At 42.7% G+C, this 57,671-nt stretch carries 51 protein-coding genes, 3 tRNA genes and 1 pseudogene; 38 read left to right on the top strand and 17 right to left on the bottom strand.

Features of this window, described 5'->3' with window-relative positions; all coding sequences use genetic code 11:
• Nucleotides 1-104: 104 nt before the first annotated feature.
• Nucleotides 105-1,619, top strand: coding sequence for an ATP-dependent helicase (locus ACLD6A_RS03815; protein ID WP_410313646.1), 1,515 nt, complete (start codon nt 105-107; stop codon nt 1,617-1,619).
• Nucleotides 1,620-1,647: 28 nt separating this feature from the next.
• Here ACLD6A_RS03815 and ACLD6A_RS03810 read toward each other — a convergent pair whose 3' ends face one another.
• Nucleotides 1,648-3,156 (bottom strand): zinc-dependent metalloprotease, encoded by a 1,509-nt coding sequence (locus tag ACLD6A_RS03810; RefSeq protein ID WP_410313645.1) that lies wholly within the window; start codon nt 3,154-3,156, stop codon nt 1,648-1,650.
• Between the two features lie 136 nt (nt 3,157-3,292).
• On the opposite strand from ACLD6A_RS03810, the gene ACLD6A_RS03805 reads away from it, so the two are divergent.
• On the top strand, nt 3,293-4,213 hold the full coding sequence (locus tag ACLD6A_RS03805; protein ID WP_410313644.1) for a PDZ domain-containing protein: 921 nt from the start codon (nt 3,293-3,295) through the stop codon (nt 4,211-4,213).
• A 64-nt stretch (nt 4,214-4,277) separates the two neighbouring features.
• On the opposite strand, the gene ACLD6A_RS03800 is transcribed toward ACLD6A_RS03805, so the two are convergent.
• Nucleotides 4,278-4,351 (bottom strand) — tRNA-Val (locus tag ACLD6A_RS03800).
• Between the two features lie 118 nt (nt 4,352-4,469).
• On the opposite strand from ACLD6A_RS03800, the gene ACLD6A_RS03795 reads away from it, so the two are divergent.
• The 4 genes from ACLD6A_RS03795 to ACLD6A_RS03780 all read left to right on the top strand — a co-directional run bounded on the left by ACLD6A_RS03795 (nt 4,470) and on the right by ACLD6A_RS03780 (nt 8,995).
• The gene (locus tag ACLD6A_RS03795) at nt 4,470-5,951 is read left to right on the top strand and encodes a DivIVA domain-containing protein (protein ID WP_410313643.1); all 1,482 of its coding nucleotides are present in this window, start codon (nt 4,470-4,472) and stop codon (nt 5,949-5,951) included.
• Between the two features lie 51 nt (nt 5,952-6,002).
• On the top strand, nt 6,003-6,749 hold the full coding sequence (gene recO / locus ACLD6A_RS03790; RefSeq protein ID WP_410313642.1) for a DNA repair protein RecO: 747 nt from the start codon (nt 6,003-6,005) through the stop codon (nt 6,747-6,749).
• 151 nt (nt 6,750-6,900) lie between these two features.
• Nucleotides 6,901-8,124, top strand: a complete 1,224-nt coding sequence (locus tag ACLD6A_RS03785) for a proline-rich domain-containing protein (RefSeq protein WP_410313641.1) — start codon at nt 6,901-6,903, stop codon at nt 8,122-8,124.
• Nucleotides 8,125-8,200: 76 nt separating this feature from the next.
• A complete protein-coding gene (locus ACLD6A_RS03780; RefSeq protein WP_019260826.1) occupies nt 8,201-8,995 on the top strand; it encodes an isoprenyl transferase in 795 nt (264 codons plus the stop codon).
• Nucleotides 8,996-9,012: 17 nt separating this feature from the next.
• On the opposite strand, the gene ACLD6A_RS03775 is transcribed toward ACLD6A_RS03780, so the two are convergent.
• Together ACLD6A_RS03775 and ACLD6A_RS03770 are read right to left on the bottom strand one after the other, a co-directional pair.
• Nucleotides 9,013-10,245: a M20 family metallopeptidase gene (locus ACLD6A_RS03775; protein WP_410313640.1), complete on the bottom strand. Its 1,233-nt coding sequence runs from the start codon at nt 10,243-10,245 to the stop codon at nt 9,013-9,015.
• 74 nt (nt 10,246-10,319) lie between these two features.
• Entirely contained in the window at nt 10,320-10,688 is a 369-nt protein-coding gene (locus tag ACLD6A_RS03770) for an MTH1187 family thiamine-binding protein (protein ID WP_410313639.1), read from the bottom strand.
• Nucleotides 10,689-10,826: 138 nt separating this feature from the next.
• Here ACLD6A_RS03770 and ACLD6A_RS03765 point away from each other — a divergent pair, with 138 nt between their 5' ends.
• From ACLD6A_RS03765 to ACLD6A_RS03730, 8 genes are all read left to right on the top strand, one after another.
• Nucleotides 10,827-12,347, top strand: a complete 1,521-nt coding sequence (locus ACLD6A_RS03765) for a glycine--tRNA ligase (RefSeq protein WP_004136274.1) — start codon at nt 10,827-10,829, stop codon at nt 12,345-12,347.
• 77 nt (nt 12,348-12,424) lie between these two features.
• The gene (gene dusB, locus ACLD6A_RS03760) at nt 12,425-13,579 is read left to right on the top strand and encodes a tRNA dihydrouridine synthase DusB (protein WP_375169008.1); all 1,155 of its coding nucleotides are present in this window, start codon (nt 12,425-12,427) and stop codon (nt 13,577-13,579) included.
• A gap of 213 nt (nt 13,580-13,792) precedes the next feature.
• Nucleotides 13,793-15,004 carry a cell division protein FtsZ gene (gene ftsZ / locus ACLD6A_RS03755; RefSeq protein ID WP_019260830.1) on the top strand — a complete coding sequence of 404 codons (1,212 nt, stop codon included), beginning with the start codon at nt 13,793-13,795 and terminating at the stop codon, nt 15,002-15,004.
• Between the two features lie 24 nt (nt 15,005-15,028).
• Nucleotides 15,029-15,493 carry a cell division protein SepF gene (locus ACLD6A_RS03750; protein ID WP_004134563.1) on the top strand — a complete coding sequence of 155 codons (465 nt, stop codon included), beginning with the start codon at nt 15,029-15,031 and terminating at the stop codon, nt 15,491-15,493.
• A 156-nt stretch (nt 15,494-15,649) separates the two neighbouring features.
• Nucleotides 15,650-16,489 carry a tRNA (guanosine(46)-N7)-methyltransferase TrmB gene (trmB, locus tag ACLD6A_RS03745; RefSeq protein ID WP_410313638.1) on the top strand — a complete coding sequence of 280 codons (840 nt, stop codon included), beginning with the start codon at nt 15,650-15,652 and terminating at the stop codon, nt 16,487-16,489.
• Between the two features lie 600 nt (nt 16,490-17,089).
• A tRNA-Glu gene (locus ACLD6A_RS03740) sits at nt 17,090-17,161 on the top strand.
• Nucleotides 17,162-17,423: 262 nt separating this feature from the next.
• Nucleotides 17,424-18,149 carry an ECF transporter S component gene (locus ACLD6A_RS03735; protein ID WP_410313637.1) on the top strand — a complete coding sequence of 242 codons (726 nt, stop codon included), beginning with the start codon at nt 17,424-17,426 and terminating at the stop codon, nt 18,147-18,149.
• Between the two features lie 93 nt (nt 18,150-18,242).
• Nucleotides 18,243-18,316 (top strand) — tRNA-Ile (locus ACLD6A_RS03730).
• Nucleotides 18,317-18,443: 127 nt separating this feature from the next.
• Here the strand turns inward: ACLD6A_RS03730 and ACLD6A_RS03725 are convergent.
• Entirely contained in the window at nt 18,444-19,340 is an 897-nt protein-coding gene (locus ACLD6A_RS03725) for a carbohydrate kinase family protein (RefSeq protein ID WP_410313636.1), read from the bottom strand.
• Between the two features lie 285 nt (nt 19,341-19,625).
• The gene (locus ACLD6A_RS03720) at nt 19,626-21,221 is read right to left on the bottom strand and encodes an aminopeptidase P family protein (RefSeq protein ID WP_410313635.1); all 1,596 of its coding nucleotides are present in this window, start codon (nt 21,219-21,221) and stop codon (nt 19,626-19,628) included.
• A gap of 270 nt (nt 21,222-21,491) precedes the next feature.
• Between ACLD6A_RS03720 and ACLD6A_RS03715 the strand changes: the two genes are divergently transcribed.
• Complete coding sequence (locus ACLD6A_RS03715; RefSeq protein WP_410313634.1) at nt 21,492-22,949, top strand: bifunctional folylpolyglutamate synthase/dihydrofolate synthase; 1,458 nt, start codon at nt 21,492-21,494, stop codon at nt 22,947-22,949.
• A gap of 31 nt (nt 22,950-22,980) precedes the next feature.
• Here the strand turns inward: ACLD6A_RS03715 and ACLD6A_RS03710 are convergent, their stop codons facing one another.
• The 4 genes from ACLD6A_RS03710 to ACLD6A_RS03695 form a co-directional block, all read right to left on the bottom strand.
• Nucleotides 22,981-23,706 carry an aspartate/glutamate racemase family protein gene (locus ACLD6A_RS03710; protein WP_410313633.1) on the bottom strand — a complete coding sequence of 242 codons (726 nt, stop codon included), beginning with the start codon at nt 23,704-23,706 and terminating at the stop codon, nt 22,981-22,983.
• A gap of 42 nt (nt 23,707-23,748) precedes the next feature.
• Nucleotides 23,749-24,990 carry a carboxylate--amine ligase gene (locus ACLD6A_RS03705; RefSeq protein ID WP_410313632.1) on the bottom strand — a complete coding sequence of 414 codons (1,242 nt, stop codon included), beginning with the start codon at nt 24,988-24,990 and terminating at the stop codon, nt 23,749-23,751.
• A 98-nt stretch (nt 24,991-25,088) separates the two neighbouring features.
• Nucleotides 25,089-26,861: a UDP-N-acetylmuramoyl-L-alanyl-D-glutamate--2,6-diaminopimelate ligase gene (locus ACLD6A_RS03700; RefSeq protein WP_410313790.1), complete on the bottom strand. Its 1,773-nt coding sequence runs from the start codon at nt 26,859-26,861 to the stop codon at nt 25,089-25,091.
• Between the two features lie 82 nt (nt 26,862-26,943).
• Complete coding sequence (locus ACLD6A_RS03695; RefSeq protein ID WP_410313631.1) at nt 26,944-27,723, bottom strand: exonuclease domain-containing protein; 780 nt, start codon at nt 27,721-27,723, stop codon at nt 26,944-26,946.
• 131 nt (nt 27,724-27,854) lie between these two features.
• On the opposite strand from ACLD6A_RS03695, the gene ACLD6A_RS03690 reads away from it, so the two are divergent.
• Nucleotides 27,855-28,427, top strand: a complete 573-nt coding sequence (locus tag ACLD6A_RS03690) for a sigma-70 family RNA polymerase sigma factor (RefSeq protein WP_004136293.1) — start codon at nt 27,855-27,857, stop codon at nt 28,425-28,427.
• A 60-nt stretch (nt 28,428-28,487) separates the two neighbouring features.
• On the opposite strand, the gene ACLD6A_RS03685 is transcribed toward ACLD6A_RS03690, so the two are convergent.
• From ACLD6A_RS03685 to ACLD6A_RS03670, 4 genes are all read right to left on the bottom strand, one after another.
• Nucleotides 28,488-28,562, bottom strand: a complete 75-nt coding sequence (locus tag ACLD6A_RS03685; RefSeq protein WP_369803150.1) for a 50S ribosomal protein bL37 — start codon at nt 28,560-28,562, stop codon at nt 28,488-28,490.
• Nucleotides 28,563-28,668: 106 nt separating this feature from the next.
• Nucleotides 28,669-29,169: a Cys-tRNA(Pro) deacylase gene (gene ybaK, locus ACLD6A_RS03680; RefSeq protein WP_004134580.1), complete on the bottom strand. Its 501-nt coding sequence runs from the start codon at nt 29,167-29,169 to the stop codon at nt 28,669-28,671.
• A gap of 177 nt (nt 29,170-29,346) precedes the next feature.
• Nucleotides 29,347-30,402, bottom strand: coding sequence for a type I glyceraldehyde-3-phosphate dehydrogenase (gene gap / locus ACLD6A_RS03675; protein WP_004134581.1), 1,056 nt, complete (start codon nt 30,400-30,402; stop codon nt 29,347-29,349).
• A gap of 171 nt (nt 30,403-30,573) precedes the next feature.
• Entirely contained in the window at nt 30,574-31,371 is a 798-nt protein-coding gene (locus ACLD6A_RS03670; RefSeq protein ID WP_004134582.1) for a thiamine diphosphokinase, read from the bottom strand.
• Nucleotides 31,372-31,616: 245 nt separating this feature from the next.
• On the opposite strand from ACLD6A_RS03670, the gene asnB reads away from it, so the two are divergent.
• From asnB to ACLD6A_RS03620, 10 genes are all read left to right on the top strand, one after another.
• Nucleotides 31,617-33,503, top strand: a complete 1,887-nt coding sequence (gene asnB / locus ACLD6A_RS03665) for an asparagine synthase (glutamine-hydrolyzing) (RefSeq protein ID WP_004134583.1) — start codon at nt 31,617-31,619, stop codon at nt 33,501-33,503.
• A 226-nt stretch (nt 33,504-33,729) separates the two neighbouring features.
• Complete coding sequence (gene infC, locus ACLD6A_RS03660) at nt 33,730-34,467, top strand: translation initiation factor IF-3 (protein ID WP_019260841.1); 738 nt, start codon at nt 33,730-33,732, stop codon at nt 34,465-34,467.
• Nucleotides 34,448-34,642, top strand: a complete 195-nt coding sequence (rpmI, locus tag ACLD6A_RS03655; RefSeq protein ID WP_004128670.1) for a 50S ribosomal protein L35 — start codon at nt 34,448-34,450, stop codon at nt 34,640-34,642. Before infC ends, rpmI begins: the two co-directional genes overlap by 20 nt.
• 68 nt (nt 34,643-34,710) lie before the next feature.
• Entirely contained in the window at nt 34,711-35,094 is a 384-nt protein-coding gene (rplT, locus tag ACLD6A_RS03650; RefSeq protein WP_004105106.1) for a 50S ribosomal protein L20, read from the top strand.
• A gap of 99 nt (nt 35,095-35,193) precedes the next feature.
• Entirely contained in the window at nt 35,194-36,189 is a 996-nt protein-coding gene (locus tag ACLD6A_RS03645) for a site-specific tyrosine recombinase (protein WP_019260842.1), read from the top strand.
• A 48-nt stretch (nt 36,190-36,237) separates the two neighbouring features.
• Complete coding sequence (locus tag ACLD6A_RS03640) at nt 36,238-37,077, top strand: ParA family protein (protein ID WP_004134586.1); 840 nt, start codon at nt 36,238-36,240, stop codon at nt 37,075-37,077.
• Nucleotides 37,078-37,285: 208 nt separating this feature from the next.
• Nucleotides 37,286-39,211, top strand: coding sequence for a translational GTPase TypA (typA, locus tag ACLD6A_RS03635; protein ID WP_119520488.1), 1,926 nt, complete (start codon nt 37,286-37,288; stop codon nt 39,209-39,211).
• Nucleotides 39,212-39,256: 45 nt separating this feature from the next.
• On the top strand, nt 39,257-39,664 hold the full coding sequence (locus tag ACLD6A_RS03630; protein ID WP_410313630.1) for an alcohol dehydrogenase: 408 nt from the start codon (nt 39,257-39,259) through the stop codon (nt 39,662-39,664).
• An 85-nt stretch (nt 39,665-39,749) separates the two neighbouring features.
• Nucleotides 39,750-40,748 carry a prephenate dehydratase domain-containing protein gene (locus ACLD6A_RS03625; RefSeq protein WP_410313629.1) on the top strand — a complete coding sequence of 333 codons (999 nt, stop codon included), beginning with the start codon at nt 39,750-39,752 and terminating at the stop codon, nt 40,746-40,748.
• Nucleotides 40,742-41,827, top strand: a complete 1,086-nt coding sequence (locus ACLD6A_RS03620) for a prephenate dehydrogenase (RefSeq protein ID WP_410313628.1) — start codon at nt 40,742-40,744, stop codon at nt 41,825-41,827. Before ACLD6A_RS03625 ends, ACLD6A_RS03620 begins: the two co-directional genes overlap by 7 nt.
• 37 nt (nt 41,828-41,864) lie before the next feature.
• On the opposite strand, the gene ACLD6A_RS03615 is transcribed toward ACLD6A_RS03620, so the two are convergent.
• On the bottom strand, nt 41,865-42,158 hold the full coding sequence (locus tag ACLD6A_RS03615; protein ID WP_410313627.1) for a DUF6725 family protein: 294 nt from the start codon (nt 42,156-42,158) through the stop codon (nt 41,865-41,867).
• A gap of 78 nt (nt 42,159-42,236) precedes the next feature.
• Between ACLD6A_RS03615 and ACLD6A_RS03610 the strand changes: the two genes are divergently transcribed.
• The 9 genes from ACLD6A_RS03610 (at nt 42,237) to ACLD6A_RS03570 (ending at nt 53,589) form a co-directional block, all read left to right on the top strand.
• Nucleotides 42,237-43,205 (top strand): tyrosine recombinase XerC, encoded by a 969-nt coding sequence (locus tag ACLD6A_RS03610; protein WP_410313626.1) that lies wholly within the window; start codon nt 42,237-42,239, stop codon nt 43,203-43,205.
• A gap of 384 nt (nt 43,206-43,589) precedes the next feature.
• Nucleotides 43,590-45,227: an ABC transporter substrate-binding protein gene (locus tag ACLD6A_RS03605; RefSeq protein WP_119520480.1), complete on the top strand. Its 1,638-nt coding sequence runs from the start codon at nt 43,590-43,592 to the stop codon at nt 45,225-45,227.
• A 213-nt stretch (nt 45,228-45,440) separates the two neighbouring features.
• Nucleotides 45,441-46,367 carry an ABC transporter permease gene (locus ACLD6A_RS03600; RefSeq protein ID WP_019260849.1) on the top strand — a complete coding sequence of 309 codons (927 nt, stop codon included), beginning with the start codon at nt 45,441-45,443 and terminating at the stop codon, nt 46,365-46,367.
• 14 nt (nt 46,368-46,381) lie between these two features.
• The gene (locus ACLD6A_RS03595; RefSeq protein ID WP_116712362.1) at nt 46,382-47,359 is read left to right on the top strand and encodes an ABC transporter permease; all 978 of its coding nucleotides are present in this window, start codon (nt 46,382-46,384) and stop codon (nt 47,357-47,359) included.
• A 24-nt stretch (nt 47,360-47,383) separates the two neighbouring features.
• Nucleotides 47,384-49,399: a dipeptide ABC transporter ATP-binding protein gene (locus tag ACLD6A_RS03590; protein WP_410313625.1), complete on the top strand. Its 2,016-nt coding sequence runs from the start codon at nt 47,384-47,386 to the stop codon at nt 49,397-49,399.
• 137 nt (nt 49,400-49,536) lie between these two features.
• Nucleotides 49,537-50,403 (top strand): exodeoxyribonuclease III, encoded by an 867-nt coding sequence (locus ACLD6A_RS03585; RefSeq protein ID WP_116793889.1) that lies wholly within the window; start codon nt 49,537-49,539, stop codon nt 50,401-50,403.
• A gap of 156 nt (nt 50,404-50,559) precedes the next feature.
• Nucleotides 50,560-51,321, top strand: coding sequence for a DUF3710 domain-containing protein (locus tag ACLD6A_RS03580; protein WP_119520474.1), 762 nt, complete (start codon nt 50,560-50,562; stop codon nt 51,319-51,321).
• 30 nt (nt 51,322-51,351) lie between these two features.
• Nucleotides 51,352-52,125, top strand: a complete 774-nt coding sequence (locus tag ACLD6A_RS03575; RefSeq protein WP_410313624.1) for a DUF3159 domain-containing protein — start codon at nt 51,352-51,354, stop codon at nt 52,123-52,125.
• A 54-nt stretch (nt 52,126-52,179) separates the two neighbouring features.
• Nucleotides 52,180-53,589: a class I SAM-dependent RNA methyltransferase gene (locus tag ACLD6A_RS03570; protein ID WP_410313623.1), complete on the top strand. Its 1,410-nt coding sequence runs from the start codon at nt 52,180-52,182 to the stop codon at nt 53,587-53,589.
• A gap of 400 nt (nt 53,590-53,989) precedes the next feature.
• Here ACLD6A_RS03570 and ACLD6A_RS03565 read toward each other — a convergent pair whose 3' ends face one another.
• Nucleotides 53,990-55,339 (bottom strand): hypothetical protein, encoded by a 1,350-nt coding sequence (locus ACLD6A_RS03565; RefSeq protein WP_410313622.1) that lies wholly within the window; start codon nt 55,337-55,339, stop codon nt 53,990-53,992.
• Complete coding sequence (locus ACLD6A_RS03560; RefSeq protein WP_410313621.1) at nt 55,266-55,973, bottom strand: cell wall hydrolase; 708 nt, start codon at nt 55,971-55,973, stop codon at nt 55,266-55,268. Before ACLD6A_RS03560 ends, ACLD6A_RS03565 begins: the two co-directional genes overlap by 74 nt.
• A 397-nt stretch (nt 55,974-56,370) precedes the next feature.
• Between ACLD6A_RS03560 and ACLD6A_RS03555 the strand changes: the two are divergent.
• The 3 genes and pseudogenes from ACLD6A_RS03555 to ACLD6A_RS03545 form a co-directional block, all read left to right on the top strand.
• A pseudogene (locus ACLD6A_RS03555) lies at nt 56,371-56,598 on the top strand (hypothetical protein); the annotation flags it as partial.
• A gap of 281 nt (nt 56,599-56,879) precedes the next feature.
• Nucleotides 56,880-57,086, top strand: coding sequence for a hypothetical protein (locus ACLD6A_RS03550; protein WP_410313802.1), 207 nt, complete (start codon nt 56,880-56,882; stop codon nt 57,084-57,086).
• A gap of 26 nt (nt 57,087-57,112) precedes the next feature.
• A partial coding sequence (locus ACLD6A_RS03545; RefSeq protein ID WP_410313620.1) for an ABC transporter ATP-binding protein occupies nt 57,113-57,671 on the top strand: 559 nt, incomplete at its 3' end.

The raw sequence follows: 57,671 nt of genomic DNA, 5'->3' as shown, positions 1-57,671 counted from the left end.
CCACAGTAATACAAAGCACCGAGATTTTACCAATTTTTCGTAAGTTATACACATGTTTTTATTCAGCTTGCACAAGCGTCGTTATTGCTGCCACAATAGTAGGTATGAATTCTTCGCAAGTAACTTCTCCAGAAGCGCTTTTAGATGGTTTGGATGATTCGCAACGTGCAGCTGCCACAGCAGTAGAAGGCCCGGTGCGCATTATTGCTTGCGCTGGAGCAGGTAAGACGCGCACTATTACGCGTCGAATTGCGTATGCTTGCGCTAGTGGTAAGTGGGATCCTGAGCGTGTGCTTGCGGTTACATTTTCGGTAAAAGCTGCTGCGGAAATGCGTTCTAGAATTGAGGCTCTTGGCGTTAAAAATATTGGCTGTGTTGCAACTTTTCACTCGGCCGCATTGCAGCAGATTCGTAGCGTGTGGAGCGAAGTTTGTTCAGCGCCTTTTCCGTCTATTATGGAAGATCCTAAGCAAATAATATCTGCAGCTCTTAAGCGTTATCCGGATTTTGATGGCTTAACTTTGCTGCAAGCTCGAGATATTTTGGCGGAAATCAATTGGTCTAAAGTTTCGCTTATTGCGCCGGATGATTATATTCGCGCTTGTGCTGCAACTCATCGTCTGCCTCCTGCAGGATTAGAGCCGCAGCAATTCGTTGACGTTTACGAAGCTTACGAAACCGAAAAAAATTCGCATAATTGTATTGATTTTAACGATATTCTTTTGCTTGCATGTCATATTTTGAGAAATTTTCCGGAAGCTGCAAACCGTATTAGGCAATCAATCGGATGGATTACAGTTGACGAATATCAGGATGTGTCTCCTTTGCAGCACGAATTGTTGCGATTGTGGATGGGGCAGAATCGCGATATTTGCGTAGTGGGCGACCCTGCACAAACTATCTACTCGTTTGCTGGCGCAAGTAGCTACGATTTGTTAGCTTTTCCGCAAGAATTTGCCCCAATAAGCGCCGATATTAGTTTGAATACGGATTACCGTTCCACAGAGCGCATAGTTGGTATTGCTAATCGCGTGCTTGCTTCTTCGCCGTATAAGCGTGACTACGTAAAAGTTAAGTCTCTTACTAAAGGCGGTACTCGCGTTTCTCAGCAGGTTTTTGCTACTGATGTTGATGAAGCTTTGGGCGTGGTCAATCAAATTGCAAAGCTTGTAAAAAGCGGCGTTGCTAATCCGGGAGATTGCGCAATACTAACGCGTACTAACGCTCAGCAGCAGGTTATTTGCAAAGCTTTAAAATTTGCCAAAATGCCGTATCGCGTAAGAAAAGACGTTGGCTGGCAGCGAAATGTTCTGGAAGATGCGCAAAACTCAGCTTCTTTAGTTGCTAGTGATGCTTCTAAAACGCTTGATATTTCAACCGTTACAGTTTCTACTATTCACGCAGTCAAGGGTTTGGAGTTTACGCACGTTTATGTGATTGGTTGCTCGGAAGGCTTAATACCATTCGGTTCTGCTTCTACGGATGAAGATATAGAAGAGGAGCGCAGGCTTATGTATGTTGCTGTGACTCGTGCCGAAAAAACGCTTCACCTGTCTTACGCTTGCCGAAAAGAGGGAAGTGCGGGGATGAATCGCGCGCCTAGCCGATTCTTGGCTTAATTTCGCGACCTAAACTACTCGCGCCTGATTAGTTTTCGTCGTCTTTCTTCTTTTTGCGCTCTTCTTCCTCAAGTAGTTTGCTAAAGTCAGCATCCCAATTTTCGCTACTGTTAGTGCCCAAGCTAGTACCCAAGCTAGTATCTAAGGTTTCGCTATTATTTGCGCTCGCACTTTCGCTACTATTTTCACGATTAGATTCGCTACCATCTTCTTTCGCGTTTTCGTTAGCTTCCGGCAAAGTTGGCAGCAAATCCGGGTGACTCCACAAACTATCTCGCTTATCAATTCCGCATTCTCGCGTAATCTTTTCCCACAATTTAGTGGCTTCTCTCATGCGGCGAGGTCTAAGTTTCAATCCCAAAAGCGATTCAAAAGTAACTTCTGCCGGACCTCCTGCAGCGCGCTCGCGACGCATCATTTCGCGCAACTGTTCAATATGCACAATATGAGCCATTCCAGCCTGCCAAGTAACGCAATCAACCCATCCTTCAACAAGCGCAAGCAGGGTTTCCAAACTGTGCAATGCTTGACGCTGCTCATCGGAATCGTTGCTACCAATATTCTGCAAATTTACAGCGCCCGAAATTGCTTCCGGATTCATTGTTTCCACATCTCGAAGCTGTTCTTCCATCGCCTCTAAATCAATGCTTATTCCGTTTGCATACTTAATAATAAGCGCTTCAAATCGCGGCATAAGCCATGGCACGGCTGCGAATAATCTTGCGTGAGCTGCTTCTCGTAAAGCCAAATAATTCATGACTTCTGTAATATCTAACTCCCACACTTTCGCATATTCAATGCAGTTGTATGGAATTAAGCCGCCAGCAGGATTTTGCAATAACGCAAGTCCTTGATCAAAACTTCCGTGTACTTCGTGCGAAAGTGCGCCTGCAGCTTGCCCTAATTGCATAGCAAAGGAAGTATTTCCGAGTAGTTTCATTAGTTGCGAAGGATTATTCATTCCTTCCGGAAGTGGGATTGGCACAACGCCAGCAAAAAGTCCTTTTACTTCGGCATCGTCCACATCGCGGAATCGCTCCTCAATAACAGAAGTAAGCGCTTCGTTCACGGATTTTGCTACAGGATTTGCGAATTTTACCCACGCTCCGAGCGTTCCTTCAACCCAATCTGCTCTTGAAAGTACTGCTGGTGTTCCTGGAGCAGGATTGAAATTGCACGTAATGTCAAGCCACAAATTTGCTTGACTTAGCGCACGCCTAGCCGAGTCAGCAACTTCCGCATTTACATTGCCTTGATCTCCGGTTGCACGTTGTAATGCAATTGATTGCGCAAGTTTTTGGTTAATTGGCCCTTCTTCAAGCGTTGCTTCCATTTCATTAGGATTATTTAGTCCTCCTGCGCTGAAAGCTTGCATCATGCTGCGAACTTCGTCCGGTTTAGGAAGCTTAGATGGGTTCTGATTTAAGAGTTGTTCGCGCAGCTCAAAAGGAAGTTGTTCAAGTTGTTTCCATGCTTCTTCGCCTTGTATTGGCCCAAAGCATTCAATAAGCCACTGGTGAATTGCATCATCGTTCATGAGTTCATCCTTTTACTGCGGTTTAAAGCAAACATGTTTTATACATTATATTTTGCATTATATTTTGCTTTATTTGCATTATAAGTCAAATCTAAAATTAAATTAATCTATATAGGGCTTGTGTAATGATACAAACATGCTTGGCTTTTCTAAACGTTTGCGCATATTTAGCACATTATCAGGTAGATTGCTAACATTTGCGAAGCAGTTGATTTCGTATATTGATTCACATTCTTTGCGCTATTTTGCGGGATTTTTCGCAGTAGTAGTTGCGTTAATTGCTCTGATGTTACCAAGTGCGTATGTTGTAGAAGAGCCGGGGCCTACTCAGGATGTTCTTGGTGTTTCTGGAGATTCAAAGCTTCCTGTAATTCAAATACTTTCAAAGCATGCAAAGCATAAGGATAGCGGAAAATTATTAATGCTCACTGTTAATACTTCTGGAGTTCCAGGGTATGAAGTTTCAACATTTTACGCGCTTATTTCGTGGCTGGATCCTCAAAAAGAGATAATTCCTCGCGAAGCAATTGTTCCTGTTGGTCAGAATGCAGATGATTACGATAAAGAATCCGAACACGAAATGGACAATTCGCAGGATGTTGCGCAAAACGTTGCTTTACAATACGCTTCTAAGCATCTTGGAATTAATACTAAAGGCGTGAAGTTGCGTTTGCATATTGAAGACGTTGGTGGTCCTTCTGCAGGAATGATGTATACGCTTGGAATTTTAGATAAGCTTACGCCCGAAAGTGAAACTGGCGGTAAAACTATAGCCGGCACTGGAACTATTGAAAAATCGAAGAAAATTGGCGCTATTGGTGGTATTCGTCTAAAAATGATTGCAGCTAAACGAGATGGCGCTACCTGGTTTTTAGCTCCTAAAGATAATTGCGACGAAGTAGTTGGTCATGTTCCACAAGGTTTGCGAGTTGTTCGAGTTAGTACGATTGATGAAGCTTATAAAGCGTTGAAATCTATAGGTTCTGGCAGTGGTGCAGATAAATTGACAAGCTGTAGTGCAAAAGATGCAAATGCAAAAGCTGTAAGTGCAAAATAAGCGAACCCAAATAAGCGAATCTAAATAAGAAAATCTAAATAAACGAATCAAATCGAATAGAAAGTGGGCGATGAGGGACTCGAACCCCCGACATCCACCGTGTAAAGGTGGCGCTCTAGCCAGCTGAGCTAATCGCCCGTTTGCAACAAAGTAAAAACATACATGAAGGTATGTACGAATGCAACGTGTGGCGCGCGTCTCAACAATCGCGTAGAGTATACTCAATGGAAACATGTGCTCAGGAGGTCGATAGTAGATGACTCATAAACCTGATACCGCTCGTAATGCTTCAGGAATGGAGCGTGTGGGTAAGCGTAAGTTAGGATATAACGTCGCACAGGTAGATGCTTTTCTGGAGCGTGCGCACACTTTGTATGAAAGCGATGAGGCTCGACTTACTCAGCAAGACATTCAAGAAGTTTCTTTTGATTTAGAGCGCAATGGTTATGTTATTGGGCAGGTTGATGCTGCACTGTCTCGCTTAGAGCGCGCAGTTGTTGACAAATGCACCGAGCAGGAGATTTCCGAGTGCGGTAGGGTAGCTTGGAAAGCTCGTGCCGAAGAGTTGTATCGTAAGCTTTTGAAGCATGCTCAGCGTGATTATCGTGAACGTTTTGATAACGGCGCTTCTCGTAGGCCATCTTATGCTCGTAAGCAAGTAGATATTATGGTTGATCAAGCCTTAGATAAGATTGCGCTTATGCTTGGTCATGAGCTTGAGTGGGAAACCGACGAAAATACTTTGAATGACATCAACTCCACATATGTTTCTAATGTTATTTTCACTCAAAAAACTGGCAAACATGGCTATGATGAGCGTCAGGTTGATTACTACTTGAATGCTTGCGTGCGTTTGTTAAGTAGTTTGGAATCTCTTAAGCGTTTAGACAAGTACGTTGATTCTGATTATTCAGGACATAGTCTTGTTGAGGCTATTGCTGCTGCGTCTGCTGCTGAAGATAAGCGCGCGTCCGCTGCGGCTGCTTCTGCCGCTTCTGCTGCTTCTGCAGCTCCATCTTTTGCTCCTGCAGCAAAAGTGTCTAGCGCAGCTTCTGTAGCTGCTTCTGCGGCTTCTTCTGTAGCATCTTCTGCAGAAAAGGGCGAAGATTCAAACGTTTTGCCAAAGATTACTCGCTCTCAATTGGTTCCTAATGTTCCTGATCACGAAAAGCAAAGCATTTTTGCTCCGGTTGATTACAATAATCAATCTTCTAGTGATTCGTTTGAAGCGTTACATCAGTCTGAGCGCGCAATATTTACGGCTCATGCTGCAGAAAGCAAGTCTGCAAATCTTGAAGATGAAGATAGTAACGATGAGCTTTTGCAAAGTGCCACAGTAATGCACAATTCTTCTTCTAATACTGTGCCGCCGACTTTGCCTCCAACTGTGAAGCCAGTTGCAAAGCCTTCTGCGAATACTTCTGTGCCTCCGAGCGTGCCTCCTGCTTTCCCTCCGGTTTCGCATCGTACGCACGAAGCTGCTGAGTATGCATCTGCACCTGCCGCACCTGCTGCACCTGCATCTTCTATACCATCTTTCCCGCCTGCAGCTCCTGCAAAGCGTGAATCTGATTCTATGCAAATCCCAGTTACGCATTTAGAGCCTAGCAAGCCATTGAGTTTGGATATTCCGGATCTTTCATTCCCAATAATCGGTCATATTGATGAATCAACTTCTTTTAATAATGATTCAGATAATGACGATACTAATGACGATACTAGCGACGGATTAGCGTAACCGCTTTTATTTGCTAAGATTTGCAATAATTTTAGACTGGCAGTTTGATTTATGCCGTTGTATCGCGATGAAGCCGTTGTGCTTCGTGCTTTTCCTTTGGGTGAAGCAGATAGGATTGTAGTTTTGCTCACAAAGCAGCATGGAAAAGTTCGTGCTGTTGCAAAAGGAGTTCGTCGTCTTAAGTCGCGCTTTGGTGGCCGACTTGAGCCTCTTATGCGCGTTGACGTGCTTTTGGCTCAAGGAAAGTCTTTGGATGTTGTATCTCAGGCTGTTTCTATATCTGCCTATGCTGGCTCGATTTGTGCCGATTATACTTCCTATGAGTATGCAAGCGTTATGTTGGAAGTTGCAGATGCGCTAGTTTCCAACGAATATACAGATGAGTATATGCGTGAATATCAAGATACTTCCGGGCAGTATCGTCTGCTTACTGCTGCTTTATCATCGCTATCTAACAGAAAGCATGCGCCGAATGCTATTGGAATTTCATACCTTTTGCGCGCAATGTCTTTGGCTGGTTGGTCGCCGCGTTTAAAAACTTGCGTTGTTTGCGGAAAAGAAGAAAATTTGTGCTACTTTTCTCCATCTGTTGGTGGCGTTATGTGTGCTGGTGATCATACTCCCGAATCTATTATTTGTTCCGACGAAACGCGTCTTCAACTATTCGCACTTTTACAAGGCGATTGGTCTTCTATTGACGGCGTTCCAATCGATTCTTCTACTCTTTCTTGCGCAAAACTTTGGGCGGAGTATTATCTTGAGCGCCCAATTCGTTCAATGGGGTTGATTTCTGATTAGTTTGCTCGTAATTTTCGTTAGATTTTAGTATTTTCAATATTTTTTGCGCTTTTTGCTTTTGACGATTTGTTGATTTAAGTCTTTTAATACTTTTTATTCGTGTAGTAGAATAAGCGCTAAGTGTTTGTTTTACGAGAGCTAGAGAGTCAAAATGGACGTTAATAACAATTCTGACGCTGTGAATAATCAGAATAATAGCGAGAATAGTAATTCTTATAATGCTGAAAATTCTTCTCAAAGCGCGCAATCTTATGTAAATCAGCAATCTGATGTGTACAATCAGCCGCAATATGATCAAGCTCAGTATCAGCAGGATCAATACCAGCAGGATCAATATCAACAATCTCAGTATCAGCAGGATCAGTACCAGAAGAATCAGTACCAGCCTACGCAGCCGCAGTATGCTCAGTCTCAGCAAACCTACGCTCAGCAGCCTCAGTATTCTCAAGCTCAATACGGCCAGCCGCAGTATGGCCAGCAGCAGTACGCTCAGCCACAGTACGCTCAGCCACAGCCGCAGTATGGTTCACAATATGGTTCTCCGCAGTATGGCAGCCCACAAGGCTACGCACAGATGCAAAATGGAAATCCACAATGCTACGCACAGTCTCAGTATGGTGGAAATCATTACGGTGGAAACCAGTACGGTGGAAACCAGTATGGTGGTCCGCAGTATGGTATGCCTGGTATGCCGCAATACGGTGCGCCTAGAGGTTACGCTCAATCTAGCTTATATAATCGTTTTAATGAGCACGAAAAGCTTGTTAATACTTTTTGCTCACAATGGAACGAAAAAGAAATAGGTTTAGTAATTATTTTATCTATTGCTGTTGCAATTGGTGCATATCTTATTCTTGATCATCCAATTCAAACTTTTGGTTATGGTTATTCCTTGAGCACTGCATGGCTTTATTTTGCATATAATTTAATTCCATTTTCGGTAGTATTGGGTTTTGCGCAAGTTGCTCGTAAAAATAATTTTGTTATTATACCTTCTATTGTTTGGTTTATTGTTCAAACTATTTACTACATTTGGAATCATAATTATTTCGATATAATGCATTTTATTCTTTACCTGATTGCAACATTGGTTTTTATTATTCTTTTAGAGGTTTTCCAAAGACAGTTTGTTGTTCGCAAACGTTCTAATATAGGCGGGTCTATTCTTGGCGTATTAATTTCTACTTTTGCTTATGTAATAATTATGCTTATTTTTGATATTATTAGTGGTTCAAGCATCTCTTACTTCTATCTTGAACACTTTGCGTATACATTTATAACTCTTTCAATTTTGCCAATTATTTTAGCTGCAATTTTAAGAGCATTTGGTTTGGCAAAGTTCCTTAACCCTAAGCGAGAAGAAATGAATATGTAGATGATTGCGTATTTTATAAATACGCTGTTTTAGATGTGTGTCTTATTCGTTCAATGGGGTTGTTACATTCGTAAGTATGGCTTTTGAAAACGTGGATTATACGTCGCTTAATATTCCGGCGGCTCCTTTTAGTGACCCTTCTCGCATACCAGATTTTCCTAAGGGCAAGGTTCCTCGCCATGTTGGCGTGATTATGGACGGCAATGGTCGTTGGGCTAAAGAGCGCGGAATGATTCGCACAGAAGGCCACAAAGCTGCAGAGCCTGTTGTTTTTGACACTATTGCCGGAGCTATAGAAGCGGGAGTGCGCTATTTAAGTTTGTACACTTTTTCCACGGAAAATTGGAAGCGCTCGCCGCAAGAAGTGCGCTTTCTAATGGGATTTTCTAGGGATATTATTCACCGCAGAGTTGCGCAAATGAACGAGTGGGGAGTGCGCGTTCGTTGGGCAGGAAGGCGCCCTAGATTGTGGAAGTCTGTTATTGACGAGTTGGAAAAAGCGCAGGAAATTACCAAAAATAACAAAACTATTGACGTTGTTTTTTGCCTAAACTACGGTGGTCGCGCGGAAATTGCTGATGCTTGTGCGCAAATTGCTAAAGAAATTCAAAATGGCAAAATTAAGGGCGATCGTGTCACTGAAAAAATGATTGCTGAGCACTTGTATAATCCGGATATTCCAGATTGCGATTTGGTTATTCGCACTTCTGGCGAGCAGCGCACTAGCAACTTTTTGCCTTGGCAAGCATCCTATGCGGAGCTTGATTTTGTGCCAGAGCTCTTCCCGGATTACGGCCGCGAAGCGCTGTGGAGGTCAATTGACCGTTATGCGCATCGCGACCGACGTTTTGGCGGCGTAAAAAACGCCTAGTATCTCACTAAGATTTGTTACTTTTCGCTAGTGAGCCAAGCGCAAGCTGCCACAACTGCAGCTTCTAATCCGCGATTAAGAGTGGGCTGCAAATCTGGGGCGAATGCCGGATTGTGATTTCCAGGAGCATTCTGCATATCAGCAAAACCACCTAAGCCCCAGTAAGCGTAAGGAGTTTTAAAAGCGTTCGCAACTATAGAAAAATCTTCCGAAGCAGAAGCGCGCGAAATATCTACAGAATCTTCTCCAAAGTATTCATCAAAAGCTTTACGCACGCGCAAAGATGCATTCTGATCATTATTTGTAAGCGGATAGCAATCATAATACGTAAACTCTGGTTCTTTAGGACATCTTGCAAGCTCGCACTCTCCACGCACAATTCGTTCAATAGCATTGTGCACAAATTTTTGAGTATCTTCGCTATAAGTTCTTGTGTTAATTAAAAGCTCGGCATCATCAGGAATAATATTCGACTTACTTCCTGCATTAAGCGCGCCAACTGTAACAATTGCGTAATCTTTAGCTGCAAGTTCGCGAGAAACAATCGTCTGCAATTTAAGCACAATTGACGAAGCAACAACCACCGGGTCAACGCTCAACTCAGGCATAGAACCATGCGAACCTTTACCAAAAATGTGCACGCGAATCGAAGCTGCAGTAGTTAAGAACGCGCCCGAACGAATACCTACTGTTCCTGCAGGAATAGCGCCCAATACATGCTGACCAAGGTAAACGTCAGGCTTTGCAATCATGCTCGTAATGCCATTTTCCACCAAGTCTTTTGCGCCTTGAGCTGTTTCTTCTCCAGGCTGAAAAACGCCAATGTAGGTTCCGTGCCATGCTTCTTTATGATTGTTAAAAGCTTGTAAAGCTCCAAGTAAACTTGCAATATGAAAATCGTGACCGCACACGTGTGAAACTCCAACCATTTTACCATTTTCGTCTTGCGTGCTAACTGTTGAAGTGTAATCTTTTCCTGAATTTTCTTTAATTGGAAGCGCATCGATATCCGCTCTCATAACAACAACAGGACTTTCGCCGTTTTTAATCTCTGCCACAACGCCTGTTTTTCCAACTCGCTTTGTTTCAATCCCAGCTTTAGTAAGAATATCAATAATTGTTTGAGCTGTATGATCTTCTTTCATTGACAGTTCAGGATGTTGATGAAAGTATTTGTATTGTTTTTCTCGTTCTCCTTGGGTTTCATTTAAATCGGATAATATTTTCTGAACTGCAGTAAGTTGCAGCATAAATTCCTGCTTTCCTTTGTTTTATTATAACTTTTTTGAGTTTTGAGATTATTTGAGATTATTTGATTTCAGTTTTATTCTTCTTTGTTTTTGCGTTCGTCGAGAATTTTGTCTACAAGAGCAGCTTTTGCGTCTATTTGGTCGCTAAAGCCAGGGCGAATATCCAACTTTAAGATTACCCCAGTGCGGTATCCTTTGCTAACCAGTGCCATCGTAGCGTCTTTTACAACGCGCATAACGTCGTCAAATTCGCCCTCAATGTTTGTGAACATTGCGTTAGTTTCGTTCTTTAATCCAGAATCGCGAATAACTTTCACAGCATCAGCCACATACTCGCTTAACTCATCACCAACTCCGCTTGGAGCAATGCACAACGCTGCAACCGTGTTAGTTTTGTGCTCGCTCGCATTGTCTTTTGTATTCTCGCTATTATTTTCGCTCATAGTAATTCCTTTAAACTCGCGCCACATTAAACAAATTGTAATATTTATGTTATTTTGATAATTCTACAAGCGTCACAGGGTTTTTCTATAATGGCAACGTTTTCACCCGAATTTTCTAGTTTTACGAAAAGGTGTATTGTGGCTGTTTCAAAGCTTGATGAAGTCGTGTCCTTGGCTAAGCGTCGAGGTTTTGTGTTCCCAGCTGGCGAAATTTACGGTGGCACGCGCTCCGCGTGGGATTATGGTCCGTTGGGCGTTGCGTTAAAGGATAATATCAAGCGCGAATGGTGGCGCTACATGGTAACCACGCGCGGCGATGTTGTTGGCGTGGATACTTCCGTTATTTTGCCTTCTCAAGTGTGGGTTGCTTCCGGTCACGTTTCCGTGTTTAACGATCCTTTAATTGAGTGCTTGAACTGCCATAAGCGCCATCGTGCAGATAAGTTGGAAGAGTCTTATGCCGAAAAGCATGGCGATAAAATGCCAGAAAATGGCTTAAAAGACATTGCTTGCCCAGATTGCGGCACTCGCGGAAACTGGACTGAGCCACGCGACTTCAACATGATGCTTCGCACTCATTTAGGACCTGTTGAAGACGAAAACAGCTTGCATTATTTGCGTCCGGAAACAGCTCAGGGTATTTTCGTTGATTTTAAGAACGTTATGACTTCTACTCGTCAAAAGCCTCCTTTTGGCATTGCGAATATTGGTAAGTCTTTCCGTAATGAAATTACGCCTGGAAACTTTATTTTCCGCACTCGCGAGTTCGAGCAGATGGAAATGGAGTTCTTCGTTGAGCCTGGAACCGACGAAGCCTGGCATCAGTATTGGATTGATACTCGCGTTCGCTGGTATGTGGATTTGGGTGTGAAGCCAGAAAACTTGCGCATGTACGAGCATCCTAAGGAGAAGCTCAGCCACTATTCCAAGCGCACTGTCGATATTGAGTACAAATTCGGCTTCCAAGGTTCTGACTGGGGAGAGCTTGAGGGTATTGCAAACCGTACTGACTACGATTTGTCTGCTCATGCTAAGCATTCCGGCGAGGATTTGAGCTACTTTAACCAGGCTACTGGCGAAAAGTATGTGCCTTACGTTATTGAGCCTGCGGCTGGTCTTACGCGCTCGCTTATGGCATTCTTGGTTGATGCTTACGACGTTGATGAAGCTCCAAACACTAAGGGCGGCGTTGACAAGCGTACCGTTCTTAGACTTGACCCTCGTTTGGCTCCTGTTAAGGCTGCAGTTTTGCCTTTGAGCAAGAAGCCAGAATTGCAGTCTGTTGCTCAAGATTTGGCTGCGGATCTTCGTCAGCACGATTGGGTTATTGATTATGACGAAGCAGGCGCTATTGGCCGCCGCTATCGTCGTGAGGACGAAATCGGTACTCCTTTGTGCGTAACAGTTGACTTCGATACTTTGGAAGATCATGCTGTTACTATCCGCGAGCGCGACACTATGCAGCAAGAGCGCGTTTCTTTGGACAAGGTTGCAGATTACGTTGCTAGCCGCATTAACGAGAAGCGCGTTAAGTATCCGCAAGGACCTGTTGAAATCGTTGGCACTCGTTCGGCTGACGGCGCTACGGATGTTGCTAAAGAAGCAGGCGAGGACGAATCTAAGCCTGTTAAAATCGCAACTGCTGGCGGCTTGTACTAAATCGCGCTTAAGTATCGTTTAAGTGTAGCTTAAGCATTAAAGCAAAATATTATTAAAGTGAATGGAGTTAAAGCAATATGAATTTTTCTATAAAACCAGTGGATTTAGGGAAAGTTCATATTGCTACTCCTGTTGTTTTGTCTCCAATGGCTGGAATTACCAACTGGCCATTTCGCGTAATCTGCCGTGAATTTGGTCCGGACGGGCTTTACGTGGCAGAAATGATTACGGCTAGAGCATTAGTTGCACGAAATCCAAAAGCTCTTAGACTTTGCCGTTTTGCGCCTAGCGAAAAAGTGCGCTCGCTGCAACTTTATGGTGTTAATCCTTCTATTGTAGAGCAGGCTGCTCGAATTGTTGTTGACGAAAACATGGCTGACCATGTTGACTTAAACTTCGGCTGCCCAGTTCCTAAAGTTACAAGACGCGGCGGCGGTTCTGCTCTTCCTTGGAAAACTGATTTGTTGCAAGAAATTTTGCACCGCGTTGTTTCTGTTTGCGAACCTGCAGGAATACCTGTTACGGCAAAATTCCGTGTTGGTATTGACGAGAGTCATGAAACTTTTATGCAAGCTGGACATATTGCGCAAGAAGAAGGATGCGCTGCTGTAACTTTGCATGCTCGCACAACTTCAGAATATTATGGCGGTCATTCAGACTGGCAGCGTATTGGGGAGCTTGTTGAGGCGCTTGATATTCCCGTTTTTGGCAATGGCGATATTTGGGGTGCGCAAGATGCGCTCGCAATGTTTAAAGAAACTGGTTGTGCTGGCGTTGCTATCGGTCGCGGATGCCAGGGTAGGCCTTGGATTTTTGCAGATATTCGTAACGCTTGTGCGGGCAGTAGTGAACGCGTTAATCCAACTTTGGCGGAAGTTGGCTCAGTTATTTTGCGCCACTTAAATCTTTTGGTTGAGTTTTATGATGGCGACGAGCGTATGGCTGTTCACGACTTGCGTAAGCATATCGCTTGGTATTTAAAGGGTTTTCCGGTTGGGGGAGGAACTCGCAAAAACTTTATGGAATGCGAGTCTATTGAGGATGTTAAGCGCAATCTCAACATGCTCGATGGCTCTCTTCGTCTGCCGGAACAAGTGTTAGACACGCCGCGTGGGCGTGTGCGTTTTGCTAAAAAAGTTCATTTGCCATACGGCTGGTTGGATTCTCGTACTACAAGTCACGAGGAACGCGAAGCCTTGTTTGGCGACGACCCAATGGATGCTAGTTACTAGAGTTTTCTAGGCTTTTGGCCATTTTTATATGCTGATTATTTTGCGATTATCTTGTGATTATTCAAAGAAAATTACCGGCTATGTATATTTGCATATAGCCCGGTGTATTATCAAATCAGTGACATTTTTTCAGTTTATTGTTAAAACGTCGTCAGTATCGAGCGTTTTGCGCTAAAATATTGTGTAAACGTGCGTGAGTGACAGGAGAAAACGGTGAGCGAGATTGCCCAGACTGACAATTTCAACGACAAAACCATCATCAAGGTAGTCGGCGTCGGTGGTGCCGGCGGTAACGCCGTCAATCGGATGATCAGCGAGGGTCTACAGAATGTAGAATTTGTAGCCATTAATACTGACGCTAAAGATTTACTGCGTTCTGATGCTGATGTAAAGATTTCATTATCGGACGCTTCAAGCCGAGGTCTTGGTGCTGGTGCTGATCCTGAGAAGGGTGCAAAAGCTGCACAGGATCATCAATCAGATATTGAAGAAGCACTTAAGGGCGCTGATATGGTGTTCGTTACCTGCGGCGAAGGCGGCGGTACAGGCACTGGTGCTAGCCCAATAGTTGCTCGTGCTGCGCATCAGCAGGGTGCTTTGACTATTGCAGTTGTTACGCGTCCATTCGGTTTTGAAGGCCCTCAGCGTGCTGCATCTGCAAAACTTGGTATCGAAAATCTTCGCAAAGAAGTTGATGCGTTAATCGTAATTCCAAACGATCGTCTTTTGGAAATTTCGGATCGCACAATCGGTATTATTGAAGCATTTAAGACGGCAGATACCGCATTGCTTGCTGGCGTTCAGGGTATTACGGATTTGATTACCACAAATTCGTACATTCATGTGGACTTTTCCGATGTTACCGCTATTTTGCGCGGCGCAGGTACAGCACTCTTTGGCATCGGTTCTGCAAAGGGCGAAGATCGTGCAACTCAGGCTGCCGAAATCGCTATCAGCTCGCCTCTTCTTGAGGAAAGCATTGAAGGTGCTCACGGTGCTTTGATTAACATCGCAGGTCCAAGCGATTTGAAGCTTCAAGAAGCGTCTGCTGCAACTGAGCTTGTTCGTAAGGCTATTCATCCAGAAGCACAAATTATTTGGGGTCTTTCCTTGGATGACTCCTACGGTGACGAAGTGCGTGTGACTGTTATTGCTGCAGGTTTCGACGCTCACTCTAAGTCGGAAGAATCTTCAGCAACAGCCGGCCAGTTTGTTGATATGCAGGCAGATGTAAAGTCTGTTGCTCCAGCAAAGTCTACTTCTGCTATGAGGGAAGAATCTGCTGCTACACAAGCAGAGCAGCCTGCTTCTGTGCCTTCTATGTTTGATACTGCAGCAAATCAGCAGTATGTATCTAATCCAGAACCTGCTCAGCCGCAGTCTTCTGAACCGGATGAACTAGATATTCCTGATTTTTTGCGTTAGGTGTAACGAGAGGAGGGTGGCTTCATGGCTAGCTTTATGAAGAACGTAATGTCGTACGTTGGTATGGCAGATGTTCAAGAAGATGATGATTATGTTGAAGCTGATGTTCCAGAAACTTCCTTTGACAACGATCGATCGGTAACACCTGTTGCATCGCAGCACGGAGACGATTCTCGCTCTAGTGGCACTTCTGCTCGCGCAAGTCTTAATCGCATGAGCCGTATTACTACCATTCATCCAAAGTCTTATGACGATGCGCAAATGGTTGGTCGCGCTTTAAGAGATGGCGTTCCAGTAGTGCTTAATTTAACTGGCGTAACTGAGTCTGTGGCGTATCGCATTGTTGATTTCTCTGCTGGCGTAGTATTCGGCGTGCGTGGTTCTATTGAGCGTGTAACTCCTCGCGTGTTCTTGCTCAGTCCTGCACAAGTGAATATTAAAGTAGAGGATGCTCCAAACGGAAATACTGCTCGAGACTTGTTCTCTTAAAGCGTATTACGAAATAAAAATCTTAATTAAGCAGCGTTTGTTTAACACTTTCGCTGCTTTTTTATACTTTTTGGTAGCATAAAACAAGAGTTAGAGCATGACTAAAGTCATGTGAATTTAACTAAAAGCGTATAGCCGAATAACGAAAGTAATCTAATGAGCAGTGAAAATGAAAACGAAAACACTATGCAAGCCAAGCAACGCACTGTATTGTCGTTTGTGCGTCGTTCTGGACGCTTAGATGCGCGTTTACAGCACGCTCAGGAGCGTTATGCAAGTCAGTACTTATTAGATGTTACTGAAGCTCCTGGCTCTTTTAGATTGCGCGAAAATTTGCACATTACGCATGATTGGATTAAAGATAAGTGGGGCAATAATAATCCGCTTATTGTTGAAATCGGTTCCGGTCAGGGCGAAAACGTTGTTGCTGCAGCAGAACGTTTGCCGGAAACTAACTTTTTGGCGCTTGAAGTTTATGATCCAGGCGTTGCTCACACAATGCTTTTAGCTGGAAAACAAGGTTTAACTAATCTTCGTATTGCGCAAATTAACGCTCCTGATTTCTTCGCAGCTTGTGACCGCGGAGTTTTAGAAGAAGTTTGGACTTTCTTCCCGGATCCATGGCCTAAGATGCGTCACCATAAGCGTCGTATTGTGCAACCAGAGCTTGCCTCTACAATCCACCAGGCGTTGCGTAAAGAGGGCGTTTGGCGCATTGCTACAGATATTGAGGACTATGCTTTGCACGTGCATGAGGTTATGGATTCTCGCGAAGATTTCGCGAACATTGGCGAATTAAGCGTAAGCCTTCCAATTGAGCATGTTGGAAAAGGTACTGCCGATACTGCAGCAGCTCTTCCACACGCAGATTTTAACGAATCTGAGCGCTTTGCTGGTCGAGTTCTTACTAATTTTGAGCGTAAAGGTTTGGATGCTGGTCGCACGATTCATGACTTCACCTACCGCGCATTAGTGCTTTGTGAACGATGCTTGTGAGGCTTTGCACCAGTGCTCTGCTGACGCTGATCTCTGTTGATTAGCGAACACTAGTATTATCGCTGCTGCACACGCCACACCAAGCACTCCTATCTACGCACCCACCCGCAGCTTAATTGCGTTACTTTAGTTGCAGGAATATTCGTGTGGTGAGATTTGAGATTTTTCGCACTGAACGAGGCGAACGTCAGAGCCGAAGGCTGCTGATTCGTCGAGCGAAGAAGAAAAATCGAAAAATCTCTGCGATGAGCACGGTTATTAACGAATTAGCATGCAGAGTTTGGGGGATTTCTTTACGAGCACTAAAAGAGGACTGAGAAGCTACATTCTTTAAAGATAGGCGAACACACTAAGCGCCTTTAACAGCCAGAGCGCCCGAAGGACGGGACGTGCGAGGAGAGAAATCCCCACAAACTCGCGCAACAGCAAACACGAGCGTAGCGCTGCGAGACAAGCAACACCCACCACTCACACCCACCACTCACAGCCACATCTCATAACCACCGTAAACACACACGCAATTAAGCCGTACTTAATCTCAACACGCCGTAAGTTGCGCGACTCTTTTCTGAGTGTTAGTATCATATGGTTTGGTTCGAAGCCCCCTTCGTCTAACGGTTAGGACACCAGACTTTCAATCTGACAACAAGAGTTCGACTCTCTTAGGGGGTACAAATTATGGCACCGCTGAAATCTCAGCGGTGTTTTTTGTTTTTGATTGCATCTTGCTAAAGTTTTGGCTTATAATCCTAGATTTCTGCGGTTTTATATTGCGTTATAACTTACTTTGATAACGCAAATTTGTTATAGCATGTGTTTCTTTTGTTTAAGGTGATAGACTTACTCGTTGGTGCTTCTGCCCGGGTTGCGTAGGTCAGGAAGTGCTCAGTTAAGTATTTACAATGCGCAGCATTTTTAAGATAAAGGATTTCTTATGAGCAATATTTTTAACACGAATGTTGATAATAGTATTGATAGTGATGAAGCGAAATCATCTACTTCTGTAGATTCTGCAACTTCTGCAACTCCTGTAACGGATAGTGCGAATGCTAAAGCTAATCCGGAGCCTTCAATTGTTGCTAATTTGCGTTGGCGTGTGGCAGATATTGCTTTGGGAGCTGCTTTATCTGCTGTTTTTGGCGTTATTTTGTGCGGATACGGCTTGGTGTTTATTCCAATAATTCGTACTCTTAATGCAGCGGTTCTTCCTGGTTTCGCAAGTATTACGCACGGCGTGTGGTATTTGTCTGGCACTCTTGCGCTTCTTTTAATTCGTAAGCCTGGTTCTGCAGTGTATGTGAATGTTGTTGCAGCTTTTGTGCAGGTTTTGCTTGGTTCTCCTTTTAATATTAGGGATACTGTTATTTCTGCTTTGCTGCAGGGTGTTTTTGCGGAAATTCCATTCTTGATTGCTAAGTATCGAAAGTTTAATTTGACTTTGAGTGCTCTTTCTGGTTTGCTTGTGGCTTTTGAGTATGGTGTGTTCTTAAGCTTTACTAAGTATCAGGCTAAATCTCCTACTTATATTACGATTCATATGATTACAGAGCTTATAAGCGGATTGCTGCTTTCCGGCGTGCTTGTGTGGTTTGTTTACTTGGCTTTGCGCGCAACCGGTGCTCTTGATAATTTTGCTTCCGGACGAACTGAGCGCGTGTGAGCGTAATAGAGTCTGTTAGTCTAGTTCGACTCACTTAAGTTGGCGACGTTTATGGGTATGTGCTAATCTAGTCGTTGCTAACTTTGTTAGCGTGGGGCTTTAGCTCAGTCGGTTAGAGCAACGGACTCATAATCCGTCGGTCCAGGGTTCAAGCCCCTGAGGCCCCACGAACTAAATAACGCCACTTCATTAAGTTTATGAAGTGGCGTTATTGATTTTATGAGTTAAATTTTATTTTTTATTTTATTTTTTATTTTATTTTTATTTTATTTTTATTTTATTTTTATTTTATTTTTATTTTCCGACTTGTGCCAAATAATCCGGTATTTGCTTAGGATACTTTGGCCACGCGCCTTCCTGAGTGCATACGAATGCAGCGGTATTAACGGCTGCTCGATGCGCTTCTTCAAGACTTTCGCCTTTAAGAATATGTGCTGCGAATGTTCCTGAGAACGAGTCTCCAGCACCAACTGTGTCAAGAACATCAACGTGTGGCGTTGGAATAGTAGAGCTTTCTCCGGTGTTAGTAGTAATCGTACTAAAAGTAGAGCCGCCTGTAAGAATCACATAATCTAGTGCGTAACGAGCTTGGAACCACTTGCAAGCTTCCTCGTCTGAAGTGTCGCGAATATTGAACATGTCTCTAAGTAGGAACAGTTCAGAATCGTTAAGCTTAAAAACGGTGGCTTGCTGAAGAAGCGTATCAATAAGATCCTTAGAATAGTGGTCGCTTCGAATGTTTATGTCGAAGAACTTCATTGCTCCAGGCTTAGTATGCTTTAACAATTGTAAAATTGTGTCGTGAGTTTCTTGAGAACGTAAGCTTAGAGTACCAAAGCATACCGCATCTGCTCGTTCTACTAAATCAATGAGTTCTCTAGTGTAAAGAATATGATCCCATGCTATATTTCGCAGAATAGTGTACTCTGGTATTCCCTTTTTTAGCGTTACTTCCACAGTGCTTGTTGGCCACGCGTTGCGTTGAATAATTGAAGTGATTCCAGCTTTGTTCACTTTGTCAATCAGCTCGTCGCCGAGTTGGTCTTGACCAACAGCACTAATCATGCAACTTTGCGCTCCGTGGCACTGTGCATGATATGCAAAATTTGCTGGCGCTCCGCCAACACGTTTTCCGTGTGGAAGTAAATCCCATAAAAGTTCGCCGAGTGAAAGAACAATTGGCTTAGTCATAATATTCCTTTCGCGCGCGTCAGTGCAGCAAGTTTGTAGAGCTATACTTTTACTAAATATCTTCTCGCTTCTTCAAAAGCATTTTGATGCAAATTTTGCTTGTAAAAATGCTACATAAACAATTATGGTGTGCCCTTGCGATAAGTAACATGCGCAATGCATGTTACGTTTCTATAGAGCGCACCATAAGTGCTATATTGCGTACGTTTAACTTAACTTATGCTGGCGTACTATATTTATTATTATTTCGTTTTATTATATTTTTCTATTATTTTAATTTATTGATTAATGCTGAAAAATATCACTTTTGCGAGCTTGCTCAGCCATCCAGGCTTCTACATCGTCAATCTGCTTTGGAATGTCAATAGAAAGCCATTCTGGACCGTTTTCTGTCATTAACACATCGTCTTCAATGCGAATGCCAATACCGCGCATTTCTTCCGGTAGCATTAAATCGTTAGCTGCAAAATACAATCCTGGTTCAATCGTAAAAATCATTCCTGGAGTAATTTTTGCGCCTTGATAAGACTCGTAGCGTGCTTGAGCGCAGTCGTGTACGTCTAAGCCAAGATGGTGAGCAACTCCGCACGCATGCCAGCGTCGATGCTGCTGTCCTTCTGGAGATAGTGACTCTTCAACGCTTACCTTCAAAATTCCCCATTCGTGCAAGTGCTCTGCTAATACTCGCATGCAAGCGTGGTGAATGTCAGAGTAGGTTGCGCCCGGCTTTGCTGCTTCAAAACCGGCTTGCTGAGCGTCAAGAACGCACTGGTAAAGCTTCTTTTGCAAGTCAGTAAATTTGCCGTTTGTTGGGAAAGTGCGCGTAATGTCAGCGGTGTAGAGGCTGTTTACTTCAACACCTGCATCAATAAGAAGCAGTTCTCCGTTAGAAACTACGCCTGTGTTTCGCATCCAGTGCAAAATTGGCGCGTGCTTTCCGGAAGCAACAATCGTGTCGTATCCAACTTCGTTGCCCTCTTCGCGAGCCACAGAGTTAAAAGCGCCTTCAACCATGCGTTCGGAATGTTCTTTTCCAAGCGCTTGAGGCAATCTAGTAAGCATGCGGTCAAAACCGAGCTTTGTTGCGGCAACAGCTTTGCGCATTTCTCGAATTTCGTAATCGTCTTTAAGCATTCGTGCTTCTGCAGCAAATTCGTGCAGCTTGTCGTCGGCGGAACTATTAGCGTCTTCGTCCGTAAATCCGCTTGCTTCGCGCATTGTTTCAACTTTTGCGGTAAGCTCCGGGTCGGTTTCTCGAATGATTCGAACGCGAACGCCTTCACCATTTGCATCGTCGCTTACATTCTTGGAAATAGCATCGTCGAGTTCAGCAATATCGCGCGTTTTAATACCGGTCATGGCTTTAAGTTCCTTCAAGCCTGCGCGTGGACCAACCCAGTATTCTCCGTAGTGTGGATCTTTATAGAATGCTGAGGTGCTGTTATCTGCGCGTGGAGCCACAAAAAGCTCTGGAATATGATTTTTACCAGCTTTTGCTTCTTCGCTGTCTTTTTCAACCGGTTCCATAACAAGCACAGCTCCGGCTTCGTAATCTTGGCCCAAGCCAGTGTAGTAGGCAAAAGTCGTGTCTGGGCGGAAAGCGTAATCGCAATCGTTATTGCGCACTTTTGGCTGTCCTGCAGGAATAACTAAGCGTTCTCCTGGGAAGCGCTTAGAAAGTGCTTCTAAACGTGCTGGAATGTACTTGCTGGATTCAAGAGGCTTAACTTCTGGCTCCTGATTATCCCAGCTGCTTGTCATAAAATCTTTAAAAGAATCGCTATTTGGTCGAAGAGAACGATTGTTAACGCGGTCTTCCGCCTTTTGCGTGCCGTCAGATTTTAATTCTTCACCGTGCTCTGTTGGCGTATTTTCTGCCATTATGCGACTCCTTAACACTTCTTTTTGTGTGTAAATAAAAATAAACTAGGAATTAAACTAGACAATAACTAACATAGTCTTATTTACTGTTTTATGCGAGTTTTTTGTCTTAAAAAGCTCAGATTTTATATGTAATTTACAAAGTGTGTTAATGAAAGTTTTGTTATGTGAATATTGTCACAATATTTTATTGGGTTTCTGTTGTTGGCATAAACTAATCTATATATTTGGAAAATGAGTAAGTGAGCACAAAATTAGGGGAGTGCAGTTATGTCTATGGAACATCCAAATCGCAATAATGAGCGAATTGTTGATATTGAGCGTAATATTATGAGCCGCGCTCCTGAGCATAATAAAACTAATCTTGATTTAGACAGAATGCGCTTAATTCTCGATATTCTTGGGCATCCAGAAAAGTCTATGCACGTTATTCATATTACTGGCACGAATGGCAAGGGCTCTACTGCTCGCATGGCTGAGTCGTTGTGCCGAGCATACGGTTTGCGCACTGGTCTTTACACTTCTCCACATTTAGAGCGCATAAACGAGCGCATTATGATTGATGGTCAAGAAATCAGTGACGACGATTTTATTGATGTTTGGGATCAAATGAAAGATATTATCGACATGGTTGATGCTCGCATGGAGGCTGACGGTAAGCCAAAAATGAGCTTTTTTGAAGTGCTTACAGCCATGGCGATTTGGGCTTTTGCGGATGCTCCTGTTGACGTTGCTGTGATGGAAGTTGGCATGGGTGGCGAATGGGATGCTACGAATGTTATGAATGCGGATGCTGCAATTATTGGTCCTGTGGATATGGATCACATGCAGTGGCTTGGAAACACTGTTGAGGAGATTGCGCGCACAAAAGCTGGCATTATTAAGCCAAATTGCACTGTAATTTTAGGCCCTCAGCCGCATGAAGATAAGGTTTTGCCAATTATTAAGGAAGTTGCTGAGCGTAATAATGCTAAATTATTGCGCGATTCTTCCTATGGTGACGGCGAGCTTGAAGTTGTGTCTCGCACTCCTGCAGTTGGCGGCCAGCTTGTTACTTTGCGCACGCCTCTTGGTACTTATGAGGATGTTCCAATCGATAAGTTTGGTAAGCATCAAGCGCATAATGCTTTGGCGGCTCTTGCTGCTGCTGAAGTTGTGCTACCGGTAAATGGAGCTTTAGATGGCGATTTGGTTGCTGAGGCTTTAAGTCAGGTTAAGGTTCCGGGTCGTATTGAGCAGGTTCGCACTTCTCCTACGATTATTATTGACGGCGGTCATAATGTGAATGCTGCTGAGTCTCTTCGTGAAACTATTGAAGAAAACTATCATTTTGAGCAGCTTATTGGTGTTGTTGCAATGATGGCAGATAAACAGGTTGAAGAATACTTGGGTGTGCTTGAGCCTATTTTGACGAAGATTATTGTGACTCGCAATTCTTGGCGGGACCGTGTAATGGATCCGGAAGATCTTGAAAAGGTTGCTGTAGGCGTGTTTGGCAGGGATCGCGTGATTCGCGTTGACGAGCTTCCCGATGCTATTCAAACGGCTGTGAATCTTGTTGATGAAGACGATGAGCTTGGCGTGGGCTACGGTCACGGCGTGCTTATTTGCGGCAGCTTTGTTACGGCAGGAGATGCTCGCACAATGCTTGTTGAGCGTGTGAATCCGGATTTAAAAAAGCCTAAAGATCAGCGCGTTGCAATTCACCCGAATATTGACGAGTCCTGAAAATTAAGCTTTTATTTAACTGCTTAATTTACTAATTTCGCAAAGCTTTAGCTTTTTGCACAGTGTCTTTTACAAGCACTGCTTGAGCGTCAACCAATGGTATTTGAGGCAGTGGGAAAGCTTCATTTAGCACGCTAAGCTCTGTGCATCCTAAAATAAGCGCATCGCAACGGCATACTCCTGCAGGGTCTAGCATGTCGCTTAAAACAGATTCGTAACGGTGAAAATCAAGGTCTCCTGTACCTTTTACGTCATCGTAAATAAGCGAAGTAATACGTTTCTGCAAGTCGTCGTCTGGAGCTACAAACGTGTATCCCGCTTCTTCAATAGCGCGCTGATACACTCCCGCTTTACGCGATCCTTCAGTGCCTAAAAATCCAATGCGCTTGCAACGAGCAGTAGGGTAGCGTCGAGCAACTTCAGCCACAGCGCCTCGAGGCATATGCATAATAGGAACGTTGGTAAGCGCTTGGAACTTATCGTAAAAATAATGCGCCGTATTGCATGTTAATACAATAAAAGAAGCTCCCATTTGCGTTGCTTTTTGAATATCGTCCGCAAGAACAGGGAATGGATTTTCGTCGGAATTACCAACAATATAAGCCGTTCTATCTGGCACAGAAGCGTCGTTAAACACCACATAATCCAAAAACTCTTGATCATTATGCGCATGTGTTTCTTTATTCAGTAAACGAATATAGCTTTCTGTTGCAAGAGTACCCATTCCGCCAAGTACAGCAAAAAACGGCCGTTTCATCGTGTAATTTTCCTTTCGGAACCCATATTGTGCCGGAGTATTTCACGCCTTATTGCGGAAAAATTCAGCATAGCGTTTCTTGTAAATTGAAAACATATGACGAATCATAAGCCAGCGTAGTGGGTTCATATCCTTCTTATATTCTAGCGTAGTGCCCCAATCGCCGCGACGAATCATACTAGTACCACGCTTCTTTTCTTCGCCTTCTGCTACGTAATTTAAGAAAATAGAGCGTGGAATTTCCATCCACAATTTTTCTCCACGACCAAACACAGTATTTCCGTCAAAAGGCTCATGGAAAATCAAATCTTGCGCAAAATATTTCGCAATATTAAAGCCGTTTAAAGTCACAAAGTAGCTTGAGCGGCCTTGACGCAAGTTTATTTCAAAAAGTTTATACTCTCCGTCGCGCTCATCGTATTTCATATCAAAATTAGCTACGCCAACGTAATGAATATCTTCCAAGAACGCTTTAATATTGCGGAAAACTTCCATATTGTAGTCAGGAATAATAGCAGCATAGTTTCCCACAGCTTCCGGCGTTGGGTCTTCTAGCAAAGGATGGCCTAAGAACATCATTCTAACGTGGTGTTCGCTGTCTACGTATGCGTTTAGAACGCGCATACGGCTATCGTCTCCTGGAATAAAGTCTTGCAAAATCATTTCGCCATCGTAACCGGCTTTATAGGAGCGTTGAATAAGAGTATCAAGCTCCTTAGGTGTGTCGATAATAAAGGCCTTCTTACGCCCCTCAAAATCAACTTTAAGCCATTTGGCGCTATCTGCAGGCTTCATTGCAATAGGGAAGTTGAATGGAAGATCTTCATAAGCGTGCGCTGCTACTTCTTGAGCGTTTACAACTTTAGTTTTTGGATGAGGAAGATTGTATTTTTCGCAAGTTTTATAGAACGAGCTTTTAAGGCTTAGCTGTCGGTTTAATTCGTTTGGCAAAGTGTGGAAAGCAAAATAGTCGCGCAATTTTTCTCCGCACTGGCTTAACAAATTTGCGTAAACATCTCCGCAAGGAATAAGTAGAAGCTTAGTATTTGGGTTCTCTTCCTTCCACGACTTTCCAAACGAAAGCATTGTGTTTAGAAATGTTGTAAGCTCGCCAAAATTTGGGACGATTCTCACATCAATAATCTTGCTAAATTTTGTAGGAGAAAGTTGGAAATATGCAAAAGCTATAGAAGTAATACCGTATGCTTCGTGGAATGCTCTAGCCATTCCGTAAGCGTTAATATCGCTGCCGAGCAGCACTGGTTGGAATTTTTGATTATTCATTACTATCTTCTTTATGGTTAATTTGTACGTTTATTTGTAGCATGTATTTTTAACGTGTATTCGTAGCGTTTACTTTTACGTTTTTGCAATACTTAATGTTAAAGCGTAAAAAGACGTTTTATGATTTCTGAATCACCCTCGTAAGGCACATGCTTGTTTTCGTGCTTAATCCAACGCTCATCGCCTTTGCCAATCAAAAGAATAACGTTGAATTTTTCTTCGCGATTAAAGCTTTTGCGAGCGTCGTCAACACTGTACTCAACTGCATCTGGACGGTCTATAATAATATGCGACTTAACGTTTTCGTTAGTTATGTAGCCTCGCATATCTTTGCAAATATCCATTTCGTCTTCTGTATTTGTGTCTTCAGTTGTAAAAATAAACTGGTAAATACGATTTTGAGCAGCTTGGACGATTTCCTTACGGCGATCGTAAGCTTTATTTCCTGCAGATCCTGTTACTAGCGTAATTCTAGGATTTTCTTTACCGAAACGTTCATCAACAAAATCAAGAAGTGCTTTAGTGGAAATATAATTATGCGCGTAATCAACAACCGCAATTGTGCTAGACTGTGAGTCTTTGAATACTTCCATGCGTCCAGGAATCTTAATATTTTCAATAGATTTCAGTGCTGCTAAATCAGTTTCCTGGTTAATTTCCAATTCGCCTGCAATTGCGATTGCAGCTAAAGCGTTTTCGTAATTAAAATCTCCCGCAATTGCGAGCGAAAAGTCGTCAACGGTAGAGTAATGTACGTCTTCATCATTGCTATTTTCGTCCGTATCTCTAATAGAAATGCAATGTGACTCACTGTTTTCTGCAGGAATTGCAATGTAGTCAGGCGTAAGTAGCTCTGAATAATCGTCGTCATTAACAGATGCGCAATAATCTGTGTGATTATCTTCTAAATCGTCACTATTTATAACTTCGCAAGTGCTGTTTTCTATTTCATCTTTTTGGATTCTTGCAAAAGTTGTTACAGGCACATTGTTACGTTCGGCGTCTTGCAACAAAAGATCTGCGTGATCAGCATCCGCATTTAATACCAATCGTTTAGTATTTGCAATAATTTGACGCTTGCAATACAAGTAATCTTCAAAAGTTGGGTGCTCAATAGGACTAATATGATCCGGACTAATATTTAAGAAAGCTGCAACGTCAAACTTAAGTCCGTACACGCGATTTACCTTATAAGCTTGTGAAGAAACTTCCATAACAAGGTATTTCATGCCGTTATCTACAGCTTCGCGCATCATTTTAAAAGCATCGAAACTTTCAGGAGTTGTTAAATCTGATTCAACGTAATTTACTCCGTCTAAGCAGTTATCTACGGATGAGAATAATGCTGCTTTTGAGCCAGAATGCGCGTTTAGAATAGCGTGAGTAAAGTATGCGGTAGTTGTTTTACCTTTAGTTCCAGTAATTCCAACAACTGTGAGTTTTTCTTGAGGATTTCCAAAGAATGCTGCAGAAAGTATGCTCATTGCTTTGCGCACGTCTGTAACAATTAAGCCAACAGCATTTGTGTACTCAGCGTAACTTTGCTCAGCAACGTATGCGCTAAGACCTTTGCTGTCTGCGTCTAAAAGATATTCAGGCTTAAAATTGCCCTTAATAAAAAGCAAAGTTCCAGGCTTAATATCGCGAGTATCGTAAGTTGCATGAGCAAAACACTCGTCTGCATCAACATTGGCAAAATAATACGGATTTAAAGACCATATTTCATTACGGGAATGAGTAGAGTCTGTAGATTGTTCGCTATTGGAAGCCAAATCTTGTGACTCGTGATGCTGAATCATTTCGCGCAACAAGCCATATTGTTGCAAAAGCTTACTTGCGCTTGTTAGTGACAACGTGTTGTGCATAGTCATATTTTTCTTTTCGCTAAACATAAGTAAATATTTTTAAGCAATAATTCAATTTGGTTTATAAATTGTTTATTATAAACAAGTTTTAAAGCCAAGTTCCACGAATTGGCTCGCGGCCATGAGATTCAAGCCACTTGTTAAAACTGTCTCTCCAACGAATATAAGCTTCTCTCTGCCAACTCATTAGGTTACTTAATGTCATGTTTGCAACTTGCTCATACGCATTGCAAATAGGTGCAACTAAATCAAGAGCCGCAACAGTATCTGCGGTTGCATCGTGGAAGTCGCCAATTGGTTCAACGCCATAGAATTGGGAAGTAAGAGTTAAGGTGCGCTTTCCAGGTCTTATAGAAACAGCGCGATCAATAACCAGCGGATCTACCGTAAGAACATCGTTTGCTGTAAGAGTGCTTATGCTGCAAGTTGGTCGCTGATTTAAAGATTTTAGTTGCCAACGATTCAAATCATGACGAAGCATAGCAACATCGAACGGCGCGTTATAAGCCAACAGTGGAATATTTTTCTCTTGAGCCAAGCTTACTGCTTGTGCCAGTGCTTCAAGCTCTTCTACAGGCTCTCCGCCGTATTCCTGAAGGTATTCATCTGTGAAACCGTTTACTTCGCTTGCTTTAGGATTCATAGGCTGATGAGGGTTAATTAGCCATGTAGAAACAGCGTCGCCATCGTGCCCCAAAGAAGGATTTCTTAAAACCAAGGTTGCGGAAGCTATTGCGTCTTTACCAATATTTGCTCCGGTTGTTTCAGTATCGAAACCAAGCAGCCACGATTTTGAAAGTGGAGTGTTTTCCTCTTGGAATGGCGCTGCATTTAAAGCATCTAACAATTCTTTAATATTTGTTGGCATAGTCACAATATTACCGCAATGGCGGGTTTTGGCGCGCGGGCAATCTACAAAGCGATTCGTCAAGCGATTCATAAAGCAATTCGTCAAGATATTTGCAAATCTATGTGCAAAGTAAAAAGTATTATTAAGTTATGAGTAAGTCTAATAAGTGCGCGCTTGTTAAGCGTAAATATGAGCAATTTGAGCAGCTTATTACTCCTTGTGTTGATTCTTTATACACTCAAGCTATGCGATTAACTAATAATGCGCAGGATGCTCAAGATTTAGTACAAGATACTTTTGAGCGTGCGCTAAAATCTTTCTCAACTTTTCATCCTGGCACGAATTTTTCAGCTTGGATTAACAGGATTGAGCGAAATCTTTATTTTAATCAATACGCAAAAGAAAAGCGTGCGCCTAAGCGAGCGAACGATAAAACTGGCGATTATAACGATTGGGATATTTACGAAGCTTCTAATCATGCTCCAAGTGGACTTGTTTCTGCGGAACAAGAGTATTTTGAAGGATTCGCTCCTAAGGAGATTATTGCAGCTTTAGGAACTCTTCCTCCTGATCGCAGAAAAGTTTTTGTTGAGGCTGCTATTAATGGAAAATCTTATAAGCAGATTGCCAAAGAAGAAGGCATAAAAATTGGTACTGTTATGAGCAGGCTTAATCGTGCTAGAACTCAGTTAAAGCACGAACTTGCAGATTTATGCAGATAATCAAAACAAAAAGCCCGCGTAGAAGCGGGCTTTATAGTATTTATAAGCAAAAATTACAGCTTAAGCATTTGGCCTTTTGCCGTGATTTGCTGCTTTTTTACGACGCGCCTTGCGCTTGCGGCCACGCATACCCATAATGGTACTCCTTAACGATTAATTAACAACCTTAGGGATTATCGCACGTTGCCAAGACGTTATACTAGCTCACGCCTAGCTTATGCTAAATCCAGTTGCAGCAAACTTATGCTGCAATATCTGCAACGGTTGCATTTAACAATGTTACGATGTCTTGAGGATTAAGCACCACATCCAATCCGCGCTTTCCTCCAGAAACAAGAATCTCATCAAATTGCATTACGCTAGTGTCAAGAACTGTTTCATGATGTGTTTTCTGACCAAACGGCGAAATTCCGCCAACCACGTATCCGCTTTCACGTTGCGCAACTTCTGGGCTTGTCATACTAGCTTTCTTTGCATGAACAGCTGCAGCAATTGCTTTCATATTAAGTCTTCCATTTACTGGAACAATACCAACTACTCGCTTTTCGCCAGTATCGACCATAAGTGTTTTGCACACTTGAGCGGCGCTTACTCCAAGTTTTTCAGCGGCTTCAACCCCATAGCCGTCATCCATATGATCTGCATCATGCTCATATTGAGCAATTCTAAAATTGATTCCGGCTTCTTCTAATTGAGCAATAGCAGGAGTTGCTTTGCCGGTTTCTGCATGTTTTTTACTCATTGCGTTTCCCCTTATGTTGCGTGACTTAGTAGCAATTTTGTGTTACATGATATGCTATACCAACTATTGACTTAATGTAAATTTAAACAATAAACCCCTTGTGAGCTTAGAAAGCAGCACAAGGGGTTTAATAAACCTTACAAAATCAGATTATTTCTGATTTTTACTTGGATAAAATCACTCGGAGATTTCAGCGAAGTAAAGAAGGGTGCGAATCATGTTAGCGGTGAATCCGCACTCGTTATCGTAGAAGGTAACGGTACGAGCCAAAGTTACGCCGTCAACAGTGTTAACATCGGTCTGAGTTGGATCAAAAACGCCACCGTGGGTGTCGCCGATGATGTCGGAAGACACGATGCTGTCGGCATTGTAGCCGAAGTACTCGCAGTTCTCAAAAGCCTTCTTGAAGGCTTCGTTGATTTCTTCAGTAGTAGCTGGCTTCTCAAGAACAGTGGTCAACTCGGTAACGGAACCATCTGGAACCTGAATACGCTGTGCGTGACCCTGGAGCTTGCCGTTAACTTCTGGCACAACCTTGCCGATTGCCTTAGCGGCGCCGGTGGAGTGCTCAATAGTGTTGCAAGCTGCAGAACGGTTGTTACGTGGCTTGGAGCCGCGTGGGCCGTCGAGAATCATCTGAGTTCCGGTGTAAGCGTGGATTGTGGTCATGAAGCCGGACTTAATTCCCCAGTTATCTTGCAAAAGCTTAACCATGGCTGCCATGGAGTTGGTGGTGCAAGAACCAGCGGAAACAATGTTGTCGGAGGCCTTCAAAATCTGATGGTTTACGCCGAATACGACTGTTGGGGTGGTTTCATCCTTAGCAGGAGCGGAGATAAGAACCTTCTTAGCACCAGCGTTCAAGTGAGCCTGGGACTTTTCTGCAGAAGTATAGAAACCGGTGCATTCAAGCACAAATTCAACGCCATCATTCTTAACCCATGGAATGTTGTTGGCGTCCTTCTCGGCGTATACCTTATAAGTCTTACCATCTACGACGATTGCGTCTTCGGTAGAAGTCACCTCAACTGGGGTGCCGTCATCGTGACGGAATGTGCCGTGGGTGCTGTCGTACTTAAGCAAGTAGGCGAGCATAGAAGGAGTGGTCAGATCGTTGATGGCTGCGACTTCGATATCACCGGCTTGACCGCCGCGAGCCTGAAGCTCAAAAATACGACGGAATGCAAGACGACCGATGCGACCGAAACCGTTAATACCAATCTTGACTGTCATGTGGTTCTCCCTTGAGTGAGACCTCGTGCGCAACGTTTAAGTCGCGCTATTTTCGCGATGAAAACTCACGCATTGTGGTCATCGTTATTTGAATTAACGGTGTTCATTTTAGTGTGCGGTCTGTACGAAAAGTTGCAGAACAGCACAAGTAATGTGTAAAGAGTTTAAGGTCTAATCGTTGTAAGTCATAGACTCTGCAGCTGCAGTAGTTGAGTCAGTTGGAGTTGCTTCACTTTCCAGAGGAACAGCTAACGCTTCAGAAATAGAAGTGTCAATCTTACCTAAATCTCCAACAGGCCTCTTGAACCAGCTAACTTGCGGCAAAGGAGCGTTAATTGGGAAGGTTACAATAAGTGTTCCTTCATGAACATCAATATGCGCTGGTGTGTCGTTTAATAATTCGTTGCTTAAACCTTGAACAGCATCGCCATGCATAACAGCATGCTCAAGCTGATATTTTAAGCCAGTTTCGTTTACATCATTTGAAACAGGAGTGTGTGAAAACACTGAAACTATGCGCGATTCGCTTCCATTTGATGCTGGGAAATCAAGTGAACCATCGTGAATAGCAGTAACGATTTGACCGTCGCCATATAAGAAGCCAATTCCACCGCGCCGAGCTAAGCGAACCATAAGCTGAATATTGGAAATCGTATGGTCAACGCGTCCGCCTAAGCCGCCAAAAATATGGAATTCTCTAGCACCTTTAGACCATCCAACTTTTAGTGCGGAAAGTAAATCTGGATCGTCCTTTTCCGATGGCAAACGTGTAATAATTGCGTCGGTAGGAAGCTTAAGGCGCACGGAATCAAAATCTCCAATAAGAGCATCTACATGCAAACCTAATTCGCATGCATGATCCCATCCACCATCTGCAGCAATAGTCAGTGCGCGATCAGGCACATGCTCACGTGTATTGTCGTAATAATCTCCTGCTGCTAGTACTACGCAGCGTTGCAAAGGTTCCATATCATCATAATAACGCGCTATTAGTATCTATTTAAGGCTTCCAAACAATAGTTTACAAACGCTGTATTGAGTAGTATTTTGTTATGTTTTTGCTTGATATTTTTCAATAACATAAAGCGCTTGATGTAACATTGAATATCAGACTATATTTTCCAAGATATTATAGATTTTCTGCATTAGCAGCGGGAAAATAATTTGTCAGAAAATAATATGACTTGTGTTGTGCACCTTACGAGGAGAAATAAATGTGCGGAATTGCTGGGTTCATTAATGACACCCCAATTAACGTCAAAGAACAAATTGTTAAAGATATGACGGATGTAATTGCTCACCGTGGGCCTGACGAGTATGGCACAATGATTGATGATCATGCAGCATTAGGATTTCGTCGTTTAAGCATTATTGATCTTCACGGCGGTTCTCAGCCAATGTATAACGAAGACGGAAATCTTGCAGTTACATTCAACGGTGAAATTTATAACTACAAGCCACTTCGAGAAGAACTTATTAAAGCTGGTCACACTTTCCACACTGATTGCGATACAGAAGTATTAGTGCACGGTTACGAACAGTGGGGTAAGGATTTACTTAAGCGTTTGCGCGGAATGTTTGCGTTTGTTATTTGGAATAAGCAAACTCAAGAATTGTTTGGCGCTCGCGATCATTTTGGTATTAAGCCTTTCTATTATGCTCAAATGAACGGCACTTTTATGTATGGTTCCGAAATTAAATCTCTTCTTCGTCACCCGGATTTTAAGAAGGAACTTAACGAAAATGCGCTTAAGCCTTTTATGACTTTCCAGTATCCTGCAATTAGTGAGACTTTCTTTAAGGGCGTGTTTAAGCTTCCTGAAGGCCATTGCTTCACCTATAAAAATGGTGAGATGAAAATCGAACAGTATTACGATCCTAATTTCCGTGAAAGCAAGCAGCATTTGAATGAGCTTGTGGATTTGATTGATAAAACTGTTTGCGATTCTGTTAAAGCTCATCAGATTGCAGATGTTGAAGTTGGCTCCTTCCTTTCTTCAGGTGTAGATTCTAGCTATGTTGCTGCTGTTGCTCGCCCAGAGCACACGTATTCAATTGGTTTTGCTGGCGGACGTTATAACGAGTCCAAGCAGGCTGGAGAATTGGCGAAAATTATTGGCTTAAATAATAAGTCTGAAATTATTGACGCTGAAGACGCATTCCGTTATTTCCCGCAGATTCAATGGTATTTGGACGAACCTGATTCTAACTTCTCTTGCGTTCCATTGTTCTTCCTAGCTAAGTTAGCTTCGCAAGATTTGCGCGTTGTGTTAAGCGGTGAGGGAGCAGATGAATTATTTGCAGGATACATTGATTATGGTGTTCACACGCGTTCCAAGCTTATTAAAGTTGTAACTCGTATGCTTGCAAAGTTGCCAAAAAAGTTGCGTTATGCAATTGGTAGGGCGGCAAAAGGAAAACATTTCCACGGAGCATGGCATTTGTACGCCAATTTGGCCCCAGCTGAGGAGCATTTTATTGGCCAGTCAAAGGTTTTCAACGAAGAAGATGCTGTAAAACTTTTGAAGCCTGAATACCGTAAAGGTCCGCATGTTATGGATATTGTTGGCGCTATTTACAACAGAATTTTAGGTAAGGGTCTTTCGGAAGTTAAGAAGAAGCAGTATCTCGATATGCATCAGTGGATGCCGGGAGATATTTTGCTTAAAGCAGATAAAATGACAATGGCTCACTCTTTGGAGCTTCGTGTGCCTTTGCTTGACCGCATGCTTATGGATGTTGCAGAGCAGGTGCCTACTAAGTATTTGATTACTGATGAAAATACGAAGTTTGCTTTCCGTCAGGCGGCTGCACGTCATTTGCCTAAAGCTTGGTATGACCGCGAAAAGCTTGGTTTCCCAGTGCCAGTTAAAGATTGGTTGCGCGAAGAGCGTTTTTATAAGATTGTGCGCAAAACTTTTGAAAGTGACGACGCAGCAAAGTTCTTCGACCGTGACGCTTTGCTTCAAATGATTGATAACAACTATGCTAAGCGTACTGACGATCGTCGTAAGATTTGGACAGTTTACACTTTCTTGACCTGGTATGACGTGTACTTTAATCACGATGGATTAAAGCCTGATCCTGTTCAAGTTGCGTAAGCAAGTCCATTAACAATTTGCGCAATGGTTATTTGTCAAGGCGTGTAGTATACTGAACATTTGGCTTGAGTAATCAAGAAAGTGGGATGTCCCCACCTGGAAGCCTACTGTGGTTTCGGGTTCATTACTTCGCTCATGCGAGTTGGCTTTGTTTAAGCTACTTGCCGCGTGTAGTTTTACGCGTTTTATTGATGTGAAGTGTTGAATCCTTAAACTCCTGGACTTCTTGGTGTATTGCATTCTACCAGTATTTAGAAGGATTGGAGTCATCATTAGCGACGAACCACGCATTAACGAGGAGATTCGAGTCCCTCAGGTGCGCCTTATTGGTCCAAAAGGCGAGCAGGTGGGAGTTATCGCAACCTCTGTCGCGTTAAACCTTGCAAGGGAAGCTAACCTCGATCTCGTCGAGGTGGCGCCTACTGCTAAGCCTCCAGTAGCCAAGCTTATTGACTACGGTAAGTACAAGTACAACGAAAAGATGAAGGCTCGTGAAGCACGCCGTAATCAGACCACTGCTGAGGTTAAGGAAATTCGTTTCCGCCTCAAGATTGATGATCATGATTTTGACGTTAAAAAGGGTCATGTACTTCGTTTCTTGAACGGTGGAGATAAGGTAAAGGTCACTATTATGTTGCGTGGCCGCGAACAGTCTCGTCCAATTGGCGGCGTTGAACTGTTACGCCGACTTGCGGATGAGGTCTCTGAAAGTGGCACCGTTGAGTTTGCGCCGAAGCAAGAGGGTCGCAATATTATTATGACTCTCGCTCCAAAGGGCAAGAAGATTCATACACAGTCTGAGCAGCGTCGTCGAGGCGCTGAATCTCGTGCAGAGCGTCAAGCTCGCCAGGCTGCACGTCTTGCGGCAAAGCAAGAAGTGCAGGCACAGGCTGCAGCTGCAGTAAATGCTATGCAATCCGATCAACATCACAAGGAGGGCAGCAATGCCGAAGATGAAAACTAATTCCGCAGCGTCCAAGCGCGTTCGTCTTACCGGTACCGGTAAGGTGATGCACGATGGTAGCGCCATGCGCCACAACTTGGAGCACAAGTCGGCTCGTAAACGTCGTGCTCTTTCCGAAGATAAAGTATTGGCTACTGCGCAGAGCAAGAAGCTTAAGGGCTTGCTCGTTAAGTAAGTAACAAGTAAGAATTGCTTGTAAACGAATACGCAATCATAAATTTTTAAGAAAGCTGAGGAATACTTATGGCACGAGTAAAGCGCGCAGTAAACGCTCACAAGAAGCGTCGCGTTGTTCTTGAGAGGGCTTCTGGCTACCGCGGTCAGCGCTCCCGTCTTTACCGCAAGGCAAAGGAACAGCTGCTCCACTCATTTACTTATAACTTCCGCGACCGCAAGGCTCGCAAGGGTGATTTCCGCAAGTTGTGGATTCAGCGTATCAACGCTGCAGTTCGCGCTGAAGGCATCACCTACAATCGCTTCATTCAGGGCTTGCACTTGGCAGGCATCGAATTGGATCGTCGCGCTCTTGCTGAGCTCGCTGTTTCCGATATTGAAGCATTCAAGGCTGTTGTCGAAGCTGCTAAGGCTGCATTGCCAGCTGACGTAAACGCTCCAGTTGAAGCCTGATTGCTTTAATAGAGTTTGATTTTAAGCCCACCCATTTAGGTGGGCTTTTTTCGTACTAAAATCTATATGAACAAATAGCTATTAGATATAATTAACTTTATGCGCCAAAATATTGATTCTTACAATGCTGAAAACAGTGTTGCTGGCAGTTACACAAGCAGTATTACAAGAAATATTCCTAAAGAATTTGAACCTTATATTCAACGTTTTATTGCGCATATTGATATTGAGCGTGGTCTTTCTAAAAAAACTGTATCCGCATACGCTTCAGATTTGCAAGATTACGCATCTTGGCTTTACAGTGAACGAAAAATCAAAGATATTACAGCTATTTCGCAGTTAGATATTGAATCCTATATTAGAACTTTGCATAAATTAGGTTTGGGATCTCGCACTGTTGCTAGAAGACTTGCAAGTATTCACGAATGGCATCGTTTTATGCTTGCTCATGGAGATATTAGCTCTGACTCTTCAGCATTTGTAAAAGCGCCAAAACAGGCAGATTACTTGCCGGACGTTCTAAGCATTGACGAAGTAAATCGTGTTATTGAAGCTGCTGGAAATTTTGGTAGCGAGGACGCTATTTCGATTAGAGACGCAGCTTTACTAGAATTTTTGTACGCTACAGGAGCGCGAATTTCAGAAGCAGTAGGCGTAAAATTTGAAGATATTGATTTAGACGACTCCGTTGTAAAACTTACTGGCAAAGGCGCAAAACAGCGTCTAGTTCCAATTGGTGGTTGCGCAATTAGGGCTATTCGTAAGTATATTGAAAAATCTCGCCCAATATTATCTTCAAAAGGCAAGAAAGAATTGCACACTATTTTTTTAAATAAACGTGGCAATGCTTTATCTCGCCAGTCAGCATGGTTTGTGGTTGTTGAAGCAGGTAGCCGCGCAAAACTTGGACGCCCCTTGCATCCTCATACGCTACGGCATTCTCTTGCCACGCATCTTATTGCAGGAGGTGCAGATGTTCGCACAGTTCAAGAGCTTCTTGGTCACGCTTCTGTAACAACTACGCAAATTTACACGCATATTAGCCCAGATGCTTTATTTGAAGCGTATGTAATGAGTCATCCTCGTGCTAGATAATTTTATGCTCAGAGTTTCGTGAGTATACCTGTTGATAAAGTGGGGAACATGCCTACTGATTTACTTGGACGCGAATACGAGACTTTTCATGCGCCGGAGCCGCTTACTTCTCACGGTCCTGCGCGAATTATTGCTATGTGCAATCAAAAAGGTGGAGTCGGTAAAACAACCAGCTCTATTAACATTGCTGGAGCTTTAAGCCAGTATGGTCGTCGCGTTTTAATTGTTGATTTCGATCCTCAAGGTGCTGCAACTGTTGGTCTTGGCATTAACGCAAATGCGCTTGACAACACGGTTTATACAGCATTATTCGATTCGTCAGTAGATGTTCACGACGTAATTCGCCATACTGAAACCGAAAATATTGATATTATGCCAGCGAATATTGATTTATCTGCGGCAGAAGTTCAGTTGGTTACAGAAGTTGGCCGTGAACAGATTCTCGCAGGCGTATTGCGTAAAGTTAGAGACGAGTATGACGTTATTATCGTAGACTGCCAGCCTTCTCTAGGTTTGCTTACTGTAAACGCGCTAACAGCAGCAGATGGCGTAATTATTCCGCTTGCTGCAGAGTTCTTTGCACTTCGAGGTGTTGCTCTTCTTATGCAATCTATTGAAAAAGTGCAGTCTCGAATTAATCCAAATCTTAAAGTATTTGGCGTTCTGGTTACTATGTATACACGCACTTTGCATAGCGAAGAAGTCTTACAGCGCATTTACGAAGCTTTCCAAGACCGAGTTTTGCATTCCGTGATTTCCCGCTCTATTAAATTGCCGGATTCTACTGTTGCTGCAGTTCCTATTACTATTTTTGCTCCTGAGCACAAGACTGCAAAAGAGTATCGTGAGGTTGCGCGCGAGCTTATTGCTAAAGGTGTTGTTGCTTAAGTTTTTTACGGTTTGATTTGCGCGAGTTGTTTTTACTTCTCGCGCTTTTTTGTAAGGCTGTCTTAGCTCGCGAGTAAAATCGGCGAGGTTTGGCAGTTTGCCGATTTTGGTTTTGCCAATAACGTATTGCGGCTATTTGATTGGCTTCAGCTTTAAAATAGTTGCTTGTAAATAATTACTTAAACGCGAAGAATGGAAGAGGTTTGTGATGACTGTTCGCGGTGATATTCGAAATGTGGCAATTGTGGCGCACGTCGACCACGGTAAGACCACTCTGGTAAACGCCATGCTTCAACAGTCGCACGTATTCTCTGAGCGTGAAGAAGTTCCAGATCGCGTTATGGATTCCAATGATTTGGAACGCGAAAAGGGCATTACTATTCTTGCTAAGAACACGGCTGTGCAGTACACCGGTCCGTTGGCTGAAAAATATGGTCACCCAGAAGGCATTACTATTAACGTGATTGACACCCCTGGCCACGCTGACTTTGGTGGCGAGGTTGAGCGCGGTATTTCCATGGTTGACGGCGTTGTTTTGTTGGTTGACGCTTCTGAAGGTCCTCTTCCGCAGACTCGCTTTGTGCTTCGTAAAGCTTTGGAAGCTAAGCTTCCTGTTATTTTGTGCGTAAATAAGGTAGATCGTCCAGATGCTCGTATTGAAGAAGTTGTTGGAGAATCTACAGATTTGCTTCTTGGCTTGGCTCAGGACGTTGTTGAGGAAGGTATTGATCTTGATCTCGACGCTTTGCTTGATTTGCCAGTAATTTATTGCGCTGCTAAAGCCGGTTACGCTTCTCAAAATCAGCCAGAAAATGGCGGTTTGCCAGATAACGACAATTTGGAACCACTGTTTGATTCTATTATTTCAAACATTCCAGCTCCGCAATACGAGGAAGGCGCTCCTCTTCAAGCTCATGTTGCAAACATTGATTCCTCCGACTTCCTTGGACGCTTGGGCTTGGTTCGTATTTATAACGGCGTTTTGGAAAAGGGTAAAACTTACGGTCTTTCCCGCGTTGACGGCTCTATTGAAAACTTCCGTGTTTCTGAGCTTCTTCGCACTCAAGGTTTGGAGCGTACTCCTGTAGCTTCTGCAGGTCCTGGCGATATTGTGGCTGTTGCTGGCGTCAACGATATTATGATTGGCGAAACTATTGTTGATCAGAACGATCCAAAGCCTCTTCCGTTAATTCATGTTGACGATCCTGCAATTTCTATGACTTTCGGCGTAAACGATTCTCCTCTTGCTGGAACTGAAGGCAAAGATCATAAGCTTACTGCTCGTATGATTAAGGATCGTTTGGACCGCGAGCTTATTGGTAACGTTTCTATTAAGGTTATTCCAACTGAGCGTCCAGATGCTTGGGAAGTTCAGGGTCGTGGCGAGCTTGCGTTGGCTGTGTTGGCTGAGCAGATGCGTCGCGAAGGCTACGAGCTTACGGTTGGCCGTCCTCAGGTTGTTACTAAGACTATTGATGGTCAAATTAACGAGCCTATGGAAAGTACAACTATTGACGTTCCAGAAGAGTACATGGGTACTGTTACCCAGCTTATGGCTGATCGTAAAGGCCGCATGGATTCTATGAGCAACCACGGTTCTGGTTGGGTTCGTTTGCAGTTTACTGTTCCTTCTCGTGGTCTTATTGGTTTCCGCACGGCTCTTCTTTCTGCTACTCGCGGAACTGGTATTGCAAGCTCTATTTCTGCAGGCTACGCTCCTTGGGCTGGTCAGATTGTTACTCGCCAGAACGGTTCCATGGTTTGCGATCGCAAGGGTGTTGCAACTCCTTACGCTATGCAGCGTTTGCAGGCTCGTGGTATCTTCTTTGTGGATCCGCAAAGCCCAGTTTACGAAGGCCAAATCGTTGGTATTAACAACAAGCCAGACGAGTTGGATGTAAACATTACGCTTGCTAAGCACATGACTAACATGCGTTCTTCGACTGCTGATGTGCTTGAGACTTTGACTCCGCCAATTAAGATGAGTTTGGAAGAGTCTCTTGATTTTGCTAACGAAGACGAGTGTGTGGAAGTTACACCTGAAGCAATTCGCGTTCGCAAGATTATTTTGAGCCGTGACGAATGGTATAAGTGGCGTGCTAAGCAGCGTCGTCAAAACAATAATGCTGCGTGATGCATTCTCGAAAATACTATTTGTAAATTGAGGTGCTGATTTACTATGACAGCAAAACCGTGGTCGCATCGCTTACCTTTATGGGGTAGGTATGCGACCACGTGTGTTTCTTCTGCAATATGTGCGCTAATTGGAACTTTTGTGCATCGCGCGGGAGCAATGAATAATTTGCCATATGGTTTTGTTATTGCCATAATATTGCTCGCACTTTCTGCTTGGTGTTCCAGAGCTCGTAGTGGATGGTGGGGATTATTTATTCACGCAGTAGTTTTTTCTGCTGTTGCATGGATTCTAGCGCTTGGTTTTATTGGTAGTGCGATTCTTGTTCCTGTAGGCTTTACTATTCCTATGCCTTGGTGTGTGAAATACGTTGGGTATTTTTGGCTTTATGGCATTCTTATTGCTCACGCAATTTTGCTTTGTATGCCTCAGCGTTGGTTTGTTGTTGAATAGTGTTAAATAAGTAAAGAATTTACAGTAGTCTTTACAATAGTTTTGACAGTATTTTTTTTTTACAGTGGTCTTTAAGGAAATAGTCATGGATAGTAATAAGAACAGTAATAGTGCTCGTAAATTATGTTATTTAGGGCCGGAAGGTTCTTTTACTCATCAAGCTGCTTTAAAAGTTCAACAGCAGTTACAATCATTTGATAATTTGCAACTTATTCCAACTGCTTGCGAAAATGTTCTTAGCATTGCTAGTGAAATTGAAGAGCATAACCATTGGGGTGTTATTGCGTGGGAAAACAATATTGAAGGCGTTGTAATACCTAATTTAGATTTACTAATCGATGCAAAAAATATGGTTGGCATTGCTCGCGTAGGTGTCGATATTAGTTTTGATGCTGTTATTTGCAAGTCAGATTCAATTGATAACTGTTCTACTATTGTTGCTCATCCGCACGCGTTGGCACAATGCCGTAAGTTTGTTCAAGAGCGTGGATTGAAAGAAAAAACTGCGTCTTCAAACGCTGCTGCTTGTAGGGATTTAGTTCCTGGCGAAGTTGCTTTATGCCCTAGAATTTGTGCCGATTTATACAATAGGCAGATTGTGAGCGAAGGTGTTGAAGACTTTTCTGGCGCTCGCACTGAGTTTTTAGTATTAGCTCCTCGAGATGAGGTTTTAGATTTTGTTAATATTCAGCGCGAAAACTTTTCATCATTTTCATCAATTATTGCTTTTATTCCGCGTTGCACAGGCGCTGGCGTGCTAGCAAATTTGCTTGACGTTGTGCGCGATCATGGTCTTAATATGACTTCTTTTATGTCTAGGCCAATTAAAGGGCAGGATGGTTTATACAGTTTTATTGCAACGGTTGATTCTGCCCCTTGGGATTCTATGTGTAAAGATATGATTCAAGAGGTTGTTGAGCATGGAGATTGGGTTCGAGTTTTAGCGGTGTATCCTTCCAAAAAGCGCAATAATCCTGTGATGAACGATTGGATGCTGCCTAATGGCGGAGTGTGTGTTGAACCTTCGGTTGATTCTTTGCGCAATTTGAACGTAATGCAGGCAGAAAGAGAATTATTATGGTAGAAAACGCTGAATTTTCGCAAAATTTTTCTGTTGGTATTGTAGGTCTTGGTCTTATTGGTGGATCTCTTGCAAAAAGACTTGCAAAATTGCCTGAATGTAGCGTTTATGCGTGGAATCGTCATCATAATCCATACGAAGAAGCTGAAAATTTAGGAATTGACTGCGTAGAAAATGTGCAAGATTTAGCTAAACTTCGCCCAAACGTTCTGATTTTGTGCAATTCTCTAGCTTCTATGCCAAGTATTTTGCAGGAAATCGCACCTTATGTTGACAAATCTCGTACAACTATTAGCGATGTTGGTAGTGTAAAAACTTTAGTTCGCCAGCAAGTTGCTGCAGCAGGTTTGCAGGATTGCTACGTTGGTGCGCATCCTATGGCGGGTAGTGAATTTACTGGTTGGAAAGCTTCTAGTGCTGAGCTTTTAAATGGTGCTTTGTGGGCATTAACCGTTGATAGCAACACGGAATTTTGGCGAGTTAGCAATGTTTTACGAATGATTGTTTCGCTATGCAAGAATCGTGCAATAGTTTTAGACGACGAAACGCACGATAATTCTGCGGCACTTATTTCTCACATGCCTCACGTTGTTGCGACTTCTCTTGCAAATGTATTATGCAATCAGCCTAATCGTGCTATTGCTTTGCAATTATCTGCAGGCTCTTGGCGAGATATGACGCGCGTTGCTCTTACAGATCCTCAACGCACGCGCGCAATGGTAAGCGAAAATCGGCATAATACTGCGAAATTATTGCGTTCCGTAATTTCTGAGCTAACTTTTGCTGCGGATATGCTGGATAATAATTCCGAAACTGCTGATGCGCTAGAGCAGGAGTTTTTTGATAAAGCTCAATCGTGGCGAGAATATAAATATCAGCAGCGCAACTCGTCTAAAACTAATACGAATCAAAGCGATGCTGCTAATAGCAGATTGTGGAAGTATGATTCCAAAAGCAATTGGCAGAAAGATTTGCTGGATTCAGCGCGCTTAGGTGAATCTATTGTTGAAATCTGCGGATTTAATACCAACGAATCTTCGCAACTACTATTGCGCGCAAATAATTCCCTAAGCAACGTCTAATGCGAGTTTCTTTTTATCGTGGCGCGAGTTTTAATGTCTATATTTTAAGCGGCTTTTGGAATTTGCGTTCCGGCATTGGCTTTAAGCGTGCGATTGTGCTGGCGTCAATGAACATTTCTTCGGTATCTCTAGTGCCGTTTGCTGCAGGATCTCGAAGTAAGTGAAGCGTTTCTCCATCCCACTCGAGTACGTGTCCAATCGCATCATGATACTCGATTTTTTGCTTTCCATCGTTATTTTCTTCTATAATTTTGTATGTTCTTACTACTATGCGCGTGCCTGCAGGTATTCGCTGTGGTAGTGTAGTCAAGTTTTTTATACGTGTTTCCATAACATGCTCCTTGTTGTATTATGCATGTGACTGGCGCGTATGGCAAACGTTTATAAAGTTACGCAAGGGTGATTAAGCATGGAAAATAAGCGAGTGGCTTCCAATAGTTTCGTAAATTTTCCTGCCCAATATGCGAGTTTAGTAGATGATTATATTACGTATGTGAGAGCTAATAAGGGCTTGGGGGAGCGCACGAATCGAGCTTACACAAGTGATATTAAACAGTGTTTAGCATGGTGTAATCGTCACGGTTTTAAAAATATTTCAGATCTTACTACGGATGATTTGCGTTCTTGGATGGCAGACGCTTCTAGAAATCATGCTCGTTCAAGCTTGGCTAGAAAAGTTGTTGCTGTGCGCGGATTTTTCGCATGGTGCCAGCATGTTGGGTTTATAAATGGTGATCCTGCAGAAATTTTGATGACTCCAAAAATTAAGAATGTTCTTCCATCTGTTTTAGATGAGTCTCAGGCAGAAGCGCTAATGAATAATATTGATTCTAAAGCTAATGATTCATCTTCGTGTAATAAAAATCAGAAAGCTGTTGAACTTCGCAATGCTGCAATTATTGAGCTTTTATATGCAACTGGCATTCGCGTTGGTGAGCTTACTGGATTAAATATTCAAGATATTAATTTTTCATCGCATACTATAAAAGTTACAGGTAAGGGAAATAAGCAGCGCGTTGTTCCTTTTGGGATTCCGGCCGCAAAAGCTTTGTCTGAATGGCTTTCAGATAGCGGGCGAAAAATTTTATTGAAAGATTCTGCACAAACTGCAATATTTCTTGGCGCTCGCGGAAAGCGCATTGATCAGCGATTAGTAAGACAAGTAGTTCATGATGCGGCTAAAAGTGCGCATGTTCCGGATATTTCTCCGCACTCTTTGCGCCACAGTGCAGCTACGCATATGCTTAACGGTGGAGCAGATTTGAGAGAAGTGCAAGAATTGTTGGGTCATTCTTCGCTTAATACTACTCAACGCTATACGCATGTATCTATAGAAGCGTTGAAACAGCGGTATTTACAAGCTTTTCCGCGTGCTTAATTATCTGCATATTAGATGCATAATTTCTCTGTAATTAACAAAGCCTTTACATAAAAGATTACATAATTTACATATATGTAATATATTTAAATCAGTAAAAAACAGTAAAAATTATTGGTAAAATAGTAAGTTTTTTAGTTTTTATGCGAAAAAATGGTGTTTTAATCAGTAATTTTTAGATATAAACAGTAAATTTTACAATTTACTTATACTCTTGCAATGTTTGCAAAAATACGTATCATTGAATTTTAATCAACGAAGAGGCCTTGTCATTGGCTAAAAGAATCCATCTGGCAATAAAAACTAGATGGATTTTATTTTATTCATGACTCGGCTTTTTGTATTGATATAGCATCCTGCCTACCAGACGTTAGGAGAATAAATATGAAGAATAAGGCTTTAGCTTTTGCCGCTGCGGCCTGCTCGTTGGCCATGTTGCTTGGTGGCTGCGGCTCATCTGCTTCGAAGACTGCGCAGACAAACGGTGGAAAAGTTATTATTACCGTAAATAACACTGAGCCACAGAACGAATTGGTGCCTGGCAACATTAACGAAAACGCTGGTGCACGTCCTGCTATGTTGGTCAACTCAACGTTGGTCACTTTTGACGAAAAGGGCAACCCAGTAAATGAGGATGCTGAAAGCGTTACTCCAAACGCAGACGCAACTCAGTACACTGTTAAGCTTAAAGAAGGCAAGAAGTTCAGCGATGGTACTCCTGTTACCGCTGAAAGCTTCACCAAGGCTTGGAGCTTTGTTGCCAACGCTAAGAATGCACAGAAGTGCGCTTCCTTCTTCCAGACCATTAAGGGTTATGACGAATTGCAGAAGGATGGTTTGAAGGGCGACGAACAGCTTTCCGGTTTGAAGGTTGTAGATAAGAACACCTTCACCGTTGATTTGAAGCAGCCAGATTCCGTGTTCCCAATTAAGGTTGGCTACTTGGCATTCGCTCCACTTCCAGAATCCTTCTACAAGGATCCAAAGGCTTATGGTGAAAAGCCTGTTTCCTCCGGTCCATACTTGTTCAAGTCTTGGGATCACAACAGGCAGATTGAAGTTGTGAAGAACCCGGCTTACGAAGGCCCTCGCAAGGCTCAGAATGATGGCGTTACCTTTAAGATTTACACCGATGGTAATGCTGCTTACCGTGACGTACAGTCCGGCAACCTCGATATGACCGATAACATTCCAGATACTGAAACCAGCAACTTCCAGAGCGATAGCACAATCACTGCTTACAACAAGCCTGGTTCTGTAATTCTTCAGTTCACTATTGCTTCCAGCCTCCCACACTTCGATGTTAAGACTGAGGAAGGCCGCTTGCGTCGTCAAGCAGTTTCCATGTCTATCGATCGTAAGGCAATTGCTGAAAAGGTGCTGAACAAGACTGCTGCTCCTGCTAACGACTTCACTTCTCCAAAGACCCCAGGCTACGATCCTAATTTGAAGGGTAGCGAGCATTTGAAGTTCGATGCAAAGAAGGCTAAGGAATTGTGGGCTAAGGCAGAAGCCATTTCCAAGTATGATGGTCCTCTTACCTTCACCTACAATGCTGATAACGCTGTTGCTAAGTCCGTGTTCGATGCAGTTGTGAACTATGTGAAGAACAATTTGGGTGTTAAGGCAGAAACTACGCCAATCCCAACCTTCCAGGAGTTCCGCGATGCATGCACCAAGCGTAAGGTTAAGGGCGCATGGCGTGCAGGCTGGATGCCAGATTATCCAAGCCCAGAAAACTACTTGACTCAGCAGTTCGCTTCTGTCGCAGCTGATGGCAATGGTTCTAATGATGGCGATTACAAGAATCCAAAGTTTGATGAATTGCTTACCAAGGCTACTGCATCTTCCGATGCAAGCGAAGCAACTAAGCTTTATCATGAAGCTGGCGAAACTCTTCTTGAGGATCTTCCATCTGTACCACTGCTTTACATGAATGCTAAGGCTGTTATGAATCACAATTTGAAGGGATTCGTAATGGATTGGCAGAATATGCCGCTGTACTACCAGCTTCATAAGTAAGATTTAAATCTTCATATGGAGTTTATATAAATTAATTTCATGATATTCAGAAAAATACTTAATTCTGATATCACCTCTCAATAATTTAATATCGCGTATAGCGAAATTGCTACTCCAGTTGAAGAAATGAAGGAAGTAATCCAAAAATTTCTTTAACTGGAGCGGCACTTTGTTGTTTTTGCGAGTAATTGTTAACAATTCAAGGAGAAGCCGATGGGTAAGTACATTCTGCGTCGAATTTTGCAGATGATTCCTGTTGTTCTCGGCACAACGTTATTGGTTTATGCGTTAGTATTTGCTTTGCCGGGTGATCCGGTAAATGCAATGTTTGGCGATAAACCAGTTAATCCTGCTGTCGCAGCACAAATTCGAGCTAATTATAATTTAGATAAACCATTTATTATTCAATATTTACTGTTCTTAAAGAATGCGCTTACTCTTGACTTTGGCCAAACCTTTGCGGGTCAGCCTGTTATTGATGAAATTGGTCGTGCATTCCCTGTAACCATTCAGCTTGCTATCATGGCGTTTGCATTTGAAGCTCTGTTTGGTGTAACTTTTGGTATTATTTCTGGTCTTAAAAAAGGCAAATGGTACGATAGCGTAATTCTTATTGTTTCTCTGCTTCTTATTTCCGTACCAACCTTCGTGACTGGTTATGCTATGCAGTATTTGCTTGGTATTAAGTGGCATATTCTTCCTCCTAATGTAAGTAATGATCCTGGATTCTTAGATATGCTTACTCCTGCAATGGTTCTTGGATCTGTATCTATGGCATATGTAATTCGACTTACAAGGTCTGAAGTTTCGTCAAATATTGCGCTCGACTATGTTCGTACAGCTCGTGCGAAGGGCTTAAAAGAAAGCTCGGTAATTATTCGTCATATTCTGCGAAATTCGCTTATTCCTGTAGTTACTTTCTTGGGCCAGGATTTGGGCGCATTGATGGGCGGAGCTATGATTACAGAAACAATATTTAACATTCATGGTATTGGCTTCCTTACTTATCAAGGTATTTTGAAGGGTGAAAGCAACCTGGTAGTTTCTGTAGTTACCTTGCTTATGCTGATTTTCGTAGTCAGTAATTTACTTGTTGATATCTTGTACGCGGCTCTTGATCCGCGAATTCGTTACGCGTAAGGAGAAGCATAATTATGCAAGAAAAAGTTGAGGAAAATTTGACTGCTGCAGATATTGCTCTTCCAGGACAGGAACGTTACGTTGCTTCCTTGGATGAAACTCCGTTACAAGAAGTTGATTCTGTTGACGAGTCTGCTCCTGCTACGAGCATGTGGGCTGATGCTTGGCGTACTTTGAGACGAAATCCTTTGTTTATTATTTCCGCAATATTAATTATTGCAATTTTATTTATTGCATTATTCCCAGGATTGCTTGTTAAGCAAGATCCTATGTATTGTGTACTTAATAACTCTTTGATGCCAAGGTCTTCTGGTCATCCACTTGGATTCGATAAGCAGGGATGCGATATTTACGCTCGTGTAATATACGGAACTCGCACTTCTGTAACAATCGGCATAATTGCTACAGCTTTGGTTGTTTTAGTTGGCTCTTTAATTGGCGCTATTGCAGGCTTCTTCGGAGGTTGGGTTGATGCTGTTCTTAGCCGCATTACCGACATCTTCTTGGCTTTGCCTATGCTTCTTGGCGCTATAGTTGTTCTCCAAATGTTTAGAACCACAAAATCAATGTGGAAGATAATTCTAGTTATGGTTCTATTCGGTTGGGTTAGTGTTGCTCGAATAGCTAGAAGTGCTGTTATGGAATCAAAGAATCTAGAATTTAACACAGCTTCTACAGCTTTAGGATCTAGGCCTATACGAAATCTCTTTAGGCATATTATTCCAAACTCTTTGGCTCCAATCATTGTTGTTGGCACAACTTCTCTCGGCTCCTACATCGTGTTGGAGGCAACACTTAGCTTCCTCGGTATTGGTTTGCCAACTACTACAGTGAGCTGGGGTGGAGATATTGCTACTTACAGCAGGTACTTCAATAATAGTCCAGAAGTATTGTTCTATCCGTCATTTGCGCTTGCTATTACAGTTCTTGCCTTCATTATGATGGGTGACGCTGTAAAGGATGCGTTGGATCCAAAGAGCCGTAAGGCGTGAAGTTAGCGTGGAGGAATAAAACTTATGAGCATTTCAACGCATAAAAATGTAGACGCTCTCGCTATGCAGCGTGAGCAAGGTCCATTGCTTGAAGTGAAAAATCTTCAGGTTGATTTCACTACTGATTCTAAGAAAGCTGTTCACGCTGTTCGAGATGCAAGCTTTAGCGTATATCCCGGCCAGTGGGTTGCAATCGTAGGTGAGTCTGGTTCTGGAAAGTCCACTTCTGCAATGGCAGTTTTGGGTTTGCTTCCAGGAACAGGTCATGTTACGGGCGGTTCTATTAAGCTTAATGGCCAAGAAATTAGCAAATTAAAACCAAAAGAGTTTGCTTCTTTGCGCGGCACTGCAATGGGCTTGGTACCTCAGGATCCTATGAGTAACTTGAACCCTGTTTGGCGTATTGGTACACAGGTTAAGGAAGCTCTTCTTGCAAATGGTGTTGACGTAAGCCATGAGAAGCGTTCTGCTCTTGCGGAAGCTCTTGCAGGTGATGCTGTAGAAGTTAAAAGCAATGAGGACGAAACATTCCTTGGTTCTAAAGAATTACCAGAATTGATGGAAGTTGCACGCAAGTCTTTGGTAGAAATCGGACTTGATGAATTCAAGATGAATGAAGCCATGGGCTACTACAAAAAAGAGTGGGTTCCAGGTTCTGAAACTCGTTGGCGCGTTGCAGACGATTTAATCAAGTACGGTGTGAACGACGACAAAGCTTGGGAAATTGCCAAAAAGTATGTTGTTGGCGCTAATGTTGACGACCGTATTGCAGGTTTACTTGATGAGGCTGGTTTGCCTGATGCTGCAACTCGAGCACGTCAGTTCCCGCACGAGTTTTCTGGTGGCATGCGTCAGCGTGCGTTAATTGCCATTGGCTTGGCTTGCCGTCCAGATTTGCTGATTGCAGATGAGCCAACTTCCGCACTCGACGTTACCGTGCAAAAGCGCATTCTTGACCATTTGCATACGCTTACTGATTCGCTCGGAACTTCCGTTCTGTTCATTACTCACGATTTAGGTTTGGCTGCAGCTCGCGCACAGCACGTTGTTGTTATGTATAAGGGTCGTGTTGTTGAATCTGGTCCATCTTTGGACGTTTTGCAGCATCCACAGCATCCTTATACTAAGCGACTTGTTGCTGCCGCTCCAAGTCTTGCTTCTCAACGAATCATTTCCGTTAAGGAGCATGGTGGTAACGCGGATAATTTGCTTGAGCATCACGTAGTAGGTGAGCAAACTCTTGAAAAGAGTGAGCATATTATTACAGTCGATCACTTAACCCGAGAGTTTAAGCTTCCTCGCAAGAAGGAGCTTTTCAAAGCTGTTGATGATGTTTCGTTCTCTATTAAACGCGGAACAACGTTGGCAATTGTGGGTGAATCTGGTTCTGGTAAGTCTACTGTTGCAAACATGGTTTTGCGACTTCTTAAGCCAACAAGCGGAACTGTTACTTACGAAGGCAAGAATATTGCTGAATTAAAGGGCGCGGAATTGCTTGATTTCCGCCGTCATGTTCAGCCAGTGTTCCAGAATCCTTATGGTTCGCTTGACCCAATGTATTCGATTTATCGTTCTATTGAAGAGCCTTTGCGAATTCATAAGATTGGTGATAAAAAGAGCCGCCAGAATCGTGTGCGTGAACTTTTGGACATGGTTCGTATGCCTGCTTCTGTTATGACTCGCTTTCCGAACGAGCTTTCTGGTGGTCAGCGTCAGCGCATTGCAATCGCGCGCGCAATGGCATTGGATCCGGACGTTATTGTTTGCGACGAAGCTGTTTCTGCTTTGGATGTGCTTGTGCAAGATCAGGTTTTGCACTTGCTTAACGATTTGCAGGCAGAACGTGGATTAAGCTACTTGTTCATCACTCACGATTTGGCAGTGGTTCGTCAGATTGCGGACGAGGTTGTTGTTATGCAGCACGGCAAGCTTGTTGAGCACGCTACAACCGACGAAGTGTTTGATCATCCTCAAAAGGAATATACTCGTGATCTTCTCGACGCAATTCCTGGTGGAAACTTGGAGCTTGGCTTAGATTAATTAAATAATACAAGCTAATAATAAAAGGTGCAGAGTTTATAACTTGGTTAATAACTAGGTTTATAAATTTCTGCACCTTATTTTTTTGTTTTACGTAGCGTGCATATTTGTGTAACGCGCATATTAGAGTTAGATTTATGATCACAATTACTACTTCAAACTTAAATGGTATTCGTGCGGCAGAGCGTAAGGGGATGCTTGACTGGTCCGATTCTCACACTCCTGACGTGTGGTGCATGCAAGAAGTGCGCGCTCCGCAGGATGCAATCGACCCAATTATGACAAAAATTGAAATGGGATATCGCGCGTCTGAAAATATCGCAAATCCTGTAGAAAACGATAATTTTACTTATGCAAACGAAGTTTGCCGCATAAAAGGTCGAGCTGGGGTAGCGCTAGTAACATCACTTCCTGTAATTGAAAAACGCTACGGTTTGCCCGGCTTAAGTGATGATGTTGATTCTGGGCGATGGGTTGAAACTGACGTTCGTACCCCTGAGGGGTATGAAATTACTATTGCTTCAGTGTATGTTCACGCTGGAAACGTGGATGATCCGCAAAAAATGCAGCAAAAATTCCGCTTCTTAGACACAATGCTTATTCGCTTGGGTGAGCTTAGAGATATTGCTGCAAGTGGCGGAAATCAAGCGATTTTGTGCGGTGATTTTAATATTGCGCATACGCCGTTAGATATTAAAAACGCTAAAGCAAATGAAAAAAGTGCAGGATTTTTGCCGGAGGAACGCGCGTATATTGACCGCTGGATTAACGAGTATGAATTTGTGGACGTTATGCGCATGCTTGCGGGAGATATTCAAGGACCATACACTTGGTGGAGTCAGCGCGGCAAAGCTTTCGACAATAACGTTGGTTGGAGATTAGACTATCAGTTTGCAACGCCAGAAATTGCAGAAAGCGCTTGTGGCTTTGTGATTGATCGGGCTGAAAGTTATGAGGCAAGATGGTCGGATCACGCGCCTTTAACCATAAAATACGGTGTGTGATTATTAATCACATTAACTGAAATAAATAAAGTAATAGCATTTGCTCATATGCATATTTTCAGTGCTTTGTTTGTGATAATCTGGTGAAGTTGAGCAATTTACGACGATTAGCATTATGCTTATTGTTGTGCTTGTTGTTTTAAGAAATGAGGAATAATGGGCTGGTTATTTGGCCGAAATAAAGAAGTAGAATCTTCAAAAGATATAGATGAAGTTGTAAAGTTAAAAACTGGTCCATGGGATTTCAACGATGAAGATGCTCCTGATTTCAGTGATTATCTTGACTTTGGCTCAATTTATATTCCATATTTCCAAGGTATAGAATTACGCGTAAAAAAGCAGCGTGAAAATGATCAAGTAATTGGTGCAACAGTAACTTACGGATCGTCAAGTGTTGAAGTTGAAGCTTTTGCTGCTCCGAAATCTACTGGTATTTGGAATGAAGTATGCAAAGACTTACTTGACGGAAATAGCCAAGCTTGCACAGCACAAGGCGAATTTGGAACTGAACTTTTGCTGCCTGTAAAAGTTGGAGAAAAGAGTATTACAACTCGTATCGTTGGAGTTGATGGTCCTCGCTGGATGCTTCGTGGAGTATTTTCTGGGCCTGCAGCAACAGAGTTGGCAGAAAATAATAATGAAACTAAGCAATTAGACGAATGGTTTAAGGGGATTGTTGTAAATCGCGGTGAAGAACCATTAGCGCCTCGCGATCTTATTCCTATGCATGAGCCATTAACTCGTGAAGAAAAAGAATCAGCGCATAGATTAGAAGAAAATAATGATGAAAGTAATAGTTCATCTGAAGAAAATGCTGATGACGCTTTAAAAAAAGAAGATAAGCCTTTAGGATACGATCAGCAAGTTGATGTAAAAACTACGCTTTCTCGCGGACCAATGTTTTCTGAGGTTAGATAGAAGTAAGTTAAGTAGCATAAGGATATCGTCTTGAAAAATAACACTTGTGGTAAAAAAAGTTCTGGGCTTGCTTCCCTTGCCTCTATAGGTTCTGATGGAAGAAACTTTTCTGTAATTGATTCCATAGGTGGCGTTCGAGGCGTAATCGAATCCATGCTGCCGGGCTTGCTGTTTGTTATTTGCTTTGTTGTAACACGAAATGTGCAAACAACAGTTATTGTGGCAGCTGTGATTGCTGTTTTGCAAGTTGTGGTCCGTCTTATTCAGAGGCAATCTCTTATGGGAGCAATTAGTGGACTTGTTTCCATTGCAATTTGCCTTATTTGGGTGTGGACGAGTCATCAAGCGCGCGACTACTATATGATGGGTTTTATTACAAACGCTGTGTACGGTGTACTTCTTGCGATTTCGCTGATCGTTCGCGTGCCTGCTTTAGGTCTTGTGATTGAGTCAATTCGCAAAATGCCTACGGAAAACTTTGGCGCGTGGCTGCACGAATGGCTTGATTATAAGCCACTTAAGCGTGCGTATATGTATGTTACTGGATTGTGGATTGGCGTTTTTGCGCTGAGACTCGTTTTGCAAGTGCCATTATATTTGACGAATCACGTTGTGTGGCTTGGCACGGTGCGTTTGATTATGGGATTGCCGTTTTGGGCGCTCGCAATTTGGGTTTCTTACTTGATTATTGCAACGCCGTTTATGAGATTGCATCATAAAAATCGCGAAGAAAAACAGAGCGAAGAAAAGCAGGTTGACGAAGATCAGAACGATGTAAATTCAAGTGAAGTAAAATCAGCTTAACAAAATCAGCGTTAGAAAATCAGCTTAACAAAATGCAAAACTAGGGGGTAGTTTATGCAAGTGACGATGCGAATCGAGCGATATGCGGATCAAGGAAGATGCGTAGGTCATCTTGACGGACGCGTTGTATTCGTGCGATTTGCGCTGCCTGGAGAGCTGGTCGTCGTGCGCATGGATGAGCCGATGCGTGCAAAAGCGCACTTTTTTACTGGCGAAGTTGTGGAAGTTTTGGAGCCTAGCGCGTATCGTGTGGAGCCGCAATGGAAGCTCGCGGGTCCTTTAGCACAGGGCGGCGGAGTTGGAGGAGCGGATTTAATTCACGTTTCTTTGCCTGGTCAGATTCGTTGGAAGGCAGCCGTGATTGCTAATCAATTCCAGCGTTTAGCGCACATGGATGTTTCGGAAAGCGATGTTAGCGTTGAGCGCATTCCGGGGGATGAGGAGCTTAACGGATTTAATTGGCGTACGCGCATGGAGTTGGTTGCGGATGATGAAGGGCGATTGTCTATGCGAAAGCGCGAGTCGCATGATCGCATTGCGATTGATACTATGCCACTTGCGTCGCGCGCGGTTTTAGCAGTTGCAGATTCTTTAGATTTGTGGAATCGAGAATTTGAGCCAAATTCGCAAATTCGTCTTGCTGTTCCAGAGCCTAGGGTTGAGGGTTTAGACTTTAATGATAAGTCTGCGCTCCTTAGTGCGATTGGCGAAAATTATGCGCTTATAGTAAATGATGAGTTGGTTGCAGGCTCGGCTTTGCTGCGAGAGCGCGTGCGAGTTGTGGTTGATGGTGATTCATCGCGTATGCGTACTTTTGATTACGATGTTGACGCGCGTGGTTTTTGGCAGATTCATCGCGCAGCTCCAGAGCATTTGGTGAACTATGTTTTGGGATTAGTTCGTTCTGCGCTTGGTGGGCGCACTAAGAATACGGTTTTGTGGGATTTGTATTCTGGTTCGGGTTTGTTTACGATTCCGCTTGCGACTTTGGCTAATGTTGGCGGAGATTCTTCTGGCGCTGCAGATTCCATTGGTTCTGCAGCACCAGCTCGCGTGCTTAGCATTGAGGGTGCGCCGATTGCTGTAAAGAATGCAAGGCGAAATATTGGGCGCGCGGGTCTTAGCAGGGATGTTGTTGAAGCTTTGCAAGGCGATGTTGCGCAAACGCTTGAATCGCAGGTGTTTAAGGCGAGTAAGTCGTCTAAGATTGTGCGTAGATTTGCGCATCCTGATGTTGTTGTGCTAGATCCTCCGCGTGCTGGTGCTAAAGCTCAAGTTTGTAAGCAGATTGCGAAGTCTGGAGCAAGAAGCGTTGTGTATGTTGCTTGCGATCCAACCAGTCTTGCTCGCGATGTTGGCACGTTTAGGGAGCTTGGCTACAGCGTTCAGTCTTTGCGTGCGTTCGATATATATCCCAACACCCATCACGTCGAGACTGTCGTATTGATGTCAAAGGCTGATTAGGTGGGTGCAAATTTGCCCTTGTGTAACAGGGGTTCGCGAGGGTTATCGTTAAAAGGTTTAATGCGAAGCGGCTTTAAGCTGGGTTTGCGCGGTTTTTGAGCGTGATTTTGCTGTATAAGGAAACATATCAACGCTCTGGGGTCGAGTGCACAGGATGTTAACGTTAAAAGGTGCACCCACTTTGCACCCAGCTAGAAGTTAGGAAATGTTAATTAAGCACGATTAATGCACAGTATGATGAAATACTAGTTCGCTAATTAGTGAGTTTTCTCTATTTATTGATCGCAAAACATAGGGAAATTAGGCAAGAAAAAAGACGATAGATTTTTTCTTTTTTCTATCGTCTTACAAATTTAGTATTCAATTTTTCAGTTCGTCAAACTGTAATTTGGCAAATCGTCTACATTTGTGGATTAATTGCAAAATCGCTGAAATGACATCCATCTACTTTCCCAGCAAGAAGATTACTTGTTGTGTTATCAAAATGCACGGTTTGTTGTAGTTTAAAATTCTTTTTGTTAAGAAAATACAATGTAGATTGTGGTGTCTTTTCTCCATTTGCGTTATCTAAAATTGCTATAGCATTTTTAGTGGTTTGCATCCAATATCTTTTTGGATTGAACTTGCTTGAAGTATTTATTGGGATGGTAAATGTAATTTGCGTTTTCCCAGTAATTGTATTAATTTTATACAGCACGCCTGTGCCTTGGTCGAGTGCTAAGAGCTCGCGATCATTGAGCATTGTCCTATTCCCATATGAGATATTTTCAAAATCGTGTTTTTCCCCATAGTCATAGGCTATGCGCTTATTTTGCAAGGTTAGCGGTATAAAATCGAATTTTCCTGATTGCGTATTCCACCGATTAATACCGTACGTGGTGAAAGTGAATTCAGGATCGTCTTTTTTATATTCCGTTGTGTCTCCAATCGAAATGATGGTGTTGCGAATGCAAGGAGCTGTATCGTTTCCTATCGTAGAAAAACTATGTACCGTCGTTTCAGAATCTTTGAGTATATGTTTTACGGGTATTGAATCTTGGAGTTTTTTTATTACGAATCCATTTGTTCCATTAAAACTATTAGTTCCATTGTCGCTGGGGCTAATGGTGTACGTGCCACTCTCGCAAGCGCTCGATACATCATATATACGTGATTGCATAATATCTGTATTTCGCGGTTTGCCAAGGGTAATACTATTGAATTCGAGTTGATTTTTCCTAGTGCGAGTAAAACCGTGGTCAAGAACACTAATAACTTCGTGCTGATTATTTTCAAAAATTCCAGCTTGTGCAGCAGGTAATTTTTTGTGATGTTTAATTGCAATACGCATGTTACTTTTTTGGGCAAGGAAATAGTCAAATTTAGCGTCTACGAAATACAAACCATCAGTGTTCCATAATATGTTAGGAGATTCAATGGCAGAAGTGGTAATAGTTTGAGAAGTTCCATCGTTGTTGAGTAATACGATGAATCCATCTCGCTTCTTCTCTTTGCCGGCAGTCATGTCGCTTATTGCCACAGCGCCAACGGCATGTGAAAGATTTGCTTGTTTATAACTAATTTGTGTAGGCATCTGCTGCCAAAACAGTAGAAACAATATAGCTGATGCGATGACGGCGGCAGAAAAGCATAGTAAAACAATAATTATCTTCTTGCTTAATTGTTTCATCTTGTCATCAAAGCTTTCTGTATGTTGTGGCTTTTGTTGTTTTTTCAAGATCCCAAGGCCAGACGAGTTCATCGTTGCCATCGTCAATGTCTATTCCGGCGCCATATTTATAAGAAGCCCAGACTAATTGCGCGCAATGTAGTCCTCCCCAGTCGTTTTTATGCGGTTGGAAGAAAGCACTATTGTATCCACGACCGATATAAGTTCGAGCTCGATCTGCAGCTTTTGCTCTATTGGCATTAGATGTATTAACAGAACGTATTATTGCTCCTGGAGCTACAAGAGTCTCGGAAGCTAGTTTTTCTCTAGCTACTTCTCCTGGTCCTACTGCCTCAACAATTTTATTTTTTTGCGAGTAAATGCCTGTGTGACCATGTAGTCCTGCAGGAGTGAAATAAAAATCACCACGATGTTGAGCGTTTGGTAGCGCTATAGTTGCTTGGCTGGAAGATTTATCTTGTTGGTATTTATTGATATTTGGATTTTGCAATAATTCCATTTCTGCATCGAGTGCTTTTTCTTTGCTCCAATGATGATATTGAGCTATTTCTTGCATGCTTTTATCTAGCTTTTCTTTATTTACGTAATAGGGTAACGCATTTGCAAAATCTGATAATTTATCATCATATGATTCTTTGGCAAAAGCGGAAGATGTAGGCCATAGTACGCATAAAACAGCTGCAATTGTAATTGTTTTGAAAAGTTTCTTATTCATAATAGCCTCATTGTTATTGTGGATAATTTTACCTGTAATATGTCGCCGACGACATATTTATATTGTATATTATTTGCAGAAGTCAGTCTATAAAATATTCGTAAAACATTGCAATTTCACCTTAAATATGCAACATGTGATTGATTTTAGGAAATAGCCCTTAATCTTGATTTCAAAACTTGAGTCTAGTACACTCAAGTTTTAGGAATAAAGTTATAGGAAAATCTGTTATACGTATCAGATATATGAAAGTGAAAGCTCGTTAGAACTCGAAAGTATCGTCAAAAAGCTTGAAATTGCAACGAGAGTTGCAATAAAGGTTGCAGCGATTTGACTTAACTGAAATGTGTTTTAGAGGTTTAGTGGAAGTGGGTAGATATGGAATAAAAGTTACAACCTTAGCACAAGACGCATTAGCTTGGATGTGAGTGACTCTGCTCGCGCTTGGCTTGCGGAGCATGGCTATGATCCAGTTTATGGTGCTCGTCCGTTGCGTAGATTGGTTCAGACAGAAATTGGCGACCAGCTTGCTCGATTGCTGCTTTCTGGAAAGGTGCATGATGGTGCTCGCGTAGTTGCGGATTGTGCAGGGAGCGACGACCATGTAACTCTCAAGATTGCGTAAATATGCATTATTTAATGTAGTCAAATAATGTAGTCAAATAAAACAAAGCGTGCTGTTTATTGGATTATTTTCCAGTAGACAGCACGCTATTTTTATATCTGAATAATTGAAAACAAAAAGATTTGTGCAAATTACATTCTTTTTTATTTGAAAAATAAATTAAGACCTTTACGCCAAGTAATGAAATGATGCAAAGTACTACGCATGCTACGTCATAACTGCCGACATAAGGATAATTAAGAAAAGCTAGTACTCCCAAAATTAAGCTTGATATAGCAAGATTGTTATTATATAATAAGCATAACGTATTCAGGGCTGAATACGTTATTAAGCAGATTGAAAATGGAGATACGAATATGTTCGCAAAGGAAGGATTTGCAATAGTTGCGCGTTCTACTATCGTTTATGCTATGCCAATGTCAGCTTATGCTCAGATGAGTGGTTCTGTAGTTGGAATAGACAGAGAAAATATACGAAGTTGTAGGTAAGTAGTCTAGTTATTAAGTGGTGAGATATGCAAGAATCATATACGTGCTCAGATGTGCAACTTGTTAATGTGAATTTTTCGTATGGGAAAAAACAAATTTTGCATAATCTTTCTATAGATTTATCTTTTGGCATATGTGGTCTTTTGGGGCCAAATGGTGCTGGGAAAACTACTCTGCTTAACGTTATAGCGACTATTTATGCTCCCTCTAGTGGAAAACTTTTTGTTCATGGCTTTGACGTAACTGATCGTGCGGAAAGGGCTAAAGCTCGGTCAAATATTGGTTATTTGCCACAATCATTTGAACTTATGAATGCATCAAGTGTGTTAAAAAATGTTCAATATGCCGCATGGGCGCGAGGTTTATCGTGGAGTGCCGCGTATCAAGCTGCTTGGAATGCTCTCAAACAGGTTGGCTTGGAAAAACAAGCGCATCGCATCGTTGCTAAAATATCAGGTGGTCAGCGTCAGCGTGCTGGTATTGCTTGTGTGATTGCTAGTCAGCCTGCAGTACTAATACTTGATGAGCCTACTGTTGGTTTAGATCCTGAGCAGCGTATTGATATTCGTAATTTTCTTAAGTCTT

Source organism: Gardnerella sp. Marseille-Q9691 (assembly GCF_046507715.1).
GTDB classification, from domain to species: Bacteria; Actinomycetota; Actinomycetes; order Actinomycetales; family Bifidobacteriaceae; genus Bifidobacterium; species Bifidobacterium greenwoodii.
This window is presented reverse-complemented; position numbering and strand designations above follow the sequence as displayed.

Excerpts from the sequence above, each read along its gene's own strand:
- ACLD6A_RS03815 (WP_410313646.1), top strand. The coding sequence starts at position 105 with ATGAATTCTTCGCAAGTAACTTCTCCAGAAGCGCTTTTAGATGGTTTG.
- ACLD6A_RS03810 (WP_410313645.1), bottom strand. The coding sequence starts at position 3,156 with ATGAACGATGATGCAATTCACCAGTGGCTTATTGAATGCTTTGGGCCA.
- ACLD6A_RS03805 (WP_410313644.1), top strand. The coding sequence starts at position 3,293 with ATGCTTGGCTTTTCTAAACGTTTGCGCATATTTAGCACATTATCAGGT.
- ACLD6A_RS03795 (WP_410313643.1), top strand. The coding sequence starts at position 4,470 with ATGACTCATAAACCTGATACCGCTCGTAATGCTTCAGGAATGGAGCGT.
- recO (WP_410313642.1), top strand. The coding sequence starts at position 6,003 with ATGCCGTTGTATCGCGATGAAGCCGTTGTGCTTCGTGCTTTTCCTTTG.
- ACLD6A_RS03785 (WP_410313641.1), top strand. The coding sequence starts at position 6,901 with ATGGACGTTAATAACAATTCTGACGCTGTGAATAATCAGAATAATAGC.
- ACLD6A_RS03780 (WP_019260826.1), top strand. The coding sequence starts at position 8,201 with ATGGCTTTTGAAAACGTGGATTATACGTCGCTTAATATTCCGGCGGCT.
- ACLD6A_RS03775 (WP_410313640.1), bottom strand. The coding sequence starts at position 10,245 with ATGCTGCAACTTACTGCAGTTCAGAAAATATTATCCGATTTAAATGAA.
- ACLD6A_RS03770 (WP_410313639.1), bottom strand. The coding sequence starts at position 10,688 with ATGAGCGAAAATAATAGCGAGAATACAAAAGACAATGCGAGCGAGCAC.
- dusB (WP_375169008.1), top strand. The coding sequence starts at position 12,425 with ATGAATTTTTCTATAAAACCAGTGGATTTAGGGAAAGTTCATATTGCT.
- ACLD6A_RS03750 (WP_004134563.1), top strand. The coding sequence starts at position 15,029 with ATGGCTAGCTTTATGAAGAACGTAATGTCGTACGTTGGTATGGCAGAT.
- trmB (WP_410313638.1), top strand. The coding sequence starts at position 15,650 with ATGAGCAGTGAAAATGAAAACGAAAACACTATGCAAGCCAAGCAACGC.
- ACLD6A_RS03735 (WP_410313637.1), top strand. The coding sequence starts at position 17,424 with ATGAGCAATATTTTTAACACGAATGTTGATAATAGTATTGATAGTGAT.
- ACLD6A_RS03725 (WP_410313636.1), bottom strand. The coding sequence starts at position 19,340 with ATGACTAAGCCAATTGTTCTTTCACTCGGCGAACTTTTATGGGATTTA.
- ACLD6A_RS03720 (WP_410313635.1), bottom strand. The coding sequence starts at position 21,221 with ATGGCAGAAAATACGCCAACAGAGCACGGTGAAGAATTAAAATCTGAC.
- ACLD6A_RS03715 (WP_410313634.1), top strand. The coding sequence starts at position 21,492 with ATGTCTATGGAACATCCAAATCGCAATAATGAGCGAATTGTTGATATT.
- ACLD6A_RS03710 (WP_410313633.1), bottom strand. The coding sequence starts at position 23,706 with ATGAAACGGCCGTTTTTTGCTGTACTTGGCGGAATGGGTACTCTTGCA.
- ACLD6A_RS03705 (WP_410313632.1), bottom strand. The coding sequence starts at position 24,990 with ATGAATAATCAAAAATTCCAACCAGTGCTGCTCGGCAGCGATATTAAC.
- ACLD6A_RS03700 (WP_410313790.1), bottom strand. The coding sequence starts at position 26,861 with ATGACTATGCACAACACGTTGTCACTAACAAGCGCAAGTAAGCTTTTG.
- ACLD6A_RS03695 (WP_410313631.1), bottom strand. The coding sequence starts at position 27,723 with ATGCCAACAAATATTAAAGAATTGTTAGATGCTTTAAATGCAGCGCCA.
- ACLD6A_RS03690 (WP_004136293.1), top strand. The coding sequence starts at position 27,855 with ATGAGTAAGTCTAATAAGTGCGCGCTTGTTAAGCGTAAATATGAGCAA.
- ybaK (WP_004134580.1), bottom strand. The coding sequence starts at position 29,169 with ATGAGTAAAAAACATGCAGAAACCGGCAAAGCAACTCCTGCTATTGCT.
- gap (WP_004134581.1), bottom strand. The coding sequence starts at position 30,402 with ATGACAGTCAAGATTGGTATTAACGGTTTCGGTCGCATCGGTCGTCTT.
- ACLD6A_RS03670 (WP_004134582.1), bottom strand. The coding sequence starts at position 31,371 with ATGGAACCTTTGCAACGCTGCGTAGTACTAGCAGCAGGAGATTATTAC.
- asnB (WP_004134583.1), top strand. The coding sequence starts at position 31,617 with ATGTGCGGAATTGCTGGGTTCATTAATGACACCCCAATTAACGTCAAA.
- rpmI (WP_004128670.1), top strand. The coding sequence starts at position 34,448 with ATGCCGAAGATGAAAACTAATTCCGCAGCGTCCAAGCGCGTTCGTCTT.
- rplT (WP_004105106.1), top strand. The coding sequence starts at position 34,711 with ATGGCACGAGTAAAGCGCGCAGTAAACGCTCACAAGAAGCGTCGCGTT.
- ACLD6A_RS03645 (WP_019260842.1), top strand. The coding sequence starts at position 35,194 with ATGCGCCAAAATATTGATTCTTACAATGCTGAAAACAGTGTTGCTGGC.
- ACLD6A_RS03640 (WP_004134586.1), top strand. The coding sequence starts at position 36,238 with ATGCCTACTGATTTACTTGGACGCGAATACGAGACTTTTCATGCGCCG.
- typA (WP_119520488.1), top strand. The coding sequence starts at position 37,286 with ATGACTGTTCGCGGTGATATTCGAAATGTGGCAATTGTGGCGCACGTC.
- ACLD6A_RS03630 (WP_410313630.1), top strand. The coding sequence starts at position 39,257 with ATGACAGCAAAACCGTGGTCGCATCGCTTACCTTTATGGGGTAGGTAT.
- ACLD6A_RS03625 (WP_410313629.1), top strand. The coding sequence starts at position 39,750 with ATGGATAGTAATAAGAACAGTAATAGTGCTCGTAAATTATGTTATTTA.
- ACLD6A_RS03620 (WP_410313628.1), top strand. The coding sequence starts at position 40,742 with ATGGTAGAAAACGCTGAATTTTCGCAAAATTTTTCTGTTGGTATTGTA.
- ACLD6A_RS03615 (WP_410313627.1), bottom strand. The coding sequence starts at position 42,158 with ATGGAAACACGTATAAAAAACTTGACTACACTACCACAGCGAATACCT.
- ACLD6A_RS03610 (WP_410313626.1), top strand. The coding sequence starts at position 42,237 with ATGGAAAATAAGCGAGTGGCTTCCAATAGTTTCGTAAATTTTCCTGCC.
- ACLD6A_RS03605 (WP_119520480.1), top strand. The coding sequence starts at position 43,590 with ATGAAGAATAAGGCTTTAGCTTTTGCCGCTGCGGCCTGCTCGTTGGCC.
- ACLD6A_RS03600 (WP_019260849.1), top strand. The coding sequence starts at position 45,441 with ATGGGTAAGTACATTCTGCGTCGAATTTTGCAGATGATTCCTGTTGTT.
- ACLD6A_RS03595 (WP_116712362.1), top strand. The coding sequence starts at position 46,382 with ATGCAAGAAAAAGTTGAGGAAAATTTGACTGCTGCAGATATTGCTCTT.
- ACLD6A_RS03590 (WP_410313625.1), top strand. The coding sequence starts at position 47,384 with ATGAGCATTTCAACGCATAAAAATGTAGACGCTCTCGCTATGCAGCGT.
- ACLD6A_RS03585 (WP_116793889.1), top strand. The coding sequence starts at position 49,537 with ATGATCACAATTACTACTTCAAACTTAAATGGTATTCGTGCGGCAGAG.
- ACLD6A_RS03580 (WP_119520474.1), top strand. The coding sequence starts at position 50,560 with ATGGGCTGGTTATTTGGCCGAAATAAAGAAGTAGAATCTTCAAAAGAT.
- ACLD6A_RS03570 (WP_410313623.1), top strand. The coding sequence starts at position 52,180 with ATGCAAGTGACGATGCGAATCGAGCGATATGCGGATCAAGGAAGATGC.
- ACLD6A_RS03565 (WP_410313622.1), bottom strand. The coding sequence starts at position 55,339 with ATGGCAACGATGAACTCGTCTGGCCTTGGGATCTTGAAAAAACAACAA.
- ACLD6A_RS03560 (WP_410313621.1), bottom strand. The coding sequence starts at position 55,973 with ATGAATAAGAAACTTTTCAAAACAATTACAATTGCAGCTGTTTTATGC.